Origin of the sequence: Streptomyces laurentii, assembly GCF_040635425.1 — a bacterium.
GTDB lineage: Bacteria > Actinomycetota > Actinomycetes > Streptomycetales > Streptomycetaceae > Streptomyces > Streptomyces laurentii.
Map to the genome: position 1 here is coordinate 1 of NZ_JBEYHT010000051.1, position 56,421 is coordinate 56,421.

Annotated in this window: 48 protein-coding genes and 1 pseudogene; 23 read left to right on the top strand and 26 right to left on the bottom strand. The window is 71.7% G+C overall.

Annotated features, from left to right (window positions below):
• Positions 1-129: 129 nt before the first annotated feature.
• Positions 130-597, bottom strand: coding sequence for a MarR family winged helix-turn-helix transcriptional regulator (locus tag ABZ693_RS26670; protein WP_359882076.1), 468 nt, complete (start codon positions 595-597; stop codon positions 130-132).
• 148 nt (positions 598-745) lie between these two features.
• Positions 746-1,495: a MerR family transcriptional regulator gene (locus ABZ693_RS26675; protein WP_359882079.1), complete on the bottom strand. Its 750-nt coding sequence runs from the start codon at positions 1,493-1,495 to the stop codon at positions 746-748.
• 58 nt (positions 1,496-1,553) lie between these two features.
• Here ABZ693_RS26675 and ABZ693_RS26680 point away from each other — a divergent pair.
• Positions 1,554-2,756: pseudogene (locus ABZ693_RS26680) on the top strand (erythromycin esterase family protein); the annotation flags it as partial.
• Positions 2,757-2,791: 35 nt separating this feature from the next.
• Here the strand turns inward: ABZ693_RS26680 and ABZ693_RS26685 are convergent.
• Positions 2,792-4,066 carry an MFS transporter gene (locus tag ABZ693_RS26685; protein WP_359882082.1) on the bottom strand — a complete coding sequence of 425 codons (1,275 nt, stop codon included), beginning with the start codon at positions 4,064-4,066 and terminating at the stop codon, positions 2,792-2,794.
• Positions 4,067-4,258: 192 nt separating this feature from the next.
• Positions 4,259-4,765, bottom strand: a complete 507-nt coding sequence (locus ABZ693_RS26690) for a lamin tail domain-containing protein (protein ID WP_359882084.1) — start codon at positions 4,763-4,765, stop codon at positions 4,259-4,261.
• Positions 4,766-4,969: 204 nt separating this feature from the next.
• Here ABZ693_RS26690 and ABZ693_RS26695 point away from each other — a divergent pair, with 204 nt between their 5' ends.
• The gene (locus ABZ693_RS26695) at positions 4,970-5,542 is read left to right on the top strand and encodes a tetratricopeptide repeat protein (protein ID WP_359882086.1); all 573 of its coding nucleotides are present in this window, start codon (positions 4,970-4,972) and stop codon (positions 5,540-5,542) included.
• A 40-nt stretch (positions 5,543-5,582) separates the two neighbouring features.
• Here ABZ693_RS26695 and ABZ693_RS26700 read toward each other — a convergent pair whose 3' ends face one another.
• The 5 genes from ABZ693_RS26700 to bla form a co-directional block, all read right to left on the bottom strand.
• Positions 5,583-6,443: an ABC transporter permease gene (locus tag ABZ693_RS26700; protein ID WP_359882088.1), complete on the bottom strand. Its 861-nt coding sequence runs from the start codon at positions 6,441-6,443 to the stop codon at positions 5,583-5,585.
• Entirely contained in the window at positions 6,440-7,558 is a 1,119-nt protein-coding gene (locus tag ABZ693_RS26705; RefSeq protein WP_359882091.1) for an ABC transporter ATP-binding protein, read from the bottom strand. Before ABZ693_RS26705 ends, ABZ693_RS26700 begins: the two co-directional genes overlap by 4 nt.
• A 280-nt stretch (positions 7,559-7,838) precedes the next feature.
• Positions 7,839-7,994, bottom strand: coding sequence for a VenA family class IV lanthipeptide (locus tag ABZ693_RS26710; protein ID WP_359882092.1), 156 nt, complete (start codon positions 7,992-7,994; stop codon positions 7,839-7,841).
• A gap of 47 nt (positions 7,995-8,041) precedes the next feature.
• The gene (gene lanL, locus ABZ693_RS26715; RefSeq protein WP_359882094.1) at positions 8,042-10,825 is read right to left on the bottom strand and encodes a class IV lanthionine synthetase LanL; all 2,784 of its coding nucleotides are present in this window, start codon (positions 10,823-10,825) and stop codon (positions 8,042-8,044) included.
• 322 nt (positions 10,826-11,147) lie between these two features.
• On the bottom strand, positions 11,148-12,077 hold the full coding sequence (bla, locus tag ABZ693_RS26720) for a class A beta-lactamase (protein ID WP_359882096.1): 930 nt from the start codon (positions 12,075-12,077) through the stop codon (positions 11,148-11,150).
• A 369-nt stretch (positions 12,078-12,446) separates the two neighbouring features.
• Here bla and gdhA point away from each other — a divergent pair, with 369 nt between their 5' ends.
• Entirely contained in the window at positions 12,447-13,787 is a 1,341-nt protein-coding gene (gene gdhA, locus ABZ693_RS26725; RefSeq protein ID WP_359882189.1) for an NADP-specific glutamate dehydrogenase, read from the top strand.
• 99 nt (positions 13,788-13,886) lie between these two features.
• On the opposite strand, the gene ABZ693_RS26730 is transcribed toward gdhA, so the two are convergent.
• On the bottom strand, positions 13,887-14,429 hold the full coding sequence (locus ABZ693_RS26730; RefSeq protein ID WP_359882098.1) for an NUDIX domain-containing protein: 543 nt from the start codon (positions 14,427-14,429) through the stop codon (positions 13,887-13,889).
• A gap of 71 nt (positions 14,430-14,500) precedes the next feature.
• On the opposite strand from ABZ693_RS26730, the gene ABZ693_RS26735 reads away from it, so the two are divergent.
• The 4 genes from ABZ693_RS26735 to ABZ693_RS26750 all read left to right on the top strand — a co-directional run bounded on the left by ABZ693_RS26735 (position 14,501) and on the right by ABZ693_RS26750 (position 18,550).
• Positions 14,501-15,049 (top strand): CGNR zinc finger domain-containing protein, encoded by a 549-nt coding sequence (locus ABZ693_RS26735; RefSeq protein WP_359882101.1) that lies wholly within the window; start codon positions 14,501-14,503, stop codon positions 15,047-15,049.
• Between the two features lie 217 nt (positions 15,050-15,266).
• Positions 15,267-15,779, top strand: a complete 513-nt coding sequence (gene msrA / locus ABZ693_RS26740; RefSeq protein WP_359882103.1) for a peptide-methionine (S)-S-oxide reductase MsrA — start codon at positions 15,267-15,269, stop codon at positions 15,777-15,779.
• Between the two features lie 159 nt (positions 15,780-15,938).
• Positions 15,939-16,772 carry an SDR family oxidoreductase gene (locus ABZ693_RS26745; protein ID WP_359882106.1) on the top strand — a complete coding sequence of 278 codons (834 nt, stop codon included), beginning with the start codon at positions 15,939-15,941 and terminating at the stop codon, positions 16,770-16,772.
• A gap of 629 nt (positions 16,773-17,401) precedes the next feature.
• Positions 17,402-18,550: a glycosyltransferase gene (locus ABZ693_RS26750; RefSeq protein ID WP_359882108.1), complete on the top strand. Its 1,149-nt coding sequence runs from the start codon at positions 17,402-17,404 to the stop codon at positions 18,548-18,550.
• 290 nt (positions 18,551-18,840) lie between these two features.
• Here the strand turns inward: ABZ693_RS26750 and ABZ693_RS26755 are convergent, their stop codons facing one another.
• The gene (locus ABZ693_RS26755; protein WP_359882111.1) at positions 18,841-19,452 is read right to left on the bottom strand and encodes a GPP34 family phosphoprotein; all 612 of its coding nucleotides are present in this window, start codon (positions 19,450-19,452) and stop codon (positions 18,841-18,843) included.
• Positions 19,453-19,679: 227 nt separating this feature from the next.
• Positions 19,680-19,880 carry a hypothetical protein gene (locus tag ABZ693_RS26760; RefSeq protein WP_359882113.1) on the bottom strand — a complete coding sequence of 67 codons (201 nt, stop codon included), beginning with the start codon at positions 19,878-19,880 and terminating at the stop codon, positions 19,680-19,682.
• Positions 19,881-20,141: 261 nt separating this feature from the next.
• Between ABZ693_RS26760 and ABZ693_RS26765 the strand changes: the two genes are divergently transcribed.
• Positions 20,142-20,681, top strand: a complete 540-nt coding sequence (locus ABZ693_RS26765; protein ID WP_359882116.1) for a 2'-5' RNA ligase family protein — start codon at positions 20,142-20,144, stop codon at positions 20,679-20,681.
• Positions 20,682-20,824: 143 nt separating this feature from the next.
• Here ABZ693_RS26765 and ABZ693_RS26770 read toward each other — a convergent pair whose 3' ends face one another.
• Positions 20,825-21,322 (bottom strand): hypothetical protein, encoded by a 498-nt coding sequence (locus tag ABZ693_RS26770; RefSeq protein WP_359882118.1) that lies wholly within the window; start codon positions 21,320-21,322, stop codon positions 20,825-20,827.
• A 407-nt stretch (positions 21,323-21,729) separates the two neighbouring features.
• Between ABZ693_RS26770 and ABZ693_RS26775 the strand changes: the two genes are divergently transcribed.
• The 3 genes from ABZ693_RS26775 to fabV all read left to right on the top strand — a co-directional run bounded on the left by ABZ693_RS26775 (position 21,730) and on the right by fabV (position 25,342).
• Positions 21,730-22,452: a molybdopterin-dependent oxidoreductase gene (locus tag ABZ693_RS26775; protein ID WP_359882120.1), complete on the top strand. Its 723-nt coding sequence runs from the start codon at positions 21,730-21,732 to the stop codon at positions 22,450-22,452.
• Entirely contained in the window at positions 22,439-23,791 is a 1,353-nt protein-coding gene (locus ABZ693_RS26780; protein ID WP_359882123.1) for a tannase/feruloyl esterase family alpha/beta hydrolase, read from the top strand. The genes ABZ693_RS26775 and ABZ693_RS26780 overlap by 14 nt, the downstream gene beginning before the upstream one ends.
• A gap of 309 nt (positions 23,792-24,100) precedes the next feature.
• Entirely contained in the window at positions 24,101-25,342 is a 1,242-nt protein-coding gene (gene fabV, locus ABZ693_RS26785; protein ID WP_359882126.1) for an enoyl-[acyl-carrier-protein] reductase FabV, read from the top strand.
• Between the two features lie 185 nt (positions 25,343-25,527).
• Here the strand turns inward: fabV and ABZ693_RS26790 are convergent, their stop codons facing one another.
• The 3 genes from ABZ693_RS26790 to ABZ693_RS26800 all read right to left on the bottom strand — a co-directional run bounded on the left by ABZ693_RS26790 (position 25,528) and on the right by ABZ693_RS26800 (position 28,823).
• Entirely contained in the window at positions 25,528-26,430 is a 903-nt protein-coding gene (locus tag ABZ693_RS26790; RefSeq protein WP_359882129.1) for a TIGR03619 family F420-dependent LLM class oxidoreductase, read from the bottom strand.
• Between the two features lie 192 nt (positions 26,431-26,622).
• Positions 26,623-27,696: an alpha/beta fold hydrolase gene (locus tag ABZ693_RS26795; RefSeq protein WP_359882132.1), complete on the bottom strand. Its 1,074-nt coding sequence runs from the start codon at positions 27,694-27,696 to the stop codon at positions 26,623-26,625.
• Between the two features lie 227 nt (positions 27,697-27,923).
• Positions 27,924-28,823 (bottom strand): SGNH/GDSL hydrolase family protein, encoded by a 900-nt coding sequence (locus ABZ693_RS26800; RefSeq protein WP_359882134.1) that lies wholly within the window; start codon positions 28,821-28,823, stop codon positions 27,924-27,926.
• A 329-nt stretch (positions 28,824-29,152) separates the two neighbouring features.
• Here ABZ693_RS26800 and ABZ693_RS26805 point away from each other — a divergent pair, with 329 nt between their 5' ends.
• Positions 29,153-29,599, top strand: a complete 447-nt coding sequence (locus ABZ693_RS26805; protein WP_359882136.1) for a VOC family protein — start codon at positions 29,153-29,155, stop codon at positions 29,597-29,599.
• Positions 29,600-29,647: 48 nt separating this feature from the next.
• Positions 29,648-29,842 (top strand): hypothetical protein, encoded by a 195-nt coding sequence (locus ABZ693_RS26810; protein WP_359882138.1) that lies wholly within the window; start codon positions 29,648-29,650, stop codon positions 29,840-29,842.
• Positions 29,843-29,902: 60 nt separating this feature from the next.
• On the opposite strand, the gene ABZ693_RS26815 is transcribed toward ABZ693_RS26810, so the two are convergent.
• The 6 genes from ABZ693_RS26815 to ABZ693_RS26840 all read right to left on the bottom strand — a co-directional run bounded on the left by ABZ693_RS26815 (position 29,903) and on the right by ABZ693_RS26840 (position 39,137).
• Positions 29,903-31,219, bottom strand: a complete 1,317-nt coding sequence (locus ABZ693_RS26815) for a N,N-dimethylformamidase beta subunit family domain-containing protein (protein WP_435842551.1) — start codon at positions 31,217-31,219, stop codon at positions 29,903-29,905.
• 411 nt (positions 31,220-31,630) lie between these two features.
• Positions 31,631-33,832, bottom strand: coding sequence for an MGH1-like glycoside hydrolase domain-containing protein (locus ABZ693_RS26820; protein WP_359882140.1), 2,202 nt, complete (start codon positions 33,830-33,832; stop codon positions 31,631-31,633).
• Positions 33,829-35,952, bottom strand: coding sequence for a beta-galactosidase (locus tag ABZ693_RS26825; RefSeq protein WP_359882142.1), 2,124 nt, complete (start codon positions 35,950-35,952; stop codon positions 33,829-33,831). Before ABZ693_RS26825 ends, ABZ693_RS26820 begins: the two co-directional genes overlap by 4 nt.
• Positions 35,949-36,848 carry a carbohydrate ABC transporter permease gene (locus ABZ693_RS26830; protein WP_359882145.1) on the bottom strand — a complete coding sequence of 300 codons (900 nt, stop codon included), beginning with the start codon at positions 36,846-36,848 and terminating at the stop codon, positions 35,949-35,951. The genes ABZ693_RS26825 and ABZ693_RS26830 overlap by 4 nt, the downstream gene beginning before the upstream one ends.
• Complete coding sequence (locus ABZ693_RS26835) at positions 36,845-37,783, bottom strand: carbohydrate ABC transporter permease (RefSeq protein ID WP_359882148.1); 939 nt, start codon at positions 37,781-37,783, stop codon at positions 36,845-36,847. The genes ABZ693_RS26830 and ABZ693_RS26835 overlap by 4 nt, the downstream gene beginning before the upstream one ends.
• Before the next feature lie 4 nt (positions 37,784-37,787).
• Positions 37,788-39,137 (bottom strand): ABC transporter substrate-binding protein, encoded by a 1,350-nt coding sequence (locus tag ABZ693_RS26840; RefSeq protein WP_359882151.1) that lies wholly within the window; start codon positions 39,135-39,137, stop codon positions 37,788-37,790.
• A 145-nt stretch (positions 39,138-39,282) separates the two neighbouring features.
• On the opposite strand from ABZ693_RS26840, the gene gcvPA reads away from it, so the two are divergent.
• The 6 genes from gcvPA (at position 39,283) to ABZ693_RS26870 (ending at position 45,644) form a co-directional block, all read left to right on the top strand.
• Positions 39,283-40,725: an aminomethyl-transferring glycine dehydrogenase subunit GcvPA gene (gene gcvPA / locus ABZ693_RS26845; protein WP_359882154.1), complete on the top strand. Its 1,443-nt coding sequence runs from the start codon at positions 39,283-39,285 to the stop codon at positions 40,723-40,725.
• Complete coding sequence (gcvPB, locus tag ABZ693_RS26850; RefSeq protein WP_359882157.1) at positions 40,722-42,317, top strand: aminomethyl-transferring glycine dehydrogenase subunit GcvPB; 1,596 nt, start codon at positions 40,722-40,724, stop codon at positions 42,315-42,317. Before gcvPA ends, gcvPB begins: the two co-directional genes overlap by 4 nt.
• Positions 42,314-43,492 carry an ATP-NAD kinase family protein gene (locus ABZ693_RS26855; protein WP_359882160.1) on the top strand — a complete coding sequence of 393 codons (1,179 nt, stop codon included), beginning with the start codon at positions 42,314-42,316 and terminating at the stop codon, positions 43,490-43,492. The genes gcvPB and ABZ693_RS26855 overlap by 4 nt, the downstream gene beginning before the upstream one ends.
• Positions 43,493-43,570: 78 nt before the next feature.
• Positions 43,571-44,317: an SDR family NAD(P)-dependent oxidoreductase gene (locus ABZ693_RS26860; protein ID WP_359882163.1), complete on the top strand. Its 747-nt coding sequence runs from the start codon at positions 43,571-43,573 to the stop codon at positions 44,315-44,317.
• Positions 44,318-44,366: 49 nt separating this feature from the next.
• Positions 44,367-45,008 (top strand): GntR family transcriptional regulator, encoded by a 642-nt coding sequence (locus ABZ693_RS26865; protein ID WP_359882165.1) that lies wholly within the window; start codon positions 44,367-44,369, stop codon positions 45,006-45,008.
• 42 nt (positions 45,009-45,050) lie between these two features.
• A complete protein-coding gene (locus ABZ693_RS26870) occupies positions 45,051-45,644 on the top strand; it encodes a DinB family protein (RefSeq protein WP_359882168.1) in 594 nt (197 codons plus the stop codon).
• A 215-nt stretch (positions 45,645-45,859) separates the two neighbouring features.
• Here ABZ693_RS26870 and ABZ693_RS26875 read toward each other — a convergent pair whose 3' ends face one another.
• The 4 genes from ABZ693_RS26875 to ABZ693_RS26890 form a co-directional block, all read right to left on the bottom strand.
• Positions 45,860-46,525, bottom strand: a complete 666-nt coding sequence (locus ABZ693_RS26875) for a pyridoxamine 5'-phosphate oxidase family protein (protein ID WP_359882170.1) — start codon at positions 46,523-46,525, stop codon at positions 45,860-45,862.
• Between the two features lie 7 nt (positions 46,526-46,532).
• On the bottom strand, positions 46,533-47,105 hold the full coding sequence (locus tag ABZ693_RS26880) for an HPP family protein (protein ID WP_359882171.1): 573 nt from the start codon (positions 47,103-47,105) through the stop codon (positions 46,533-46,535).
• Between the two features lie 238 nt (positions 47,106-47,343).
• The gene (locus tag ABZ693_RS26885; protein WP_359882174.1) at positions 47,344-48,696 is read right to left on the bottom strand and encodes a vanadium-dependent haloperoxidase; all 1,353 of its coding nucleotides are present in this window, start codon (positions 48,694-48,696) and stop codon (positions 47,344-47,346) included.
• Positions 48,697-50,477: 1,781 nt separating this feature from the next.
• On the bottom strand, positions 50,478-51,092 hold the full coding sequence (locus ABZ693_RS26890) for a CGNR zinc finger domain-containing protein (protein WP_359882177.1): 615 nt from the start codon (positions 51,090-51,092) through the stop codon (positions 50,478-50,480).
• Positions 51,093-51,391: 299 nt separating this feature from the next.
• On the opposite strand from ABZ693_RS26890, the gene ABZ693_RS26895 reads away from it, so the two are divergent.
• From ABZ693_RS26895 to ABZ693_RS26910, 4 genes are all read left to right on the top strand, one after another.
• Entirely contained in the window at positions 51,392-52,327 is a 936-nt protein-coding gene (locus ABZ693_RS26895) for a LysR family transcriptional regulator (protein WP_359882179.1), read from the top strand.
• Between the two features lie 244 nt (positions 52,328-52,571).
• Positions 52,572-52,988, top strand: a complete 417-nt coding sequence (locus ABZ693_RS26900) for a cupin domain-containing protein (RefSeq protein ID WP_359882182.1) — start codon at positions 52,572-52,574, stop codon at positions 52,986-52,988.
• 1,312 nt (positions 52,989-54,300) lie between these two features.
• Entirely contained in the window at positions 54,301-54,780 is a 480-nt protein-coding gene (locus ABZ693_RS26905; protein WP_435842552.1) for a cobalamin B12-binding domain-containing protein, read from the top strand.
• Positions 54,777-56,276: a methylaspartate mutase gene (locus ABZ693_RS26910; RefSeq protein WP_435842553.1), complete on the top strand. Its 1,500-nt coding sequence runs from the start codon at positions 54,777-54,779 to the stop codon at positions 56,274-56,276. The genes ABZ693_RS26905 and ABZ693_RS26910 overlap by 4 nt, the downstream gene beginning before the upstream one ends.
• Positions 56,277-56,421: the final 145 nt, after the last annotated feature.

Consider the following 56,421-nt stretch of genomic DNA (forward strand, 5'->3'; position numbering starts at 1 on the left):
GCCCCGCGGGTCCGCGCGGGGGGCCGGGCGGGGGGGTGCCCGGGTGCCGCACGGGGGCCCCAAGCCGCGCGGGCCCCCCGCCGGGGGGCGTCGGGGCGCACGGGCGAGAAGGCATGAGGCATGGGCGTGCTACGAGCGCACGAGGGGGGCGTCCACCGCCTCCACCGCCTCGACCAGGGAGGACAGCTCCGGATTCCGGGCGGCCTCGGCCAGGGCCTCCCGCAGGGCGGTGTCGTTGGTCGGCCGGGCCTCCTGGAGCAGCTCCAGGCCGGCGGCGGTGACATTGGTGTAGATGCCGCGGCGGTCCGTCGGGCACAGGTACCGGGACAGGAGCCCGCGGTCCTCCAGCCGGTTCACCAGCCGGGTCGTGGCGCTCTGGCTGAGGACGACCGCGTCGGCGACCTGCTTCATCTGCAGGTGCCCGCCCTCGCCGTCGTGCTGGCGGCTGAGCACGTCGAGCAACGAGTACTCCCGGACGCTCAGGTCGTGCCGGGACTGCAGGGCGCGCTCGATGTGCGCCTCGATCCGGCTGTGCAGCAGGGACAGGGCACCCCAGCCATTGGCGAGGGCGGTGAGCGCGGGGTCTGTGGCGGTCATGGAGTCCGGGTCTCCTTCCGGGCGCCGAGGGCGCGACTGGCGTCCAGGGTAAGTCACGCGGCGAAATATCGGCTAGAGCCTATAGAGCGCCAGTGCAAACAACGACGCCGGGGTGCGGGGTGCGGAACCGTCGTCCCGCCGGGTGGGCTCATTCTCGCTCCCGCAGGTATCGCTCCAGCGCGGCGGCCCCCCTCAGCAGTGCCCGACCGCGGGTGGACAGGCGGACCCGCAGGTCGTCCAGCGCCGTCTCCAGCGGTTCCAGCCCGTCGGCCGCCCGTACCCGGGTGATCAGCGGGGCGATCCGGGCCAGCGGGTAGCCGCCGCGCCGGAGCTGATGGGCCAGCCGCACGTCCCGTACATCGGCCTCGTCGTACACCCGGTACCCGGTCCGCGCGTCGCGGCGCGGCCGCACCAGGCCGGCCCGCTCCCACGCGCGCAGCGTCGCGGGCCGGATGCCGAGCCTCCGCGCCAGCGGCCCGATGAACGTATCCGCCGCCCGCGATCCCGGCTCTCGCCTGTCCTCCGGCCTGCCCTCCGGGGTCGTACGCGGATCCAGGCCGCGGAGGGCGTCCTCCACGGCCCGCAGAGTCCGCCGGTCCTCCAGAAGCCGGGCGTGACTCTCGTCGACGAGCCGGAACGCCTCGTCGTCCGCGCCCTGGTGGACGGCCCGCATGATCGACGCCGCCGTCCGATGGCCGTGGCCGCCGACCAGAGCGAGAAACGCGCGCAGGGCCTCGGCGTGCAGCGCGGTGTACGTGCGATAGCCGTGAGCCGTGCGGTCGGCGGCCGGCAGGATCCCGTCCTCCTCGTAATTCCTTACCGCCTGGGTGGACAGACCGTGCGCGCGGGCCAGATCGATCGGCCTGAGCCGACCACCGGTTTGAAGGTTTCGCCCCATGAAACCGCCGATCTCGCGCGAAAGTCTCAATCGAATCTTCAACGATAGCGTCGAGGGTATGGCCCACGACATCACGGACACCCTCACGGACCCCGTTCACGCCGTCGACCCCGCCGCCCTCCTGGGACTGCTGCCGGTCCGGCCCCGGATCCTCGCCCTGGGCGAGCCCACCCACGGTGACGGAACCCTCCTCCGCCTGCGCAACGACCTCTTCCGTCGGCTCGTCGAACAGGAGGGCTACCGGACCCTCGCGATCGAGAGCGACTGCCTGCGCGGCCTGACCGTGGACGACTACGTCACCTCCGGTAAAGGCACCCTCGACGCCGTCATGGAGCACGGCTTCAGCCACGGCTGGGGCGCCTTCGCCGCCAACCGCGCACTCGTCCGCTGGATGCGCGCCCACAACGCGGAGCGGCCGGCGGAGGAATGGGTACGCTTCGCCGGCTTCGACGGTCCGCTGGAGATCACCGGCGCCGCGAGCCCCCGCCAGGCCCTCACCGCCCTCCACGCCTACCTCGCGGCCCATGTCTCCGCGAACCTGCTGCCCTGTACGGCGCAGGCGCTCGACCGTCTCCTCGGTACCGACGACCAGTGGACCGAACCGGCCGCCATGCGGGACCCGTCCCGCTCCGCCGGCCGGACCGCCGAGGCCGCGCGGCTGCGACTGCTCGCCGACGAACTCACGGCCCTCCTCGACGAACAGACACCCCACCTGATCGCCGCGACCTCCCACGCCGACTGGGACCGGGGCCGGCTGTACGCGCGTACCGCCACCGGTCTGCTCCGCCACCACCACGCGATGGCCGACACCTCACCCGTCCGCATGGCCCGGCTGGTGAGCGGGCGGGACGGGATGATGGCCCACAACCTCCTCGCCCTCGCCGCCCGGGGCCCGGTCTTCGTCCACACGCACAACTCCCATCTCCAGCGGGAGAAGAGCGCGATGCGGATGGACGGGCAGCCGGTGGAATGGTGGAGCGCCGGCGCGCTGGTGCAGGCCCGGCTCGGCGTGGAATACGCCTTCGTGGCCACGGCCCTCGGCACGATCCGGCACGAGGGCGTGGGCACACCGCCGCCGGACACCGTCGAAGGACTCCTCTACGCCCGTCCGGAGGACCGTTTCCTCGTCGACCCCGCGCGGCTCGCCGCCGCACTCGGCGACACGCCGCCCGCGCCCCGTGTCTCCCCGTGGTACGGCTACGCCCCGCTCGACCCGGCCCGCCTGACGGACATCGACGGCCTGGTGTTCGTCAAGGACGTCACCCCGGACACCGTTGAGGGTCCGCCACCTTGGCCTCACGCACCTCGCGTCGCCGGCGCGGGGTGCGCCTCGGGGACGGGCGCGGCCGAGGCCGCGGCCCGGGAACGCTCGGCCCAGCGGGTGGCCGGGCCGGTGGCCGCGCCCGCGAGCACGAAGACGGCGCCGAGGAGGAGCCAGCCGGGCGTGCCCCAGTCGATCAGCAGCGTGGTCACCAGCAGGGGACCGAAGGTACGCGCGAGGGGGACGGCGGTGCCGTAGAAGCCCTGGTACTGGCCGATCCGGTCGGCGGGCGCGAGGCTGAAGCCGATCTGCCAGGAGCCGGCGGACTGCCGCATCTCGGCGATGATCTGGAGCACCGCGCCGAGCACGAGGACCGCGACGGCCTGCCAGGGATCCGGACCGAGGTACGCGGTGAGCGCGAAGGCGGCGCAGGCCGCCAGCATCGCGGCCCCGGAGCCGCGGACCGCGCGGGTGGCGGCGGTCAGGTCGGTGACGGAGCAGGCGGCACGGACCTGGAAGAGCATGACGCCGGTGGTGTTGAGGACGAAGAGCGCGGACACGGTCCAGCCGGGCGCGGTGGTCCGCTCCACGATCCACAGCGGCAGGGCCAGGCTGAGCAGCGGCAGCCGCAGGAGCAGCAGGGCGTTGAGGAGTGTGAGTACGGTGTAGGGCCGGTCGCTCAGGACCGCGAGCCGCCGTGTGTCGCCGCCCCGCGGCGCGGCCGGCGCGGGCGCGGGCAGGCGGCCGAGGAGCAGGGCGCACAGCAGGAACCCGGCGGCGTCCAGGGCGAACACGGTGAGGTACGCGGTGCGCGTGCCCTGCTGGAGCGCGAGCCCGCCGAGGGCGGCGCCCACGGCGAGACCGGCGTTTCCGAAGGCCTGCAGCCGGGCCAGGACCGCCGTGCGCGCGGCCGGTTCCACGAGACCGGCGAGCAGCGCCTGCCGCGCCGCGGCGAGACCGCTCTGGGCCGTCGCGTACAGGGCGGCCGTCGTCAGGAAGGCGGCGAACGACGTGGTGAAGAGGAAGCCGGCCACGGCCGCCGCGGTCACCAGGGCCATGACGACGCAGACGCCGCGCGGCCCGCGCCGGTCGGCGAGATGCCCCAGGGGTACCCCGGCCAGGGAACCGACGGCCCAGGCGATCGCGAGCCCGACGCCGGTCTGGGACGGGGAGAGCCCGACGATCCGGGTGAAGTAGAGCGCGCTGGAGACGTAGAAGGCACCGTCGCCGACCGAGTTGCCCAACTGGGCCAGGAACAGGGTGCGGGGAGCCCGCGGGCCGCGGGTGGCCGGAAGTGATTCGTTCGCCATGCACATGAAGTTAGGGCGGAGTGGCCCATGTTCTCTGGGCCATTGAGGACGCGTGAACCTGGGCCGCTTTCCGCGCCCGTGTCCCGCGCCTCCATCCCGCTCCCGCACGCCGTCCCCGTGCCCGGCACCCGCTCCCGGAACGTGGTGTCCCGGGAGCGGGTGCCGCGTCGGAACCCGTCGGTGGCGGAGATGTCAGCCGTGGAAGGTGATGTAGCCGTTCCCGTCACGGTCGTTGGCGCTCTTGGAGTACGCGTGGACATCGGCCCGGGCGCCGGACGGCTTGAACAGGTTGATGGTGTCCTTGTCGTTGTTCCAGATGAAGTTGCAGTTCTGGCGGTAGGCGACGTTGCCCGCGTCGGAATCGGTGCCGCGGCCCCCGCGCAGGCTCACGAAGTCGCCCGGCTCCAGGTAGTGGTTGGCGGTGAAGGTGTACTTGTTGCCGGTCGCGTCCTTGACCACGTAACCCTTGAGGTTGACGGTCGTCTTGCGCGAGTAGTTCTTGATCGTGAGGTACTCGTTCTTGGTGTTGCCGCCGCTGCAGCGGTTGTCGTCCCGGCCCGGAGCGTCGTACTGGACGCCCTTGATCCGCAGGTCCGAGGTGTACTCGGCGGCCTGGGCGGGTGCCGCGGTGACGGCGGCCAGCAATCCGGCGGTGGCCGCCGTGGCCGCGGCTGTCGCCAGGGTGTAGCGCTTGCGCATGAGGTGTGTTCCCCCCTCAGTGGTACGAATGGTGCACGCGCGAGCCTACTGATCATCATGAAAATATGTGGATCGTATGGAAATTTCGTAGGTGACCTGCTTCGCCTCGCTCGTCGGCACGGTCATGGACGGGGTCTCCGGCGCGTGCTCGACAGGGCGGGCCCGGCTGTCGATGATGGGACGCCGTCGAACGAAAGGCCGGTCATGACAGCGGTGAACCCGGACCAGCGGACCACGGATTCCGCCCTGCCCGCCCCCAGCGCCGACTGGGAGGCGCGGATCGCGCGCGTGTGGGCCGCGATGGACGACGTACCCCCGGAGGAGTTCCGGGCCCGGGTGAGGGAACTGACCGCCGAACTCCCGGACGGCCACCCGGTCGCCGCCTTCGAACTGGCCTCGGCCCACGACTCCACGGGGCAGGGCGACGTGGCCGCTCCGCTCTACCGGCAGGCGCTGGCCGCCGGGCTCAGCGGATATCGGCGGCGACGCACCTCCGTCCAGCTCGGCAGCACATTGCGCAACCTCGGCGCCCTTGAGGACAGCCTGGCCATGCTCGGGGCCGAGCGCGCGATCGATCCCGCGCTCCTGGACGAGCCGACCCGGGAACTCGCGGACTCCGTCGACGCGTTCTACGCGCTCGCGCTCGCCGACGCCGGCCGGGAGCGCGAGGCCCTCTCTCTGGCTCTCGGCGCACTCGCCCGTCACCTGCCCCGCTACAACCGTTCCCTCGCGAACTACGCGAAGGCGCTGGACGATCCGGCGACGCGCGACGCCTGACCGTCCGGCGGCACCGGGTCGCGCGGCGCCGTGTCCCCGGTCACTCGGGGCGGCTGAAGCGGCGCGCGGCCCACAGCAGCGCCAGCGCGCCGCTCGCCAGCAGCAGGGCGGCCTCCAGGGCGAGGGACGGAGGCCGCCCGGCCCATTCGATGCCGCGGACGGCCTCCTGGCCCGGCACCCGCAGCGCGATGCAGCGGCGCAGCAGATCCACCCCGTAGGCGAGCGGATTGACGTCCGCCAGGACCCTGGCCCAGCCGGGCAGCGCGCGCAACGGGAAGAAGCAGCCCGAGAGGAACAGCAGCGGCGTCATCACCAGGCCGAGGAACATGTGGAACGTCTCGGCCCTGCGCAGGCTCACGGCCAGCGCCACCGCCAGCGCGGTGACGGCGAAGGAGGCCAGGACCATCGCGGAGAGGAGCAGCGCCAGCAGGACCAGGTCGTAGGGGAGTCCGACCACCCCGGCGAGGCTGAGCATCACGGTCCCTTGGACCGTGGCGACCAGGGTGCCGCCGGCGCAGCTGCCCAGCAGCAGGGTCGCGCGGTGCACCGGGGCCATCAGCAGCTCGCGCAGGTAGCCGCTCTCCCGGTCGGTGATCAGACGGACGCCGACCATGATGGCCGGTGCCTGCACCGTCATCATCAGCATGCCGGGGAAGAGGAACGTCTGGTAGCCGACGCCCAGTTGGGAGCGGGGGACGAGGGCGGCCAGGCCGCCCCCGAGGAGCAGCAGATACAGCATCGGGTGCAGCAGCATCAGCGCCGTGTGGGTCCGCTGGCCGGCCAGCCGCAGCAGATCGCGGTGGACCAGGGCGTGGATCGCGCGCAGTTCGCGGCGCAGGCGGGCCGGCGGCTGAGCGCCGTCGACGGTCTCGGGGGCGCCGAGGGGAAGCGTGCCGGTCATCGTCCGCCCTCGCTCTCCGCGGCCGGCGTGCCCTCGCCGGCGCCGGCCACGGGCGGTCCGGAGGAGGGGGTGGTCATGCTGCGGCCGGTGTGGTGGAAGAACACGTCGTCGAGGGTGGGCGGGGTCGCGGACGCCGCGTGCACCGCGATGCCGTGACCCTCCAGCTCCGCGCACAGCCGGGGAATCCAGGCGCTGCCGTCCGGCACCCGCAGGCAGACCCCGGCCGCGTCCCCGGTGACCCCGCCGCGCAGCGGCACGACCCGGCGTACGACCCGGAGCGCGGCCGTGTCGTCACCGGTGCGCAGGACGACCCGGTCGTCCCCGATCGCGGCCTTCAGCGCGTGCGGCGTGCCCTGGGCCACCAGCCGGCCGTGGTCGATGATGGCGAGGCGGTCGCAGTTCTCCGCCTCCTCCAGATAGTGGGTGGTGACGAAGAGCGTGCTGCCGTGCCGGTCACGCAGAGCGCGCAGGCGCTCCCAGACCTGGGCGCGGGAATGCGGATCGAGCCCGGTGGTCGGCTCGTCCAGGAACAGCACGCTCGGCGCGTGCAGCATGCCGCGCGCGATCTCCAGGCGCCGCCGCATGCCGCCCGACAGGGTGCGTACGGGGAAGCGCCGCCGGTCCGCCAGGTCGACCATCTCGACCACCTCGGCGGCCCGCCGGCGGGCGTACCCGCGGCGCAGCCCGTACAAGCGCGCGTGGACGTACAGGTTCTGCTCGACCGTCAGATCCGGGTCCAGCGCGCTGTGCTGGAAGAGCATGCCGACCCGCAGCCGCACCTGATGCGGCTCGGTGAGCACATCGGCGCCGGCCACCGTGGCCCGGCCCGCGGTCGGCCGGGCCAGCGCGCACAGCAGAGCGATGGTGGTGGACTTCCCCGCCCCGTTGGGGCCGAGGAAGGCGAAACTCTCACCGTACGAGACATCCAGGTCCAGGCCCCGTACGGCGTGGGTGAGCGTGCCGTCGGGGCCCGGATAGCTCTTGACCAGGCCGCGGGTGCTGACGGCGTACCCGGACCGGGAAGGGGGCCGGGAGGCGGCGGCGTGCGGGCTGGTGACGGCGGCGGTCAGGAGGGCCGCTCGGGCGAGCGCGTCCTCACCGGCGGGTGGCTGCATGGGGTCCGTTCCTCGTCTCGCGGGTTCGCCGTCCCCGGGCACCCGGGCGGCGGACAGAGCGGGTGCGCACCCTCTCGGCGCACCGGGCTCGGTCGCGGGGCGCACCGGCGGCGTGGCCCCGGCCTCCGGCGTATCGCCGGCGCGGGGATCCGTCGCGCGGTGCGCGGATGCGGCGCGGGCCGCGAACGGGGCGAACCCCGTACGACCCGCGCCGCGGTACCTGGCCGGACATCCGGCCGGCGGCTGTCCCGGGTTGGCCGCCGGCCGGATGGTGCCCGGATCAGGCGCAGCTGATGCCGATGCAGATCGTGTTGAGGAGCGTCAGCAGACCCACGCACGCGCAGGTCGAGGCGAACGCCGCCTCCTCGACGCCGACCGGGTCCGTCTCCGGCAGGGCGTGCAGGTGGGCGAGCAGGTCGAGGTCCTGGTTCTCCATGGTCTTTCTCCTTCTTCTTTCGTGGGGAGCGGCGGAATCCCCGCCGCTCAGCCCGGCAGCCGGACCATCCAGTGCCGGGGGCTTGTGTGCCGGATCCGCAGGAGGAACCCCAGGATTCCGGCGGAACCGTCGCTCCAACTCGTCGAGACGTCCCCGTACTCGTTGGGGAAGACCAGATGGCCGCCGCGGCGGGCACCTTCGCGGACGAGGAGACGGGCCAGTTCCCCGGCCCGCGCCCGGGTGGCCGGATCGCCCATGGCGTCGGCCACGTCGAGGAGGAAGTCGCCGTTGCCGGCGAGGCCGTGACACTGGGTCAGGGCCGCCCGGGAGGCGCGCTCGGTGACGGCGTACGTGCCGTACCGGGCCGCCTCGCCGAACCGGTCGTCACCGGTGGCCTCCCACAGCCGCACGAGGAACGTCCCGATCCCCGCCGACCCGTGGCACCAGTACGGGGCCGTCGGCACGTCCCCGGCCCGGGCCGGCCATTGCGCCGCCCCGCCGACGACAAGGGCACTGGCCAGCAGGTACTCGCCCGCCTGGACGGCCGGCTCCAGGTGCTCGCGGGATCCCGAGACGGCCGAGGCCGCCAGCAGGAAGCAGCCGATCCCGGCGGTCCCGTGCGCGAAGCCGAGATAGCGGCTGCCCCCGTCCGGCTCGTCGGCCTCCGCCGGAACCGGCCAGCTCACCGCGGACGCGTCGCGTCGCGCCGCGGCCGCCAGCCGGTCCGCCGCGTCGACGGCGAGCTCGGCGAAGCGCGCCTCACCGGTGCGCTGGAACAGATGGAGGAAGGCCAGACCGCTGCCCGCGGTGCCGTGGGTGATGTCGTGATGGGGCGTGGACAGCAGGGGCGCCGACGCCAGGGCCAGCGCGTGGTCGGTCAGCCGGCGGTCGCCCAGGGCGCGCCCGGCGTCGTACAGCGCCCAGGCCGTGCCCGGGCCGCCGAAGTGCAGGCCGGGGCGGGGCGAGCGGAGGTCGGTACGGTCCGCGATCCAGCGGCCCGCGGTCGCGAGCACGTCGGGCAGGCGCGGATCACCGGTGAGCTCCCAGTACCGGGTCAGGACGGCCAGGACTCCGGCCGCGCCCTGCTGCACGGTGCACGGCCCGCTCTCCCCGGCCGAGGTGGACACCGGCCACAGCCGGCGGTCGTCGTCCGGCGTCATCGAGTCGACGAGATGGGCGACGACCCCGGCCACCGCCTCGTCCACGTCGTCGGCCGGCGCTTCGGGGGCGGGGGCGCCGCGGTTCGACCGGGCGCCACGGTGCGTCCGGGCGGGCGGTTCGGACGCCACCGGCGGTACGGAGGGCACCGGCGATACGGAGGGCACCGACGATACGGAGGGCACCGACGTCACCGACGAAACGGACGTCCCCGGTACCGTCTTCCGGAGGACCTCGCGCGCCCGGGCCGGGGCCCAGCGCTCGGCGGGCTCGTCCCGCATCAGCCCGAGGATCGTTTCCGCCAGGTCCTCGGGCAGTCCGAGCGGCCCGGCGCAGGCGGCCAGCCACTCCGCGAGCCGCCGCTCCGGGGCCCGCGCGTCGGGCTCCTCGGGCAGCAGGGTCGGCACCTTCCCCGCCAGGACGAAGCACAGGCAGGCGCCGAGACTGTAGTAGTCACCGGTCGCGTGAACGGGCGCGCCGACGAGGCGCTCGGGCGGGCTGAATCCGGGCGTCCCCACCCGGGTCGGCAGGGGGGACTCGTCCTCCATGACGGCCAGTTCCAGGTCGATCAGCCGCAGTTCGCCGTCCGGGCGGACCATGATGTTCGCCGGCGTGAAGTCCCGCAGGACGCAGCCGTGCGCGTGGGCCGCCGCGACCAGCTCCACCAGGCGCGCGGCCTGGTCCAGCGCGTCGGAGCGGTAGGCCGTGCCTCCGACGTCGCGGAAGCGTTCCGCCACCCAGTTGCGCAGCGGGATCCCCGGTACTTGCTCCTCGGCCAGGAACAGATGCCCGCCGTGTTCGAACAAGCCCAGCGGTTGCGGAGCCAGTCCGGTGTCCTTGAGCCGCTCCAGGATCCGCGCCTCGGCGCGCAGCCAGTCGCGTACGTCGGAGCCGCTCGCGTCGGCCTCCACGTGCGGCCGGGCCTCCTTGATCACCACGGGGGCGCCCGTACGGACACACGTACCCCGGTAGACACCGCCCTTGTTGGTGTGCCGGATCGCCTCCCACACCGCGTACCGCCCGCCGATGACCACCGGGCCGTCCGCGGGCTTCGCCCCGCGCGCCGGCGCGGGCACTGCGGAGACGGGGAAGGGACTGACGGCCCAGGCCGGCGGAGCGTAGTGACCGGTGCGCTTGTCCTCCACGGGATTGCCGTCGGGGTCCTCGATGAACCACACCAGCAGACCGTCGTCCGACAGCCGCCGCCGGGCGACGAAGGAGCCGTAGCGGTAGTGCACCAGACTCTGCGGGGTGTACGGCTGGTCGGACAGGATCCGTGGGCCGCTCAGCCCCGTCGTGGCCTGGTGCAGCTCCTCGGCCAGCCGGACCGCCTCGGCGTCGGAGCGCGGATAGACGGTGATGAACTTGCCCGCGTTCCCCCGGGGAGTGGCACGGGAGTTGAGAGCACTCACCTGCTCGATCGACCGGGCGAACTTGAACGCGGAACCCTCCCGCAGCAGCACGCCCAGGGCGTGCGCGAGAACCGCCGGCGCGGAGGCGGCCGTCGCCGAGACGTGCAGTTTCCAGCCCTGTTCGCGTCGTGTCCCGGACAGCGGCGCGACGTGGCACCACATGTCGTTCGCGTCGGTGGTCCACCGGGTGTCCGTGCCCGTCGCCCGCAGCGCGTGACGGAGCAGGTCTTCCAGATCGGCGTCGCTCGCATGGTTCGTCATGCCTGTCCCTCTCCACGGTGAGAACCGCTGGCGGGAGGGTGCCCTATGACATGAACCGACCAACACGGGCCCTGTCATGTTCACTTGATCCAGCGAGCGCGCGCCGCCGCTCTTCCACCAAGAGGCGCGACCCGCGCGGAAAGAGGCGCACGGGCGCGCACGGCAAGGCGCCGACACCTCGCACGCCCACCGCGCTCCTTACCCGCCCGAGGCACGCCCGGCGCGTGGGAAGAGCGCGAGGAGTGTGACCGCGCGGGGGAAGAGGCCCGTCGGGTGGCACTGCCGCCGCAGGTGGCGGGCTTCCCTCCCCGGCCCCGAGCCGTCAGCCGATCGCCGCCGCCAGCAGTGTGGCCGTACGGGCGAGGAGGAGTTCGTCGGCGGCGGCGTCCGGGTGCGGTCGGGTGGACAGGACGGACAGCACCACGGGTGTCCCGTCGGCGGTCCAGGCGACCCCGGCGTCGTTCGTGGTCCCGTAGTCCCCGGTGCCCGTCTTGTCCGCGAGCGTCCAGTCCGGTGGAAGACCGGCCCGCAGCCGGGCCGTGCCGGTGGTGTTGCCGCGCATCCACGCGGTCAAGCGGTGCCGGTCCCGAGGGGTGAGCACCTCGCCCAGGAGGAGACCCGTGAGCGTGTACGCGAACGCGGCCGGGCTCGTCGTGTCGGTCACGCGCCCCGGCTCGGCGGAGTTCAGCGCGGGCTCCCAGCGGTCCAGGCGCGTCACCCGGTCACCGAGGGAGCGGCAGAATCGGGTGATCGCGGTCGGCCCGCCCAGTTCGCGCAGCAGCAGGTTGTCGGCGGCGTTGTCGCTGTACTGGAGTGTCGCGGCGCACAGTTCGGCGATCGTCATGCCGTCCGCGATGTGCTCGGCGGTCCCGGTGACCGGACCGTAGCCCGAGTCGGCGACATCCTGGTGGCTGTACCGGACGCGCCGCGCGAGGAACTCCCCGTCCCGGTCGAGATCGCGCAACACCGCGGCGGCCGTCACGACCTTGTGCACCGAGCAGATCGGGAATGGTTCCCCGGCGCGGTACGACACCTGTGCACCCGTGACCATGTTCCGCGCGAACACGCCCAGCCGGGCCGCGTGCTCCCGATCCAGGGCGGCCAGCGCCCGTACGACACCGGCCGCCCGCCCCCGCTTCCGTACTCCGCTCGCCGCATGGGCCGGCCCGCTCACCGCCGGCACGGCCGCCAGTGCGGCGCCGACACCCAGCCCCAGTACTGACCGCCGGTTCCTGCTTCCCTCGGTGGGCACGTCCGCGTCCTCTCTGTCTGAAGTCGGTGCATCCGCGGCGGATTTATCCGCGAATGGAGAAGCACGCGAACAATATCGGGTTCATCCTCCCGGCCCACGTGCCTCGCGTTGCGCAAGAGGCCATGGAGACGGGTGCGGGACGTCGCGCCGACCCCCGGCCGGGGTCGGCAGACCCCTTGTGTCCAGGCCGTTCTTCACCAGGGGCTCCACGTTGTGGACGGCTCCACGGGCGCGATCCGAACTCCCTTACGATCCGCTCCGCATGGGGGTCGCCGGTCCGGGGAACGCCACCGGACGCGACCCCCGACCGACGTCCACGTGAGAGGTATGCCCATGCCCACGCTGCCCGCCCAGCCCACCCACGGGACCATGCCCGCCCTGCTGCGCCCGCTCCACGCCGAGGTGCTGCGGCGCAATCCCGGTGAACCCGAGTTCCACCAGGCCCTCGGCGAGGTCCTGGAGACCCTGGAGCCGGTCCTCACCGCCCGCCCCGAGCTCCTGGAGGCCCGCGTCCTGGAGCGCCTCGTGGAGCCCGAGCGGCAGATCATCTTCCGGGTGCCGTGGCAGGACGACGCCGGCCGGGTGCACGTCAACCGCGGCATTCGCGTCGAATTCAACAGCGCCCTCGGCCCGTACAAGGGCGGGCTGCGCTTCCACCCGACCGTCGGCCTCGGCACGGTCAAGTTCCTCGGCTTCGAACAGATCTTCAAGAACGCGCTGACCGGCCTGAACATCGGCGGTGGCAAGGGTGGCAGCGACTTCGACCCCCGGGGCCGCTCCGACGCCGAAGTGATGCGCTTCTGTCAGTCCTTCATGACCGAGCTCCACCGCCACCTCGGCGAGCACACCGACGTACCCGCGGGCGACATCGGCGTCGGCACCCGGGAGATCGGCTATCTCTTCGGCCAGTACCGGCGCCTCACCAACCGCTGGGAGCCCGGCGTCCTCACCGGCAAGGGCATCGGCTGGGGCGGCTCCCTGGTCCGCTCCGAGGCGACCGGATACGGCAACGTCCTTTTCGCCCTGGAAATGCTGAGGACCCGCGGCGACGACCTGGACGGTCGCCGGGTCACCGTCTCCGGCTCCGGGAACGTCGCCCTCTACTCGATCGAGAAGGCCCAGGCGCTGGGCGCCCACGTCCTGACGGCCTCGGACTCCGGCGGCTACGTCGTCGACGAGAAGGGCATCGACCTCGACCTCCTCAAGCAGATCAAGGAAGTCGAGCGCGGCCGGATCTGCGACTACGCCGAACGCCGCGGCGGTTCCGCACGGTACGTGGCGGGCGGCAGCGTCTGGGACGTGCCCGCCGACGTGGCCCTCCCCTCGGCCACCCAGAACGAACTGGACGCCGACGCCGCGCTCACTCTCGTACGCAACGGGGTGAAGGCGGTGTCCGAGGGCGCCAACATGCCCACCACCCCCGGCGCCATCCACATCCTGCGCGACGCGGACGTCCTCTTCGGCCCCGGAAAGGCGGCCAACGCCGGCGGGGTCGCCACCAGCGCCCTGGAGATGCAGCAGAACGCGGCCCGGGTGTCGTGGACCTTCGAGGAGGTCGAGACCCGCCTCACCGACATCATGCGCGACATCCACACCACCCTGCGCGCGACCGCGGACCGGTACGGCGCCCCCGGGGACTACGTCCTTGGCGCCAACGCCGCCGGCTTCGAGCGCGTCGCCGACGCGATGCTCGCCCAGGGCATCATCTGACCCTGCCCCTCCTCGCCGCGCCTGCCGGGGGTGCACAGGGCGTACGGCGTACAGAGTGGTACGGCGTACGGCGAGGCGTGGCAGTGGGTCGGGCCGCGGTCACACCCAGGTGTAGTTCTCGTCGGTGACGGCTTCGAGGGAGGCGTCGGTGACGGCGGCGCGGGGGTCGGGGAGGGCGGCGAGGGCGGGGCCGAGGGGAGGGAAGAGCGGCAGTCCGGCGGTCGCGCGGTAGTCGATCCACTCGATGACACCGGTCTCGTAGCCGCCGTCGGGGAGTTCGTCCTGCTCGGTCTCGGCGAGGCCTGCCCGGACCTCGGGGGAGATGTGGAGGCGGTAGATCAGGTGGAGCTTGCGCGGCGACGGGGTCGGGCCGGGACGGGTGACACGCTGGTCGACCACCCACATCAAGTCGCCGCCTTCGGCCTGGGCGACATCGAGGTCGAGTTCCTCTGAGAGCTCGCGGGCAAGGGCCTCTTCCAGGTCCTCGCCGTCCTCGACGTTGCCGCCGGGCGGGGTGTAGTGGGTGGAGTCGGCGCGGTCGCGGCGGATCAGGGCGACGTCGTCGCCGCAGAAGACCAGGGCCCCGGCCCGGATCTTGATCCGGGAGAACGGGACCGGCGGGGTGTCGGGAGCGTTCGTCATGGCGGCCAGTATGGTGGCCGTCCCCGGGGCAGGGGCTTGCAATGCGTGATGTCACTGGTCAATATGGTTACGTGAATCATGCCTTTCCCTGCGGGACACTCTGCCTCGACTTCGTCGGCACGCTGCGGGCGCGCCGCAACGCCGCGCCGCTGGAGAAGCTGGCCACGCCCGGGCTCCTGGACGACTGGTTCCTGGAGTCGGAGATGCTGGACCTGGCGCCCGGCGCGAACGAGGCGGATGTGACGATCACCGTGCAGCTGCGCGAGGCGATCTACGACCTGGTGGTCGCCCGGCTCGACGGCGCGTCCCTCCCGGTGGAGGCGGTGGCCGAGGTGAACATGCACGCGTCCGGCCTGCCGGTGACGCTGCGGCTGGGCCCCGACGGAGTCATGCGGACCGGTTCGGTCGCACAGGGGCTGGCGGCACTGGCCCGCGAGGCGGTCCAGCTGCTGGGCGGGGACGAGGCCACGCTGCTGCGGGAGTGCGCCCGCCCGGAGTGCACGCAGGTCTACCTCGACCGCTCGCGGGGCCACCGCCGGGAATGGTGTGCGATGCGGACCTGCGGCAACCGGGTCAAGGCCGCCAATTACCGGGCACGACAGCACGCCGCCCAGGCCTGACCGGGCGTTGGCCGGGCGTTGGCCGGCAGACCCGAGGAGCGCTCCGCGCCTCTGCCGTACTTCTGTCCGCCGACATAAATCACCTGCTTGACTGGTTATATCGCGTGTGCCAGTCTGCGGGTGTGTCATCCGGGAGGTGGCACGCCCAGGCTGCCCGACCGGCCTCGCGAGACCGGCCGGGAGGCGATGCGACACGCGAAGAGGACGGTGACGGACGATGACCGGCAGCGAGGAGAGGGCCGTACTGGCGGGCGGCTGCTTCTGGGGTATGCAGGAGCTCATCCGCGCGCAGCCCGGAGTCCTGGCGACGCGGGTGGGATACAGCGGTGGCGACCTGGCCCACCCGACGTACCGCCATCACACCGGGCACGCGGAGTCCGTCGAGATCGTCTTCGACGGGGCGGTGACCGACTACCGCACCCTGCTGGAGTTCTTCTTCCAGATTCACGACCCGAGCACCCGGGACCGTCAGGGCAACGACATCGGGGACAGCTACCGTTCCGCCGTGTTCTACCTGGACGCCGAGCAGCGGAAGGTCGCCGAGGACACCATCGCCGACGTGGACGCCTCGGGACTGTGGCCGGGACCGGTGGTCACCGAGGTCACCCCGGCGGGCCCGTTCTGGGAGGCCGAGCCCGAGCACCAGGACTATCTGCGGCGCTACCCGGACGGCTACACCTGCCACTTCCCGCGCCCCGGCTGGCGGCTGCCGAGGCGGGACGAGTCCTGACGGTACGTACGGCCGGCCCGGCGATCCCGCGACCGCGTGCGTCTCGCGGCCAAGCGAACGCGCGCGGTCGCGGGATCGGCCCCGACTCCCTTGACCTGAAGCGCACTTGAGTTTCTAGCGTGTCGTCAGCTGATCACCCGACGACGGAAGAAGACGCTTGTGATCCTCGTGACCGGAGCCACCGGAAACACCGGAAGTGCGCTGCTGCGGGCGTTGTACGCGCGCGGTGTCGGCCCATTGCGGGGGCTCACCCGGCAGGTGGCGAAGGCGGCACTGCCGGAAGGCGTCGAGGTCGTCGAGGGGGATCTGGGGGAGCCCGCGTCCTTGGCGTCCGTGCTGGACGGCGTACGCGCGCTGTATCTCGTGTCGGGTCTGGGGCCGGATGCCGACATCCTCGCGGCGGCCCGGCGGGCGGGCGTGGAGCACGTGGTTCTGGTGTCCTCCATCACCGTCGAGACACATCCGCATGTGGTGCCCGCCGCCGAGAAGTCCGCGGTCGAGGAAGCGCTCAAGGCCTCGGGCATGGCATGGACGATCCTGCGGCCGACGCAATTCGCTTCGAACGCCCTGATGTGGGCGGCATCCATACGGCAAGGCGAGACGATCCAGGCCCCGTACGCGGACGCCGCGCTGCCCACGATCCACCCGGCGGACATCGCGGCGGTGGCCTTGGCGGCGCTGACCGAACCCGGCCACCACGGACGCGTCCACGCCCTGACCGGCCCGGAGCCGGTGACCGCCCGCCAGCAGGTCGAGGCCATCGCGGAAGCAATCGGGCGGGAGATCCCGTTCGCAGAGATCAGCCGTGCCCAGGCGTACGCACGGATGGTCACGGTCTTCGGTGCCGACGCGGCGGACGCGGTTCTGGACGTCACCGGCGGGGACGTCAACGAGGAACTGTCGGCGGTGCGCGACACGGTCGCACGAATCACCGGATCCCCGGCCCGCCCGTTCCGGCATTGGGCTGCGGAGAACGCCGCCGCCTTCCGCTGACCAGCGCGGGCCCGACATCGGCCCTGACGCCGGATGAGGGGAGCCGGCGTCGAGGCGCGTTCCGGTTGTGGCGCTCAAGCTTCGCGGCCCCGGCGGCGGGTCGTGATGCCGGGGGCCGCGCGGAAGGTTCTTTCCCGCCCGGGTGGGGCTGCTACGTCGTTCGGGGGCAGGCGATGAGGGCCGTGGCATTGATGACGACCGGGATGTTGCCGCGGGTGGCCTTCATGTCCGAGATCTCCTCGCCTGCGGGTTCGGGCGTCTGTGTCACACCTGATCGGATGACTGATGATGGCCACGTGTGAAATAACCTGTCCAGTCGGTGGCGAGTTGGGTGGTGGCGAGCGGGGCGTGTAGGGCGGAATACGCGCCAAGTCGACTCGGGGACGGTGTAGTCCGGCTGACTGTCTGTGCGACAAGTAGCCGATTTCACCAGCGGACTTGGGTGATCGACGCGACAGTATCGATTCTCTGTCCACTCTGCCCAGGGGCGCGCGAAAGCCAGGATGAGGCCCCTGCTTCGCCCTCCGTTCACCTGCCGACTCTACCCGACAGGGTTTCTTCAGCGGTGAGTCAGGTGTGTTGGCTGAAATCCGGGTGTGAACGCGGAGTGGCGTCCTAGGATCGCCCACATGCGCATCCTTTTCTCCAGCACCCCGGCACACGGTCACCTGCTGCCGCAGCTTCCGCTCGCTCGCGCCTTCCGTGAGCGCGGCGACGAGGTGGCCGTACTCACGGCGGCCGGTTACGAGTCCCTTCTCGTCGCCGAACAGATCCCGCTTCTCCCTGTCGGTCCGGAGATGCCCGCCCTGCTCGAGGAGGCGGTCCGACGCACGGGTGCGGACGATCCGACGGTGCCCGACCCCGCCGTCGCCGCCGAACTGTTCGCCGGCGCGCGGGTCGACCTCACCGCGGACGCCGCGCTCGCCGCGGCCCGCGAATTCGGCCCTGATCTGATCGTGGCCGAAGCCACCGACTACGTGGGCCCGCTCGTCGCCGCCGCGCTGGAAGTTCCGTACGCCAAGCTGGCGTTCGGCCCACTGCTGCCCGCCGAGTTCACCGACGTCTTCGACGCCGTCGCCGAACGGCGCTTCAAAGAGCGCGGGCTGACCCCGCCCGTGCCCTCCTGGTACCTCGACCCCTGCCCCGAGCTGCTCCAGAGCCCCGGTTGGCAGCCGCCGCGAGGACACCTTCCGCTGCGGCCCGAGGCGCACCAGGGTTCCCGGACGCCGGAGTCCGTCCCTACGACGCCGCGCGCAACCGGCGGGGCCAAGCCCAAGGTGCTGCTCTCCTTCGGCACCGTCTTCGCCGAGCCGGCCGTCCTGCGCCCGGTCATCGACGCCCTCGCTCCGGAGGCGGACCTGGTCGTGACCCTCGGCCTGACCGCCACGGCCGCGGACTACGGCGACGGCCTCGACCACGTCGAGTTCGTCGGCTTCACCCCGCTCGCCGAACTCCTGCGGGGCATCGACCTCGTGGTCACCCACGGCGGGGCCGGAACGACACTGGGCACCATCTCGCGCGGGCTGCCGATGGTGGTCGTCCCGCAGGGTGCCGACCAGTTCGTCCAGGCCGCGGCCGTCGCGGGCGCGCGTGCGGGCGTCGCCGTCCTGCCGCCGGCGGGCCCCGAGGACGTGGTCCGGGCCGTGACGGAGGTGCTCGGGAGCACGGAGTACCGGGACAACGCGGTCCGCGCCGCCGAACAGATCGCCGGCATGCCCTCGCCGCGCGAGATCGCGGATCTGCTCGCCGCCGAGCTCGGCAGCGCCCGTGACAAGTGACGCCCATCCGTCCCCGTGTCCGGACAACGGGCACGGGGGTTGTACGCCCACAGCCACCCGTGCCGGGTCTCGGCCCGCAACCACAGCGGCATGCCGAAGTACGGATCCGTCGCCGCTTGAGCCGTACCGGAAGGGCGTGCGGCGACATGTTCGCTCCCCATCCGTGACAGCCCGCGGCCATGGCAGTCCAGTCGTCGCGGGCTGAGAGCGTCCCGATGTCGACCGCCGTGCAATTCGTACGCGCCGGAATCGTCGATGCGCCGCTTCGTCCGTGAGAACCGACTGGCGGGTCAGTTGGAGCCGCGCCAGACGTTGTCGAACGCAGCCTGCTCGATGGTGCGCCGTTGCCGTACGCCTTCCAGCTCCAGCAGTGCGTCACCGACGGCGGCCAGGACGAGGGTCACCGAGTCGTCGAGGGATTCAAGCGACTCCGGATCCGGTACGGACGCGCCGATGATTCCCATTTCCTCCCCGAGGCTGACGAGTACGGGGTCGGCGGACGACCACGCCTCCACCGCGCGGCGGCGGTCCGGCGAATCCGCCAGGGTGAGCGCGCCGTCCGCGAAGAGGCGCCCACGACGCCGGGCGCTGAGCGCCCCTTCCGCTTCCAGGACGCCGACATAGGTGTCGGCCAGCCCTTCGCCCCTGCGCCACAGCCAGTCGCCGACCGGCTCGTACGGCTTTTCTCGCCGCAGTGCGGCGAACGCCTGCGCCAGAAGCGCATCGGCCGGGGCGGCGCCAGGATCCGGCACGACGCGATCCTCGTGGAGCGCGGCCGCGCCGGCCCCGAGCAGGTCGACGAGTTCCGCCCCGGCGAGCGCGAGTGACAGATCGCCTGGGCTCACCGCCCGGCCGTGGGCCTGGTCCAGGACGACCAGAAGGAGGCTGCGTGCTGTGGTCATGAAGGCCTCACATCCTCATATGCCGACACGCGGACCGAGCGACCGGTCGCGTGTGGCCGGAACCGAAGCGAACAAACGAACACATACGCCTCCCACCCTACGACTTCCGGTACCGGGAGCTGCCCCGCCTCGCTGGAGCCGGTGGAAAGGCGGGGGAGACGTACGCGGCGGTGCCCGGGGCCGGTAAGAGAGGGGATGCCATCGCCCTTACGCCCCGGCCGGATCGTTCAGCAGAAGTCGGAGGCCGCCGGCCCGTGACCGGACAGGGGCGCGACGGCCGCCCAGACCCAGAGGCGTGTGGCGTCGAGCCCGGCACCGGTGACCGGGGTCGCCCGCTCCGGGGCCGGTCGATCGGCGGCCTCTTCGTGGCTGATGGGCGACGGCCAGCCTGTGATGCGGCTCAGGTTGACGTACGTCGTGAGTTCCATGTCCTCGCCCGTCTGTCCGGTCGGCCCTGGTTGGTGTGGTGAGCGATTCCGATGTCTTCGCCGGTGCGTGGACCTGCGGCTTGTGGCCCGGAAGGCATGGCACCCGCTCTGCTCGTAACCGACTAAAAGAGTTACGACGTGAACAGAGCTAGCGATCGACTTCGTAACCGGTCAAGCTAGTTACTCCCTTTGGGGTTGGCGTGATCACCCATCGGGAAAATCGCCGTGCTGCCCGCGACGGAGCTGACATCATGCGGTGTCATGGCAGATGACAGCAGTAGCGGGTTTCGGGCAGGTCAGACAGGACTTGTCGTGCGGATCCCGGAGGCGGAGCCGTCCGTTCGCGGGTGGCGTGAGAGGTTCGACCCCGCGGCTCAATCCGGGGTCCCGGCCCATGTCACGGTGCTCTTCCCGTTCCTCGACGAGAGCCGGATGGATGCGCACGTGCACGCCGAACTGGCGGACGTGCTGAGTGGTCACCCGTCTTTCGACCTGCGGTTCGAGAAGTGTGGCGGGTTTCCGGGAGTGCTCTATCTCGTCCCCGAGCCCGACATGCGGTTGCGGCAGCTCACGGAGGCGATCGCCGGCCGATGGCCCGAGGCTCCACCGTACGGTGGCCGATTCGCCGAGGTCGTGCCGCACCTGACCATCGCTCAAGGGCAGGAGGACGCGGTTTTGGGGGAAATCGAGGCGGATCTCGCCGGCCGGCTCCCGTTCACGGCTCACGTCTCATCGGTTCAACTCGTCGTTTACGACGGCGCGAAGTGGCAGGAGCGAGTGTCGTTCGCGCTCGGGCGGTGAGACGGATCATGAGGGCCTGGCGGCCACACGCGTAGAAGGGCCTCGATCGGCATCGAGGCGCCCGGCCGCGTCGGATGCCCGTGGGGCGCACAGGCACTGGCGCATGCCGCAAGCGCCCACCGGGCAGGGCGGAGCGCGGGAGGTCAAGCGCTCGCGGTAAGGGTGTACTTCACGGACCGCTGCTGCTTGTGACGTCGGATGCGGCCCTTGGCCACGAGCGACTCCAGGGTGTTGCGCACGACCTGCGGGGTGGGGCTGCGGTCCGGGTGTCTCTCCAGGAGTTCGTCCCGCAACTCCTTCGCCGGGCGCGGCTCTTCGTGAGCGCCGAGCAGGGACAGCAGGAGATCTCCGAGCAGAGGCTGCCGCGAGGTCTCCTTCGGGGGCGTCGAAGCGGCTGTCCGGCGGGACTTCGCCTCGGCGGGTGCGGGCTTTTTCGGGGCCTGCTCGGACAGGAGGGACGCCTCGGCCAAGCCCTCGTATTTCTCGGCGAGGCGAAGGATGTCGACCAGGATGGCCTCTTCCTGCTTCAGCAGCTTGATCTTCTCGGCCAGCTCCCGCTGACGCCGACGGTTCTCTTCCAGATCCGACGCGGCCTGATCGACGAGCCGCGCGCGGAGCGTGGCGGCTGACTGCCTGGTCACAACCGTTCACTCCCTAGTAGTGGATGACGCTGCGCATGGTACCCACGCCCGAGTGCACGCGCAGGAGGCGTGGGCGCGGTGACAGCGCCCCGGCGTGAGGTGGCTCGCGATATGTCGGGCGGTGCGCCGGTTCACTCGTACAGCCTGCCTCTGAAGTGTGTCCAGAGAGTCCCACGAGACGGGTGTACGGCACGTCCCTTCCATCGAAGTGCCGCCATCAAGACTGCCGCGCCGTACGGGTCGGGCCTCAGGTGGAGCAGCGACGCGGCGTCAAGTAACCGAAGAAAAGGGTGATTTGAAGCGCCGCATGCATTCGGATGCTTTGACACCTCCATCGGCGCATATCACGATGCTAACCGTTCAAACAGGTTACCGAGCAAGTTGTGTGCCGCGAAGGGGCAACGGACATGGAAGATGGGCCGAAACCAAGCGTGGTCGGCGCCCCGGTGGGGCGGCGCGCGCTGCTGGGCATGCTGGCCGCCGGGGCGTTGGGGGTCGTCGCGGCACCTCCTCTCCAGCGGGGCTGGGACAAAGCCCTCGCTGCCGCCTCCCAGGCCGACCGCACCGGACTCACCGGGCTACTGCCCAACCCGGGCGGGTTCCGGTACTTCAGCGTCGTCGGATCGGTGCCGCGCAAGGACGAGCGCACCTACGCGCTGACGATCGGCGGTCTGGTCGATCGCCCCAGGTCCTACACGCTGCCCGAGCTGCGCGCACTGCCGCAGTCACGTGTCGTCGCCGACGTGGTGTGCACCGACGGGTGGCGGGTGGACGACACTCCGTTCGAGGGGGTGAAGCTGGCCGAACTGCTCGACGCCGCCGGTGTACGAGGCAGCGCCGCCGCGGTGAGGTTCACCTGCTTCGACGGCGCCTACAGCGAGAGCCTCACTCTGGAGCAGGCGCGCCGCTCGCACATCCTGGTCGCGCTGAACATGCGGGACAAGCCGATCACCCATGAACAGGGCGGCCCGGTCTGTCTCTACGTGGCGCCGATGTACTTCTACAAGTCGGCCAAGTGGCTCTCCGGCATCGAGGTCACCGAGAAGGTGATCCCGGGATTCTGGGAGGAGCGCGGCTATCCGGTCGATGGTTGGCTCGACGGGGCGGACCGGGACAATGGCTCTGTCTGAACGGGACGCCGGCCGGGTGCGGCGCTTCGGCCCCCCGCAGCGGATCGTCCACCGGGCCACCGGCTGGCTCATGCTGCTCTGTCTGGTCGCCGCTGCCTGCCTGTACCTGAACCCGCTCGCCCAACTCGTCGGACGCCGCCCGCTCGTGGCCGGCGTTCACCGGTGGTCCGGCATCCTGCTCCCCGTACCGCTCCTGCTGGGGCTGCTGTCCCCCGAGTTCCGCGCCGACCTGCGCCGTCTGAATCGCTTCGCGGTGTACGACAGGAGGTGGCTGCGGGCCGTTCGCAGAGGGCTGACGAAGCCGAAGGACCGCCCGGCAGGCAAGTTCAACGCGGGGCAGAAGCTCTACGCGGGCTGGATCGCCGGTGCCGTGCTGGTCATGATGTTCACCGGCCTGCCGATGTGGTTCATGGGCTTCCTGCCCTTCCTCTCCCGCGCCGGCGCGATCTTCGTGCACGACATCCTGGCCTGGGTGATCGCCCTCGTCCTGGTCGGTCACCTGCGCAAGGCGTACGCGGATCCCGAGGCGCGACGGGGCATGCGGACCGGCTACGTCACCCGCCCCTGGGCGGACCGGCACCATCCCCGGTGGCTGGACGAGGAACGCGCCGACGAGCCGGACGGCCGATCCGCCGGGAGCAGGCGCGAGTCCCCCACGACGGCTGCCCGGGCGCAGACGGACGGCCCGCGCACCACCTCGGGTGTGAAGCTGTGGTCCGGCGTTCCGGTCGGCGCCGACCTCAAGTACCCGTTCCTCGCGGGCACCCTGCCGGACGCCGACGGCGAGCTCAAGGGCGCCGCGTTCCCCGTACCCGCCTCCTGGGTCGCCTCCTGGCTGGAGAAGCAGCCCGGGTTCGACGTCTCGACGATCACCTACGCCCGGTTCACCGAGCTGTTCCGGCAGTCCCAGGCCGAGTACGACGAGGTCATCGGCACCGACGACCCGGATCTGTCCGCCTTCCGCGCGTCCGGCGGCAAGCTGCTGACCTGGCACGGTCAGCAGGATCAACTCATCCCGACCCGGGGCACGGTGACATATCGTCAGCAGGTCGAGCGGACATTGGGCGGTGCCGCGAGGGCCGACGACTTCTACCGCGTCTTCCTCGCGCCGGGTGCCGCACACTGTGCGTTGACCGGTCAGACCGACGACCTCGGCGCCCTGCGCGCCTGGGTCGAGGAGGGCAAGGCGCCCGAGACGCTCACCGCCACCCTGACCGACTCGACGGGCAAGCAGGTCACCCGCGACCTGTGCGCCTACCCGAAGGAGTCCCGCTACCGGGGCCACGGCGACCCGGCCGCCGCCGACAGCTTTCGGTGCGTGACCCCGCCCCGTCGCTGACCTGCCACCCCTTCCCGGCCGGCCCGCGCGGACGCGATCCCCAACGGACCGTCCGCGCGGCACGGTCTCGGCCCGCCGCCCACCCAGGGGGCGGGCCGAGACCGTCCTTTTTCCTCCCGTAACCCGCCCCAGGCGAAGACGCCCCCCCGGCCGCGCTCGGCCGAAAGCGGGGAACACTCCAAGATCGACTGGCGATCCTTGTCCGTGGCGGGGGCCGCGGTCCGTGTCCGCCCCGTCGCAGACTTGCGGTACGTGGCAGCCCGGCCGGCTGCCGCGGCTTCGACCCGGTCGATCCAAGGACTGCACATCGTGAACGAACGCGTTCTCAGCCCCCGCAACCGGGGTTTCCTCTTCCTCGACTCCCACCCGGCGGGCTGCGAGCGACTGGTGGCCGACATGTGGCAGGCCTGCCCCGAGTCCGCAGAGTCCGCAGAGCCAGCTGAGCCCGCCGGCGCGCCGGAGGGCGCCGGTCCGGTGGCTCTGATCATCGGCTCCTCGGCCGGGTACGGCCTCGCGGCCACCGTCGCCGGACTCAAGCGCGCCGGCATCCGCGGCATCGCGGTCTCCTTCGAGAAGGCCCCCACCGCGCGGCGCACCGCCACGGCCGGCTGGTACCGCACCGCCGCCACCGCCGACCTCGCCCGGTCCGCCGGGCGGGATCTGGTGTTCCTCAACGGCGACGCGTTCTCCGACACGATGAAGAACCAGGTCGCCGACCTCCTCGAACAGCGCTTCGGCGGCAGGCTGGACTACCTGATCTACTCGGTGGCCGCGCCTCGGCGCACCGACCCGGACACCGGCGCCGCCTACGCCTCCGTCCTCAAGCCGATCGGGTCCGCGAATCGCACCAAGACCCTGGTCTTCGACGACGAGGGCGCTCCCGAGGTGCGCGAGGTCGAGACCGGTCCGGCCGAAGGCGACGACGTCGAGCAGACCGTGGCCGTGATGGGCGGTGCGGACTGGGCGCGCTGGATCGACCACCTGGCCGGCCGGGGCCTGCTCGGCGAGGGCTTCGCCACCGCCGCCCTCTCGTACATCGGATCGCCGCTGACGGCGGCGATCTACCGGCAGGGCACCATCGGCGCGGCCAAGACGCACCTGGAGGACACCGCCCGCACCCTGAACGAGCGCCTCGGCAAGACGGTGGGCGGACGGGCCGTGACCTCCGTCAACGGCGCCGCCGTCACCCAGTCCTCCACCGCCATCCCCGGCATCGCCCTGTACACCGGCCTGCTCCGCGCCGTCCTCGGACAGCGGATGATGCCGCCGGTGCATCAACTCGCCGCCTTGTGGGACCAACTGGCCGGCGCCACCCCGCTCGCCCTGGACGACGAGGGCCGCGTCCGTCTGGACGCCTGGGAACTGTCCGACGAAGTCCAGACCGCCGTCGCCGCGCGCTGGGAGGCCGCCACGACCGACACCATCGCCGGTCTGGCCGACCTCGACTGGTTCCACGGCGAGGTACGGCGGCTGTACGGGTTCTCCGTGCCGGGCGTCGACTACACCGCCCCAGTGGCCACCGGCATCCCCTGGCCCGGCCCCACGCTCTGATCCCGGAGCGACGGTGCCGTACGAGGGGCGTCACGCGCGGAAAGCCGGCGCGAGCCACGAAGCGTCGCCCGCGCGCTCGCGCCGACCGGTGTCCGGCCTTCCGCTGAGATGCCTGGACCTTCACCCGCGCGCGGCCGGGATCCCACGTACGGATCCCTGGGCGTCGAACCGGCAGTGACGGCAGGTCAGCCCTGGTCCACGCGCTTCAGTACGTCCTGAGCGAGGGCGAGGGCGGCGTCGACGCTGTCGGCGTCGTACATCGAGTCGATCATGAAGTGGTCGATGCCGGTGCGCTCGTGCACGCGCCGGACCGTGTCGGCGACCAGGGACGTGGTGGTACCCGCGTCGATGTTCACCCGCAGCACCGTGTCGATCACCTCCGGGTCGCGGCCGGCCTCGCGGGTGAGCCGGTCCAGCAGTGCGCGCTGGGCGAGGAGCCCGTCGATGTCGACGTAGCTCGGAACGACGCACAACGGGAGCCAGCCGTCGCCGCGCCGGGCCACCCGGCGCAGCGCGCGCTCGGACAGCGCGCCGAGATAGAACGGAGGCCGGGGCCGCCGGGCCGGCTTGAGCGGCGAGTGGTGTGCCGGGACGGACAGTTGGGCGCCCTCGTATCCCGCCGGGTCCTCGGTCCACAGGACATCCAGGGCGTCGAGCAGTTCGTCCATGCGCGCCCCGCGGCGGGCGAAGTCCAGCCCGGCCGCCTGGAATTCCTCGGGGGACCAGCCGATGCCGAAGCCCGGCAGCAGACGGCCGCCGCTGATCAGGTCGACGGTCGTCAGCGACCGGGCCAGCTGGACGGGCGGATACAGCGGGGCGACGATGACGTGACTGCCCAGGAGTACCCGCCGGGTGGCGCTCGCGGCGACGCCCAGGAGAACGAACGGGTCGGCAGTCGGGTTGAGTTCCTCGGGAATGGTCGTGCCCCGCCCGCCGTACCCGACGACCGGATTCACGGCGGCCAGGTTCCGGTCGCCCACCCAGAGGCTGGCGGCCCCGGCCTCCTCGACGGCCGCGGCGAACTCCGCGGTCCGCGCGACCTCGAACGCCTGGCGGTGGAACTGGGGCAGAGCGAAACCCAACTTCATGACGTCCTCCTGCGGCGAGGGTGGGGAGTCGTGACGGGTGCGCAGTCTTCCACACGGCCCACCGCGCAGCCGGTCAGCCCACGCCGGGTACGGGCGGCCGCGTGGAAGGCCGCGGGGAGCCCTGGCGAGCGCCGTGGCGGGATCCCCGGGCCGCCGCGGATCGGCCCCTCACCACATTCCCCGATCTTCGGGTCAGCCCTCGGCTCGCGGGAAGTGATCCACGTCGACGACGGCCTGGGCGAACGCCGTTGGCGCCTCCTGAGGCACGTTGTGTCCGACGGGCAGGGTGCGGTGCTCGTACGGTCCGGTGAACTTGTCGCGGTAGGAGGAGCCGTCGCCGGGCTGGGCCGTGAAGGGGTCGAGCAGGGGGTCGATGGCGAGGGCGGGGACCCCGATCGCCGGTCCCGTGGCGAGCCGCTCCTCGTCACGGTCGTAGCGGGACTCGCCTTCGGCGAGACCCAGCCGCCAGCGGTAGTTGTGGATGACGATCGCCGCGTAGTCCGGGTTGTCGAACGCGGCGGCGGTGCGCTCGAAGGTCGCGTCGTCGAACTCCCAGGTAGGGGAGACGAGTTCCCAGACGAGCCGGGTGAGATCGTGGCGGAGATCCTTGCGCTCCATCGCCTTCCTGCCGCGCTCGGTGGCGAAGTAGTACTGGTACCACCAGGTGTGTTCGGCGGCCGGCGGGATCGGTTCCTGCTGCATCGCGCGGTTGGTGACGAGGTAGCCGCTGACCGAGACCAGGGCCTTGACGCGCTCGGGCCACAGGGCGGCGAGGATGTCGCCCGTCCGCGAGCCCCAGTCGAAGCCGGCGATCACGGCCCGGCGGATCCGGAGCGCGTCCATCAGGGCGAGGACGTCCAGCGCGATCGCCGCCTGCTGGGCGTTGCGGGGCGTCCGGGAGGACAGGAAACGCGTCGTGCCGTGACCGCGCAGGTAGGGCACGATCACGCGATAGCCCATGTCCGCCAGCAGGGGAGCGACGTCGGCGTAGCTGTGGATGTCGTACGGCCAGCCGTGCAGACAGATGACCGCGGGCCCGTGGACGGGACCCAGCTCGGCGTAGCCGACGTTCAGCAGCCCGGCCTCGACCTGTCGGAGCGCGGGGAAGGACGTGTGTGTCCCCGGTGTGATCGACGGGACGACGGGGGCCTGGGCGGCGCGGTGCGGGGCGGCCGCGTGCGAGACGCCCTGGAGGCCGGCCAGCGAGAGGGCGGCCCCTCCCGTACCCAGTCCCATCGCCTTGGTGAACGAGCGCCTGTTGATCATGTCGACCCTTCCGCGTGGGGTGGCTGCGCACCCTGCCCGGTGCGGACAGCCGTCGTGGACACAGGTCCGCCGGGCAGGCGAGTGCGTGGAAGACGACTCTGACATGTTCGTCGTCACCATTCAAGGAGGTGACTGGATGGAGGTGTGTTTCCTGCCGCTCCCGCCGGGGGTCGTCGTTTCCGTGGATCGCCCCCTCGGTGCCGGGTCGCCGCCGAGGGGGCGGGGGATCAGTGGCGGTGCGTCAGGACCCGCTGTACGGCCGCCGCCATGGCGCGCTCGCCCTGAGCGTTCGGGTGCAGCGGAGCCGCGGGGCCCTGCGGGACGAACGGCTCGATCCAGCGCTCGCCGGCGGGTGCGCACAGGTCGTGCCCGATCGTGGGGGCGTAGGTGTCCACGTACCGCGCGCCGCCGCGCCGCGCCTGACGGGCCAGCATGGAGTTCAGTTCCTTCTCCTTGTCGCGCAGGTAGGCGAAGTCGCCGGCCGCCAGCGGCACGGAGGGGCTGGTGCAGCCGACGCCGTCCTCGGGGAAGAGGTCCGGGTAGCCGACCACCACGATCCTCGCGTGCGGCGCGCGGCGATGGATGCCGCGGATCACCTCCGCGACCTTCGGGGCGGTCGCGGCTATCGACTCCGACACCTGGTCGGTGCCCGAGCCGGTGAGGTGCGCGCGGCACGGCGCGCCGGCCGGGTCGCTCGCCGACAGCCGTGCGCAGGTGCCCAGCACCGCACTGAAGCCGATGTCGTTGCCGCCGATGGTGAGGGTCACCAGGTCGGTGCGCCGGTTCACCGCGTCGAGCTGCGGCGCGGCCGTCCCCTGCGGCGCGGTCATGGCGGCGGTGGTCGCGCCCGAACAGGTGACGTCGGTCAGCCTCGCCGCGGAGGAACGCGCCAGCAGTGAGGGGTAGTTGTTGCTGCTGCGCAGGCAGAACGCGTCCACCTGGTCGGGTACCAGGGGCGCGGAGGCGTACGAGTCGCCGAGGGCGACGTAGTCCGCGCGGTGGGGGCGGTGTGCGGCCGCGCCCGCCATCGCCGGCTGCGCCGTGGCCAGCACGGCGATGCCGCTGAGCAGGGCGGCCCCCGCCGCCAGGGCGCGCCTGGTGTGCGCGGTGGGGAGGTGTCTCGTCATGGTGATTCCTCCGGTCGTGGGATCCCGGCCGCGGTCGGCCGGGCGTGAAGAGCCGATCGTACGGGCCCAGTTGGGGCGCATCACCCGCTTCGGGCGCGAGGCCGCGCGGCTCCGGCGCGGGCTCCTGTCGCGGAGCCGCCAGGTGACGACTGGGGGTGCCGGTGGGTGAGCCATGCAGGACGCGCCGCGCCCATGCGTCATCACAGCCTTGACAGGTGATGAGACACCTGGAACGTTAGTAACCTTTCAAAGCGGTGACGTGCTGGAATGGTCATTTCCGCCGTTCCTCACCGCCGCCCCGCCACTCCTCCGAAAGCGAGAACACCGCCATGGACCTCAAGCTCGAAGTCCTCGTCCTCCCCGTCTCCGACGTCGACAAGGCGAAGGCGTTCTACGTCGACACCCTCGGGTTCCGCCTCGACGCCGACTTCCCGGTCCACGACGGCTACCGGATCGTCCAGGTGACACCCCCCGGCTCCGCCTGCTCCGTCATCTTCGGTGAAGGACTGACCACCGCCCCCGCCGGCTCGGCCCAGGGCCTGCATCTGATCGTCACCGACATCGAGCAGGCGGTCGGCGAACTCGTCGGGCGCGGGGTCGACGTCGACGGCCCGTTCCACGACGCCACCGGCGCCTTCCACCACGCGGACGGAACCCACCGGATACCCGGCCTCGCTCCGGGGCGCCCGAGCTACGGCACCTTCGCCGGCTTCGCCGACCCGGACGGCAACGCGTGGTTCCTCCAGGAGATCACCGTCCGCGCCCCCGGACGCTGACCGCCGACTGCCCACAGACGACGCGTCAACGACGAAACGGAGACCGCCATGACTCAGGAACACACGAGCGGCCCGGCCGAGGCAGCCCGCCACGAGCGGTTCGGCACGCTCCCGGAGCGCATCGGCTTCGAGAGCATGACCGAGGAGAAGCCGAGCGCGCCGAACGCCGGGACGAACGCCCGGTACAACCCGGAAAACTCGTGGAACCACTTCTCTTGCCTGGCCCTTGACCTGGGACTGTAGACCTTGTCGCGACCGCAGGGCCCGGCACGACCAGCGCGAAGCCCCTCCGCCCCCGGCCCGTCATGCCCCGCCCCCGTACACCTCCGCCACGTTCGGACGCGGCGCGGGCCGGTGGCGGGCGGCGGGTCCCTCCGCGAAGGCGCGCAGCAGGTTCTCCGTCGTACGGGTGACGAAGACGCGCGTACGGGCGTCCATCCCGTGGTCGCGCCCGCCGTCCGGGGTCGCGGCCATCAGGCCCTCCACCCACCGCATGGTGCCGGTCGCGAAGACCCCCGCCCCGCTCCGCGCCGTGTAGTACGCCGAGTCGCTGTGGCTCGCGCGCCCCTTGCACACCAGCGGGGAGTGGGCCGTGATCTCCAGGGGCTCGGGGACCGGCGAGCCCGGGGTGACCCGGTCGTACTCCACCCCGACCAGATGAGCGAACCTGTCGCCGCGGCGCACCCCCGTCCCCTCGTACAGCCAGTGGTCCGCCGCGTGGACGACGTACGGCGCGTCCGTCGGATAGCCCTCGTACAGCACACCCGTCAGCGAGGACTCAGGGTCGGGCGCCGGGGGCGCGCGGAAGTCCGTCGTCACCAAGGAAGGACGGGCCGGATAGAAGGGATCGGACCGGTAGGAGGACTTGTAGCAGACCACCGTGCGCTCGGGTCCGGTCGCGTCCGGCTCCAGGCGGACCCGTCGGAAACAGGTGTTGGCGCCCAGGAAGGCCACGTTCGTACCGGCGTCCCGGGCCCCGGTGACATGCTGACGCTGCTGCGGCGTCCAGTACTCGTCGTGGCCGAGGCAGACGACGGCGGCCGCCCCGCGCAGCACCTCCGCGTCACGGTGCACGTCGACCCCGGTGGTGTACGCGAGGGGGATGCCCAGCCGCTCGGCGAGCACCACCGCCGCCCGCTCGTACACCAGGAACTTCTCCGCCCCGTTCAGATCGTAGGGACGGTCGAAACTCACGGCGAGGGAGCGGTCGGCGTATTCGCCCGCGGGCCCCTGGTACAGGCTGTAGCCGCCCCACCGGTTGTACGCCTGCCAGGTCGCGGGCGCGTGCATCAGCACCGTGCGGCCCGCGCCCCGCGCGGAGCGCACGACCAGCGGGACGTAACGCCGGTGTCCGTCCTCCGTGTCGAGCCGCAGCAGGTACGCGCCCTCCGGCCAGCCCGCCGTGCCGAGACTCAGGGTGCGCCGCCAGTCCGCCCGGACCGTACGGGTCTCGGGCAGGAGGCGCGGCTCCGCCTGGACCCGGCCCGGGACCCGCGCGGACGACCAGACGAGCCGGGCCTCGGCCCCGCCGTACCAGCCGATCCGGAAGGCCGAGACCCGGAAGGACGCGGCCGTCGTCGAGACGTACAGACCGCACTCCTCACCCGGGATCACACTCACCCGGTCGGTGTACCCGAGGACGGCGTCCGCGGGACCTTGCGACCGGATACGCCAGTCGTGTGTCCCCGGCCGCTCCCGTTCCGTCTCGGGCCGGTGCGAGACCGCGGCCCGAGGGTCACGGGCGGTGCCGCGGGGAGCGGACGGGGAGCAGGCGCCGACCGTCGCCGAGGCGAGTCCGACGCCCGCTTTCAGGAGGGTGCGGCGGCGCGGCGCCGTTCCGCGTTCCGCTTCGTGCCGTGGGTGCTCCGGCCTGTCGGGGCCCACGTCGCCTCCTGGATGCCGGCTCGCGCGTCAACGCCCCCGCGAGCAGCGTGGCACGGTATGGAGGACGCGGCCCGCGAGGGGCGGCGGAGCGACTCGGGTCCCGGACGGAGGCCCCGTCCACCGCCGTCCCTCCCACGGGCTCCTGGATCAGCCGTTCTTGGCGGGCGCCTCCCGTCCCGCCAGCATCGGCAACAGCAGCGCCGCCGACCAGCTGAAGTTCGGCGAGTTGAGCGGCGCCCCGGTGAGCGGATCGTAGTTCTCCATGACGGGACCGTCGCCCGCGAGCCCCGACGCCTGCGCGAGGAGCCGGCCGGCGAGGGTGTCGGCATCACCGCCGTAGCCGTAGCGGCGCAGCCCGCCGAGGGCGAAGTACGCCTGGTCGAGCCAGACGGGACCACGCCAGTACGCGGTCGGCGAGAAGTACGGGGAGCTCTTCGCGACCGTGGGGAACGGCACCGCCGTCGCGAACTCCGCGGCGTCCGTCAGCCGGTCGCGCACCGCCCGGGCCTGCGCGGCGGACGCCGTGCCCGTCCACAGCGGGACGGCCCCCTCGATGCCGCGCCCGCGCGCGGTGAGCGGCTTCCCGGTGCCGAGCGCGGTGTCGTGGAACCAGCCGTCGGCCGGATCGAACATCCGCTCGCGTACGAGGGCATGGGTGGCGGCGGACTTCTCCCGCCACCGCCGCGCGTCGCGGTCCTGCCCCAGCGCCGCCGCGATGCGGCCCACGTACCCCTGGTCCGCGGCGAGGTACGCGTTCAGGTCGACGGACTCCTGCGTGAGGGAGTAACCGAGGAGGCTGCCGTCCGCGGCCCGGTTGGCGACCACCAACGTGCCGAGCGCGGCGTCGAAACGGGGCGCGTTGTCCATGCCGCTCTCCCAGGCCGCGGCCAGCCGCTGCTCCCCGGGCGAGTCGTTGGCCGGATCGACGGTGGCGCCGTACTCGGCCAGCCCGTTGCCGTCGTGGTCCCGGTTGCGGTACCACCACTCCTGATAGGCGACGAGCTTCGGGAGCATCTCGCGCAGGAACGCTGTGTCGCCGCTCGCGCGGTACACCTCCCACACCGCCCACGCGGCCAGCGGCGGCTTGGAGTTGCGCTCGTTCCAGTTCCCGCCGCCCCGCTCGGGATCGTTGTAGAAGACGACGTCCGGGATCATCCCGGCGTCCTGCGGCCGGGTCCGCGAGTCCGGCCGGATCTGCCAGTCGAACATCGACCGGATCTGGGACTGGGCGAGCCGGGGATCGAAGCGGGCGGTGCCGACGGCCTGCTTCCAGGTGTCCCAGGCCCACATACCGCCGGCGAACCACTTGTACGAGATCGACGGCGTGATCCCGTCGTGCCGGATCCGGCCCGCCGCGCTGCGCCAGTTGGTGACCAGGGTCTCCAGCGACTTCACGGCCGTACGCCGCCGCTCCGCCGGCACGCCGCGGGTCACGTCCGCCACGTACCCACGCCACCGTTCGTCCCCGGCCGCCGCCGAGGACGGGGCGTCGGCGAGGACGCGGCGCACCCGGTCCGCCTCGCGGGCGCGCTCGGCGGCGGTGAAGGTGTACGACTCGGTCCAGTCGAAGCTCCGGGAGCGCCCGGGGGCCAGGGTCACCGGCGCCTTGGCCTCGGTGAGGTACGTGTCGCCGTCGACGGTGGTGCGGACGGGCTCCTTGTGGGTGACCTCGAAGCGCTCGGTGCCGTCCGTGAGGTAGTCCCAGGTCTCGCGGACCTTCGCGAAGCCGACGCCGACGCCCGTGGGGGTGGCCGCCAGCGACGGCGCGTCGCGCATCGGGGCGTCGGCGGGCCGCAGCAGGCTCCCGGTCCAGCCGGCGCGCAGGGTGCGCGCCGTGGAGCCGGAGTTGCGGACCTTGGCGCGGACGAGGGCGCTGCGGTCGGTGGCGAACCGCAGCTCCAGCCGGAGACTCAGGCCGCGCCCGAGGTCGTACGACTGGCTCAGCACTCCGGGCAGCGACGTGAAACGGGGCGCGCCGCCCGCGGCCAGGTTCAGGGCGCGCCCGTCCTCCGTCAGCCGCATACGGCTGAACGACGTGCTCAGCCACCACGGGTACTCCTGGGCTATGTAGAGCGGCCCGGTGAACCCTCCGTACGCGGCGCGGTCCCCGTCCTCGGGCAGGGCGTAGGCGTGCCAGGCCCCGCGGTCGGCGAAGACGTTGACGGGGTTGTCGTCCGAGCCGTCGCCGGGCAGGGCGGAGACGGGGGTGCCACGCAGGTCGAGGACGTCCGCGTAGCGGGACGCCGGCCGCGGACGGTCCGCGGCGGCGGAGGTCTGCGGGGCGGCGAGCGCGCCGGCGGCCAGCAGTATCAGTGCGGTCAGGGCGCGCAGGGGACGACGTCTGGTCACGGGGCGGTCCCTCCAGGGGAGTCGGAGTCGGAGTCCAAGCCGGAGCCGGAGCCGGATCCGGCTCCGAGAGCGGATTCGGGGACGGGGGCCGAGACGGGGGCGACGCGGACGACCGCGGCACCGAGGGGTTCGAGCGTCACCTTGTCGTGCACGGCCCGCCCGGTGAGCAGATCGGTGCCGCCCGCGGCGTACGCGCCGGTCAGCGGGGCGCGCGCCGGCTGGTCGCCGTGGTTGAGGAGGAAGAGATAGGTGCCCTGGGCGCCGGTGCGGACCGTCACCTCGACGCCCTCGGGGACGTCCAGGACCGGCCGTACCCCCGCCGCGCCCAGAGCCCGGTCGAGGACGTCGCCGATCCCCTCGGCCAGATGGCCGCTCACGTACCAGGCGGTGCCGGCGCCGTACGCGTGCCGGGTGACGGCGGGCAGGCCGGCGAGGGAGCCCGAGGCGTACGTGTCGACGGTCTCGGCGCCCTCGGGCACGATCCACTCCGTCCACAGCGTGGCCTCCGCCCCGGAGGCGAGAGCGGTGCTCTCGCCGTCGGGGACCGGCCAGAACTCGTCCACCGACAGCCCCAGGACCTCCCGCAGCGGACCGGGCGCCCCGCCGTCGTGGATGTGGTCGTGCGCGTCGACGACACCGCTGAACGGACCGCACACGAGGTGGCCGCCACCGCGCACGTGGTCGGCGATCCGGCGGGCCTGCTCCGGGCGCAGCAGATACAGGCTCGGCGCGAGGACGGCCCGGTAGCCGGCGAGGTCGGCGTCCGGCGGGACGAACGTGACCGTGATCCCGCGGGCGTGCAGCGCCGCGTACCAGGGGCGCAGCAGATCTGGCCAGCGCATCCGGGCCGACGGATGGTCGGCGCCCTCCAGCGCCCACCACGAGTCCCAGTCCAGGACGATCGCGACGTCGGCGTCGAGACGGCTGCCCGCGACGTCCGCGAGCCGGCCGAGTTCGGCGCCGAACCGTACGGTCTCGGCCCAGCCGCGCGAGGCGGTGCCGCGGTGCGGCAGCAGGGCGCTGTGGAACTTCTCCGCTCCGGCGCGCGAGGCCCGCCACTGGAAGTACATGACACCGTCGGCGCCGCGGGCCAGGGCCTGCAGCGACCACAGACGCTGCAGCCCCGGCTTCTTGGGGACGTTCACGGGGCGCCAGCTGACCGCCGACGGCGCCTGTTCGAGCAGCAGCCAGGGGGCGTTCCCCTTCAGCGAGCGCATCAGGTCGTAGTTCAGGGACGCCGCGACGTGGGCGCGCGGGTCGGAAGGATCCGGATAGGCGTCGTCGGAGACGAAGTCCTCGTGCCGGGCCCACTCCCAGTAGTCGAGCGCCTTGAACATCGACATGAAGTTGGTCGTCGCCGGAATCCCCGGACTGACCTCCGTCAGGACCTCGCGCTCGGCGCGGTGCAGCGCGAGGAGGGCGTCGGAGCAGAATCGACGCCAGTCCAGGAGCTGGGTCGGGTTGACCGGCCCGGGCGCGGTGCGCGGCGGTTCGATCTCGTCGTACGTGGCGTACCGCTGCGACCAGAAGGCGGTGCCCCAGGCGTGGTTGAGGGCCTCGACGGTGCCGTAGCGCTCGCGCAGCCACGCCCGGAAGTGCTCGGCCGAGCGGGGGCAGAAACACTCCGCGACATGGTCGCCGTACTCGTTGTGGATGTGCCACAGGGCGAGCGCGGGATGACGCGCGTACCGCTCGGCGAGGGCGCGCGTCAGGCGCAGCGCGGCGTCCCGGTACGCGGGCGAGGACGGGCAGTAGTGCTGCCGCGAGCCGAATTCGAGCCGTACGCCGTCCGCCGTGACGGGCAGGACCGTGGGGTCGGCGCGTACCAGCCACGCGGGCGGCGACGCGGTCGCGGTGGCCAGGTCGACGGCGATGCCGTGGGAGTGCAGCAGGTCCAGGAGCCGGTCGAGCCAGGCGAAGTCCCAGCTGTCCGGGCCGGGCTGGAGCCTGGCCCAGGAGAACACGCCGACGGTCACCATGGTGACGCCGGCCTCGCGCATCAGCGCGGCGTCCTCGGCCCAGACCTCCTCGGGCCACTGCTCGGGGTTGTAGTCGCCGCCGTACAGCAGACCGGGGACGCGGGTGAGAGACGCGGCGGGAGTGGGGGCGGGGCGGTTCATCCCTTCACCGCCCCACCGAGCAGGCCGGCCACGAACTGCCGCTGGAAGAGCAGGAAGAGCACCAGAAGCGGCAGCGTCGCGAGCAGCGAGCCGAGCATGAGCCCCGAATAGTCGACACGGGTGAGACCCGTGAGGGTGTTGAGTGCGACAGGCACGGTGTATTTGTCCTCACTGTTGAGCATGAGCAGCGGCCAGATGAAACTGTTCCACTGCCCCATGAACGTGAAGATGACCAGGGCGCCGAGTTGGGGACGTACACACGGAAGGACGACCTGATAGAAGGTGCGCAGCTCCCCGGAGCCGTCGACGCGGGCCGATTCGAGCAGTTCGTCGGGGAAGTCGACGAAGCCCTGCCGCATCAGCAGGATGCCGAAGGAGTTCGCGAGGAACGGCAGGATCACCGCCTGGTACGAGTCGATCCAGCCGACGCTCGCCATCATCTGGAACAGGGGCACGAGCAGCACCTGGAACGGGATCATCATCGTCGCGAGGACCGCGCCCAGCAGCAGCCCGCGGCCGCGGAAACGGTACTTGGCGAGCCCGTAGCCGCACATCGCGGAGAGCAGCGAGCTGAGCGCCGTGTGCACGACGGCGATCCCGAGGCTGTTGAGGAGCACCCGGCCGAACCCGATGGTGTCCTGGAGCCGTACGAGGTTGTCGAGCAGCCGCCCGCCGGGCAGGAACGGCGGCGGGGAACGGAACAGTTCCGACGTGGAGTGGGTGGCGGCGATGGCCATCCACAGGAACGGCACCAGGCTGACCAGCGCCCCGAGAGCGAGCAGCAGCCGGACGAGCCAGCGGCCGGCCCGGCGCACCGGCCGCGTCCGGGCCGGGACCCGGGCGGGCACATGGGCGGGTACACGGGCGGGCGCTCGGGTGGGGGAGAGGGCGGTCACCGGCGGCGCTCCCTTCCGAAGGCGAGGTACTGCAGGGCGGAGACCGCGGCGATGAGCGCGACGACGACCCAGGCGATCGCGGCGGCGTAGCCGAAGTCGAGCTGCTGGAATCCGACCTTGTAGAGGTAGACGACCGGCGTCAGGGTCGCGTCGTCGGGGCCGCCGCGGGTGAGGACGTAGTTCTCGTCGAAGAGCTGGAGCGTGCCGATGGTGGAGGTGACGACGCAGAAGAGGACCACGGGCCGCAGCTGCGGCAGGATCACCCGCAGATACGTGGCCGCCGTCCCGGCGCCGTCGAGCGCGGCGGCCTCGTACTGCTCCTTGCCGATCGCCTGCAGCCCGGCGAGCAGGATGACGGCGTTGTATCCGGTCCAGCGCCAGGTGAGGGACGCGATGAGCGAGACACGCGCCCAGGTCGGACTGTTGAGCCAGTCGACCGGGCCGGCGCCGACCGCGCCGAGCAGCTGGTTGACGAGTCCGCCGTCCGTCTTGAGCAGGACCTGGAAGACGACGGCGTACGCGACGAGGGTGGTGACGGCGGGCAGGAAGTAGACCGCCCGCCAGGTGCCGCGCAGCCGCAGCCACGACTGGTTGAGCAGGACGGCGAGGATCAGGGCGAGGCCGATCATCACCGGCACCTGGACGGCGAGGATCATGCCGGTGTTGCTCAGCGACCGCAGGAACGAGGGGTCCTGGAACATCCGCCGGTACTGGTCGAGCCCGGCCCAGTGCGGGGTGCCCGCCTTCTCGGTGGTGAAGCTCTGCAGCAGGCTCGCGACCAGTGGATAGGCGAAGAAGAGCGCGAAGAGGACGGCCGCGGGACCCGCGAAGATCCATGCGGACAGGCGGGGGCGGCGCCGGCGGCGCCCGGCCGCCGTCTTCGCGGCGCGCACCGGAGCGGAGGCCGGGGGCCCGAGGGTGGTGGGGGAGGCCATCGTGTCAGGCCACCCGCTTGCGGCCGGTGGCCCGGGCCAGCTGCCCGGCGGCCGAGTCCAGGGCCCTGCGCGGATCCTCGCCGCGCAGCATCACACTGGTGACGGCGGAGACCATGATGTCGGTCGCCTTGGCGTCGTCCGCTTCGTACTCGACCGGAGGGATGGCCGGGACGAGGCGGGCGAAGACGTCGAGGACCGGCTGCCCGCCGAAGTAGTCCTGCCCCTCGGCCAGATACGGATCGTCGAGCGCGGGCAGATACGCCGGGAAGAGCCCCTCGCTCCGGAGCATGGACACCTGGCGGGCCGCGTCGGTGAGCAGGAACTCGATGAAGGCCCAGGCCAGCCGCGGATTCCCGCTCTGCGCGGGGACGCAGAGGGTGGAGCCCCCGATGTTGGAGGTGTGGACGCCGTCCGCGGTGAAGCCGGGCAGCGGCACCACCCCGAACCTGCCCTTCAGCTCCGGCATCTCGGAGGTGAGGGTGCCCGTCCACCAGGCGGCCGTGGGGGTCGTGCTGGTCGTCCCCTCCTTGGTGCTGGTGACCAGGGCGTCCCAGCCCTTGCCGTAGGCCACCAGACCCTTGTCGGCCAGGGTCTTCATCAAGGTCAGAGCCCTGACGGCCTCGGGGGTGTCGACGGCGACGCGGCCCTGCTTGAAGTAGGCCTGCCCCTGCTGCTGGAGCAGCATCGGGAGGAGTCCGGTGTCCGTGGAGTCCTGGAAGATCAGTTTGTGGCCGGTGACCTGTTTGACGCGGACGCCGGCTTCCACGTAGTCGTCCCAGGTGCGCAGGGAACGGGCGTCGACGCCCGCGGCGCGGAAGTGGTCGGTGCGGTAGTAGAGGGCGCACGGGCCGATGTCCCAGGGCAGGGCGAACACCTTGCGGTCGGCCCCGGTGACCGTACGCCAGGCGGCCCGGTCGAAGTCCCCGCCGTACCGGCCGCCGAGGCTGGTCAGATCGTAGAAGCCGGTCGGGAAGCTTCCGGTGAACCGCGGCATGTGGCTGCCCTCGACGGTGAGGACGTCCGCGAGGCCGGTGCCGCCGCGCAGACCCACGATGATCTTGTCGTAGGCGTTGTCGTACCCGATGTCGACGACATCGACGGTCGTGCCGGGGTGGCGCTGTTCGAAGGAGCCGGCCAGCCGTTTCATGGCCGTGGCGGCGACGTCCCAGGACCAGACGGTGATGCGGCCGCCGAGCTTCTCGTCCTTTCCGGGCCCGCCGCCCTTCGTCCCGTCGATGTCGCGGGCCTGCCCGCCGGTGCCCGCACCCCCCATGGCACATCCGCCGAGCAGGCCCGACGCCGTGGCCGCGAGGCCGGTGGCCAGAACGGCCCGTCGGGTGGGTCTTGTTGACACTCTTGCCTCCTGAAGCCTGAATGCCTAATGCTGTATTCAGAACACTGAATGACGGAGTCAGCCGTCAAGAGGTGTACACGCAAAGACTTTTGAGGCCGGGCACCCCGGCCGGACCCAGCCGATCTGCCTACCCGAAAGGCACGGCATGACGTCGCCCCAGCACTTCCAGCAGTCCCCGCACTCCGAGAACACCGCGAGCTCCGACGGCACCGCGCATCCCGCGCCCGCCGTCCATCCCTACATCCCGAACTCCGTGCCGGCCGTTCGCCAGGCGATGCTCGACGAGATCGGCGCGACCAGCGTCGAGGACTTCTACGCCGACATCCCGGACCGGATCCGACTGCACCGCCCGCTCGACCTCCCGCCCCCATTGCGTTCGGAAGCCGAACTCACCCGGCATATGAACGCCCTGCTCGACCGCAACACTTCGACACGGCAGGTCCTCAGCTTCCTCGGCTCGGGCTGCTACCTGCACCACGTGCCCGCCGTCGTCGACGAGGTCGTCAACCGGAGCGAGTTCCTCACCGCCTACGCGGGCGAACCCTACGAGGACCACGGCCGCTTCCAGGCCCTGTGGGAATACCAGTCGATGATGGCCGAGCTCCTCGACGTCGACATCGTCAACGTCCCGGTGTACGACGGCTTCCAGGCCGCCGGAACCGCCCTGCGCATGGCGGGCCGCGTCACCGGCCGCCGCCGGCTCCTCGTCGCGACCGCGATCGACCGGGACAAGCTCTCCCGTATCGAGGACTACGTCCGCCCCGACCACGACGTGACCGTGCTCCCGGTCGACCCGCGCACCGGCTGCGCCGACCTCGACGCCGTACGCGCCGCGCTCGCCGCCCACGACACCGCCGCCGTCTACGCCGACACCCCGTCGGCCCTCGGCATCGTCGACCCGGCACTGCCCCGGCTCGCCGAACTCGCCCACGAGGCGGGCGCCTTGTACGTCGTCGGCTGCAACCCCCTCACCCTCGGCGTCCTCGCGCCCCCCAGCGCGTACGGCGCCGACATCGCCTGCGGCGACATCCAGCCGCTCGGCATCCACCCGAGCTACGGCGGAGGCAACGCCGGCTTCATCGCCACCCGCGACGAGGAACACCTCGTCGCCGAATACCCCTCCCGCCTCTTCGGGCTCGTCCCCACCGAGGTCGAGGGAGAGTACGGCTTCGGCGACGTCGCGTACGAGCGGACCTCCTTCGCCCTGCGCGAGGAAGGCAAGGAATGGGTGGGCACGGCGGCCGCCCTGCACGGCATCGGCGCCGGCGTCTACCTCGCCCTCATGGGACCGCACGGCATGCGCGAGATCGGCGAGACGATCCTCGCCCACACCGCGTACGCCCGACAGCGCCTCGCCCGCGTCCCCGGCATCGAGGTCCCCTACGGCGACACCCTCCACTTCGCCGACTTCACCGTGCGCTACACCGGCGGCCGCACCGCCGCCGAGATCCGCGCCCGCCTCAAGGAGCACGGCATCCACGGCTCCCTGCCCACCGGCGTACACGAGGCCGCCTTCTGCGTCACCGAAGTCCACACCAAAGCCGACATCGACCGCCTCGCCGCCACCCTCGAGGAGATCGTCACATGAGCGCCCACCACCCGCCCGCGGCCGTGTCCCCGAAGGACGCGACGATCGCCCCCAAGCCGCCCCTGCGCCGCTTCCGGCAGGCGTCCTGGGACGAGAAACTGATCTTCGAACTCGGTACGCCGGGAGAACGCGGCGTCCTCGTCCCGGCCCCCGACCCCGGCATCCCCCCGGTGACCGTCCCGCCGGCACTCCGCCGCGCCCGGCCGCCCGCCCTCCCCGAGATGTCCCAGCAGCAGGTCCTGCGCCACTACCTGCGGCTGTCCCAGGAGAACCTCGGCGCCGACCTCAACATCGACGTCGGCCAGGGCACCTGCACCATGAAATACAGCCCCAAGATCAACGACCAGTTCGTCCGCGACCCCCGCATCGCCGCTCTGCACCCGCTCCAGGACGAGGACACCGTCCAAGGCGTCCTCGGCATCATCCACAGCCTCGAACAACTCCTCAAAGAGATCTCCGGCATGGACCGGGTCTCCCTCCAGCCGGGCGCCGGATCGGCCGCGATCTACACGAACGTCGCCATGATCCGCGCCCACTTCGCCGCTCGCGGCGAGCTGGAGCAGCGCGACGAGATCATCACGACGATCTTCTCCCACCCCTCCAACGCCGCCTGCGCGAAGACCGCCGGGTTCAAGGTCATCACCCTCTACCCGGACGACGACGGCTACCCGGACATCGACGCCCTCAAGGCCGCGGTCGGACCGCGTACCGCCGCACTCCTCATCACCAACCCCGAGGACACCGGCATCTACAACCCGCGCATCGAGGAGTTCGTCCGCATCGTGCACGAGGCCGGCGGCCTCTGCGCGTACGACCAGGCCAACGCCAACGGCATCCTCGGCATCACCCGCGCCCGCGACGCCGGATTCGACCTGTGCCACTTCAACCTGCACAAGACCTTCTCGACCCCGCACGCATGCGGCGGACCGGCCGCCGGCGCGTGCGCGGTCACCGAGGAACTCGCCCCGTATCTGCCGCGCCCCACCGTCGAGTTCGACGGCGAGCGCTACCACCTCGACGACGACCGGCCCGAGTCCGTCGGAAAGATGCGGCCCTTCTACGGAGTCGTCCCGAACCTCGTCCGCGCCTACGCGTGGATCATGTCGCTCGGCGCCGAAGGACTGCGCTGCGCCGCCGAGACCGCCGTCCTCAACAACAACTACCTGCTCCACAAGGTCCGGCAGATCCCCGGCGTCTCCGTGCCCTACGCGCAAGGGCGGCCGCGTGTCGAACAAGTCCGTTACAGCTGGCAGCAGTTGCACGAGGACACCGGGATCAGCTCCGAGGACCTCGGGCTGCGCGCCGCCGACTTCGGCACCCACTACTGGACGAGCCACCACCCCTACGTCGTCCCCGAACCGATGACCCTGGAGCCGACCGAGTCGTACACCCGCGCCGACCTCGACGAATACGCGGCGATCCTCGCCGAGATCGCCCGCGAGGCCTACGAGTCCCCGGACACCGTCCGTACGGCCCCGCACCGCTCGACCATCCACCGCATCCGCCCGCAAAGCCTCGACGACCCGGCCACCTGGGCCGTCTCCTGGCGCGCCTACCAGCGCAAGATCCTCGGCACGGCGGATCCCCGTTGACCAGGATCGGCCTGGTCGTCAATCCCGTCGCCGGCCTCGGCGGCCGGGTCGGTCTCGGTGGTACGGACGGCCCGCGGCTCCGGCACCGCGCCCTCGCCCTGGGGGCCGTACCCCTGGCGGGGGAGCGGGCGGCCGCGGCCCTGCGCGAACTGCGGGCGGTCTCCGGAAGCCGTGCGCCGGGTGCCATCGTCGCGGGGCCGACCAGTTCATCCGGGGAGCCGGAGATCGTCACCGCCGCCGGCGCCATGGGAGCCGACTCCGCGGCCGCGGCCGGACTGACGGCACGGATCGTGTACGTACCGCCGAACGAGGGCGAGACCTCCGCCGAGGACACCGTCGCCGCCGTGCGCGCGATCGTCGGAGAGGACATCGACCTGCTGCTCTTCGCCGGCGGCGACGGCACCGCCAGGGACGTCCTCACCGCGCTCGGCGGGCAGCACGGCCCGGTGCTCGGGGTGCCGACCGGCGTCAAGATGCACTCGGCCGTGTTCGGCGTCAGCCCGCGCGCGGCGGGCGAGGCCGCCGCCGCGTGGCTCGCCCGCTCCGGCACCGTCCGCCTGCGCGACGCCGAGGTCATGGACCGCGACGAGGACGGGCTGCGCGACGGACGGGTCACCTCCCGCCTCCACGGCTGGCTCCCCGTCCCCGACCTCCCCGCGCGCGTCCAGCAGCGCAAGACCGGCAGCACGGCCGGCGCGCCGGACACCGTCACCGGCATCGCCGCCGAGGTCGCCGAACGGGTCGGCGACGGCCTGCTCGCACTCGGCCCCGGCGGCACCACTCGCGCCGTGGCCGCCGCGCTGGGCGCCGACACCTCCCTCACCGGCGTCGACGCCCTCGCGCTGCGGCCCGGCCGCCCGGCCAGGGTCGTCCTGCGCGACGCCGGAGAGACCGCGCTCCTCGCGGCCGGACCGCACTGGATCGCCCTCTCGCCCATCGGGGGGCAGGGTTTCCTCCTCGGCCGCGGCAACCAGCAGATCTCCCCTCGTGTCCTGCGCGCGGCGGGCGGCCGGGACCGGCTGCTGGTGCTGTGCACCGAACGGAAACTGGCAGCCCTGGCCGGCCGCCCCCTCCTGCTCGACACCGGCGACGACACACTCGACGCCGAACTCACCGGCTACCTGCCCGTCATCACCGGCCGACGCCGCACCGCGCTCTACCGCCTGACGACGTGAGGGCCCCTCCCTCCTCCCCGCCGCCAGGCCGATCCGCCCCCGAGACCACGCAGCCCGTTCCGTGACAAGGAGCCCGACATGATCACCCTCGACGGCAAACGAGCCATCGTCACCGGCGGAGCCACCGGCATCGGCCGGGCCACCGCGCGCGTCCTCACCGAACTCGGCGCCCGCGTCGTCATCGCCGACATCGACACCGACGGCGGGCAGCAGACGGCCAAGGACACCGGCGGCGTCTTCGTCCGCTGCGACGTCTCCCGGCGCGAGGACTGCGAGGCCGTGGCCGCCGTCGCACAGGAACAATTCGGCGGCGTCGACGTCCTGTTCAACAACGCCGGCATCATCCGCCGCTCCACCATCTGCGAGATCACCGAGGACGACTGGGACCTGGTGATGGCCGTGAACGTCCGCTCCATCATGCTGATGAGCCGCCTGGTGATACCGGGCATGGCCGCACAGGGCGGCGGCTCGATCATCAACACCGGCTCGGGATGGGGGATTTCGGGCGGCGCCAGCGCCATCTCGTACTGCGCGTCCAAGGGCGCCGTCGTCAACATGACCCGCGCCATGGCCATCGACCACGGCCCCGACAACATCCGCGTCAACTGCGTCTGCCCCGGCGACACCGCCACCGGCATGCTCGCGGAGGAAGCCCGTCAACTCGGGGAGAATCCCGACGCGTTCTACGCCGATGCCGCCGACCGCCCCCTCGGCCGCATCGGACAGCCGAGGGACATCGCACAGACCGTGGCGTTCCTCGCCTCCGACGCCGCGTCGTTCGTGAGCGGTGCGATCATCCCGGTCGACGGCGCCGGTACCGCGTGATGCGCCGGTAGCGGATAATCGACCGGACGAAAGGGGAGGGCCGCCTCACATGCCAATCGAAATCCGCCCACTGCGCGAACAGGTCAAGGAGGAGCTGCTCAAGCGCCTCGGGCGTGGCACGATCGCGACCAGCGAGCCGATCAACGAGGTGCAGCTCGCCGCCGAACTCGGAGTCAGCCGCACCCCGTTGCGCGAAGCGCTGATCACCCTCGAACGCGAGGGCGTCATCACCAGCGAGCGCGGCAAGGGCTTCCGGTTCACGCCCCTGAGCGCCCAGGAATTCCGCGACCTGACCGCGATCGTGGCGGCCCTGGAGGCGCTGGCCCTCGAGTCCAGCGACCCGGAGTACCTGCGGGCGACGGCTCCTTCGCTCATCGAGGAGGCGCGCGCCTTCTCCGCACCCCAGGCACCGCACGACGTCATAGAGCGCTACGACGACGCCTGGCACGACCTGCTCCTGTCGGGCTGTACCAACGACCGTCTGATGAAGCTGATCACGTCGTTGAAGGTGACCATGCACCGCTACGAGCGGGTGGCCCTCGGCGACCAGGACATCCTCGAACGCTCGGCCCTGGAGCACGAACAGATCGCGGAATGCCTGCGGCGTGGCGACATCGACGCGGCGGTGGCGGCGCTCAAGGGCAACTGGAACAGCGGAATGCACCGGATCCTGGAGCACTTCACGGATTAATGCACGGGACCGTTGTCAGTGGGGGATGCAAGACTCGGCCCCATGGAGCCCTATGACCCCAAAGCCGACCTGCACCGCTACCTCAAGATGGCCCGGGAAGCCATCGTCTGGAAGCTGGACGGACTGTCCGAGTACGACATCCGACGCCCCATGACACCGACCGGCACCAACCTCCTCGGCCTCGTCAAGCATCTCGCCAGCGTCGAGTTCGGGTACTTCGGCCCGACCTTCGGCCGCCCGCACGGCGAATCGCTTCCCTGGCACGAGGAGGGAGCCGAGGCCAACTCGGACATGTGGGCCACGGCCGACGAGTCACGCGAGGAGATCCTCGGTCTCTACCACCGTGCCTGGGCGCACTCGGACGCGACGATCGAGGCCCTCCCGCTCGACGCGAAGGGCCAGGTCGCCTGGTGGGGCGACAACGGTCGCGTGACCCTTCAGCGGATCATGCTGCACATGACGGCCGAGACCCACCGGCACGCCGGCCACGTCGACATCGTCCGCGAACTCATCGACGGAAAGACCGGGGTGAGGGAGGACAACAGCAACATGGACGGTGGCGACGAGGCGTGGTACCAGGAGTACTGGAACCGCCTGGAGGCATCGGCCAAGGAGGCCCAGGCCAAGGAGGGTTGAGGTCCGGGGTGCTCGCCGAGGGAAGCCGAGCGCCCGCATGAGGCGCGTACGGCTGCCCGCCGAGCACACTTCCTACGCATACGAACCCTGACCTTCCGCGACCGGAGCCCGGTCGCGGAAGCAGCCCCTGCTCCTCGTCACAGAGACGGAGCAGGGGCTGTTCGTCGTGTTCGACGATACCCACGGGGGATCCCCTCCTCTGGTCGGCTCGGGGGTCACGGCGCCGTGCGGTGCGTGGGGTCGGGGATTCCGTGCTCGGCGAGGGCTTTGCGCAGGGCGGTGTTGTCGTTCTCGAGCTGGTCCATCCGGGTGTGGATCGGGTCGAGGGCCCGGTGGAGTTCCGGGAGGGTGTAGCGGGGGGTGATGTGCTGGGGGCAGTTCCAGTCGAAGGCCTCGACCTTGATGAAGACGAGTCGTTCGACGATGTGCGGGTGGTCGTAGTCGGCCGGGCGTAGCCGCTGGGCGAGGTCGGGGTGGTCGGCGAGCGGCTCGATACGGGCGTGGCCGAGGACCTTCAGCCGGATCCGGTGCGGATAGTCCATGAAGATCATGGCCACGCGGTTGTCACCGTCGAGGTTGCCGTTGGTGATGTATTGGCGGTTCCCGCGGAAGTCGGCGTACGCGAGGGTGCGGTCGTCCAGGGGCTGGAGAAAGCCGGGCGGGCCGCCGCGGTGCTGGACGTAGGGCCAGCCGGCGGTGTTGACGCTGGAGAGGTAGAAGCTGTCGCGCTCGAGGATGAACTCCTGCTCGTCCGGGCCGAGTCGGTCGGGTGCCGGCCCCGCGGCGGTGGCCATGTGCCGATAGGCGCGGCCGCTGCCTGCGGTGTCCTGGTGGTGTTGGACGTCGGCGGTGAAGAGGAGCTGTGCGTAGCGGCTGGTCATGTCTCTGTTACCACCAGTATTGGGGGTAGGTGGGGGTGGTGGGGTCGATTTTGGGGCGGAGGGTGGTGATGAGGGTGAGGGTGAGGGTGGAGAGGGTGAGGGTGGTGAGGAAGGGGAGGGTGGGGGGTTGGGTGGTGAGGGTGATGATGGCGGTGGCGGCGGCGGGGGAGTGGTTGGTGCGGGTGAGGGTCATGGTGGTGAGGGCGAGTGCGCCGGCGAGTGCTGCGGTGTAGGGGGTGGGGGTGCCGGTGAGGGTGAGGGTGGTGTAGCCGGTGAGGGCGGAGATGAGTTGGCCGCCGATGACGTTGCGGGGTTGGGAGAGGGGGAGTTGGGGGGCTCCGTAGAGGAGGGCGGCGGTGGCGGCGAGTGGGGGGATGAGGAGGGGTTGGTGGAGGAGGGTGCCGAGGGTGGCGAGGGTGGTGAGGGCGAGGGTGGCGGTGAGGGTGTTGGTGAGGATGGTGGTGGGTTTGGGGCGGGGTGGGGCTTTGCTGGTGAGGCGTTGGGTGAGGCGTCGGGTGGGGCGTTGGGTGGGGGGTTGGGTGGGGGGTGGTGGGGTGGGTGGGGTGGTGGTGTTGGTCATGGTGTTCCTTGGGGTGGTGTGGGTGGGGGGTTGAGTGGGTGGGGGTCGCGTCGGGGTCGGGGTCGCGTCCGGGGGGTCTTGGTGGTTGCGGGTTGTTGGTGGGGGTGGTGTTCGGGTGTGGGCATGGGGGTGGCAGGTCGGCGTGTTCTCCCCCCCTTTTTTTTGTGGGTGGGGTTGCCGACCTGCCGGGGTGGTGCGTGGGTGGTGTTGTCAGGTGTGGGTTTGTTGGGGGTGGGGGTTAGAAGCGGTTGGTGGCTTTGGTGGCGACTTGGTAGCCGAGGGTGAGGGCGGCGGCGTTGTCCCATTCGAAGTGGACGCCGATGTACTTGCGGCTGTCGGCTTTTTCCTTGGCTGCGGCGGTGAAGGAGGGGAAGGTGCGGGTGATGTTCTGGGCGTAGGGGTCGTCGGTTCCGGCGGTGAAGGAGAGGTCGTCGCGGCCGAAGAAGTTCTTGAGGGCGCCGGCCCAGGCGGCGGCGATGCCGGAGTGGCCGGAGACGTAGGTGGGGAAGTTGGGGCTGAAGCTGTTGCCGGCGGTGTCGGATTCGAGGGGCTGCCAGGCGGGGTCGGGGGTGATGTCCTTGTTGTAGATCTGGTCGGCGTTGTTGATGGCGTGCTGGGGGCGCCACAGGTCCCAGTCGGAGTTGAACTTGGAGTCCCAGATGGCGATGGCCGCGTCGGCGAGGGAGACGGACATCTTGGTGAAGAGCTTGGTGGAGTCGAAGGTGCCGCCGCGGGGGCGGTACTTCTTGTAGATGACCAGGGTGTGGTCGTACTGCTGGCCGACGGGCTTGTAGGTGCCGTCGACGTCGTTGGCCCAGTAGTGGGCCTGCTGGGTCTGGTCGGCGGTGCGCAGGGTGGAGTTCTTGCCTCCGACGGCCTTGATCTCGTTGACCTGGGCGGCGTATTCGGGGCTGGCGAGCATCTGCTGGGGGGTGGTGAAGCCGGCGGGCTTGGCGGGGCGGAATTCGTTGCCGCTGGTCAGGGCGAAGGGCTTGACGCTGCCCCAGTTGGGGTTGCCGACGGGCTTGCCGGGGGCGGGGATCCAGTGTCCGGGGGCGTTGACGGCGACGTAGGGGGTGGTGTCGGTGGAGCCGTCGCCGGTGCGGTTGGCGATGACGGCGTTGGCGGTCTTGATGCCGAGGAGGGCGCCGGTCAGCTGTTCGGCTGTGTTGCCGCGGTCGGGCAGGGCGCGGGCGGCGTTGAACGCGGGGGTGAAGTCGACGCTGGGGAAGGCGTTCTTCAGTGTGGTGTAGGCGGCGTAGTCGACGGCGGCGTCGACGGAGTCGTACTGGCCGGCGGCGGTGGTGTCCTTGGTCAGGTACGTGTTGCCGATGGTCTGGATGGAGTTGACCGCGTCGTAGATGGCGAGGTTCATCATCGCGCCGCCGCGGGTGAGGGGGCCCGGGGTGCCGCCGACCTGGCGGAACGCGTCGAGGATGGCGTTGTTCCAGTACAGGACGCGGTCGGGGGTGGTCGGCGTGTCCGTGTCGAGGGGCCCGGCGACGGCCGGGGTCGCGGTGACGGCGGCGGTGATCAAGGCGAGACCGGCGGTGGCCTTGGCGAGGCGGCGGCTCGGACGTATGGAGAGCATCTGGGTCCTTTTGGTGTGTCTGTCGGCAGGTCGTCACCTGTTCCCGGTGAGGTGTGCGGCACGCGGGAGGGAGGTGGTGGAGCGGGAGACGCTGGGCGCGGCGTTGCTGTTCCGGTATTGAAGGTAGGCCGCGGGCAGGGCGTGTTCTGTTGATGTCTCAGATGGCTGTCATGGCGTTTGCCGATATCTGCTCGTCAGACCACCTCTAACGGCAACCAAGCATGATCCCGTTAGACCCGTTCGAGTCACCCCAACCCGCCTGCCGAGGCCGAGGGCTGAGGGCTCGGGGGTGAGGGAGCCGGCCGGAGCGGTGGCCGTTCACCCGGCACGGACCAGCGCGGACCGGCGCGACGGCGGGCCGGGGGCTGGTGGCTGTTCAGGGGGCGGTGGCCGGGCAGCGGCTTTCCTTGGTCTGCGGTCTGCGGTCTGCGGTTGCCGTTCGGCCTGTGGAGCTGCCGGACGGCCCGTCGTCTGCCCGGTCGGCCGTCCGGGGGAGAGGGTGCGCTGGGGGAGTCGTACGGAGTCGGTGGGCGGTCGCCTGGTGGGCTGCCTGACAGGTGGGTGTCCGGCCGGGCGGGAGCAGGGCAGGGGGCTGGTTTGCTGTCCGGGGGCATGGAGTGGTCGGGCGCCCGCCGGCCGGGCCGTCGGTGTTGCCGGCGCGGTCGAAGCCGCCATCGTGGTCATCGCCGGGGCCGGTGGTCGCTGGCCTTGGGCCGGTCGTGCACCGCGCCCTGCCGGGCCCGTCTCCTGCCCTTGCGGACCTGGCTCTGCCTGGCCGGTCCCTGGTCTCTCTGGTCGTGTGGTCGTCTTGAGGCACTGAGTGCGGTGGACGACGGGTGTCGGGGTGTCGGCGACACGTCCGGGTCCGGCCTGCCCGGCCCGGCCTGGGGTGACGGGGGGTGTTTTGGTGGGGGTGTTGTCCCGGTGGGCGGTTCCAGGGGTGGGGTCTGGTGGTTGTCCTGGCCGGTGTGGGTGGCTGGGGCGGTGTCGTGTGGGGGGTGTCGGACCCGGGGGGCGGGCGGGGGTCCGGGCTGGTGGGTGGCCGGGCTGTTGCCGGTGCGGGGCGGTGGCGCAGGCGCGCGCACGGGCCGGGTGGCAGATGCCTGCGGGGGGTGTGGGGTTGGCCGGGGTTGTCGGGCCGGCCGTGCGGTGCTGTCCGCCGGTTTGGTTTGCCGGTGCCGGGCGGGGTTCGTCGGTGGCGGGGCCGGGTGGGGAGCGGGTGTTCCCGGCTGCCCGCCGTCGTCACCGCCGGCTGCCGGCCGCCTGTCCGTCCGTGGCTCGCCGCCTGCCGCCGGTCGTCTTTGGGCTTGTTGGCTGTCGGCCCCTCGGCCTGTTTGCCCGTCGCCCGTCGGCTCGTCGGTCCGGTGCCTGTTGGCCTGTTGGTCTGTTGGCCTGTGGCTCGTCGGTCTGGTGCCTGTTGGCCTGTGGTCCGTCGGTCTGGCGCTTGTTGGTCTTCCGGCCTCTGGGCTGTCGGCTCGTTGCCGGTCGGCTTGGTGGTGGTGTCCCCGTTGGGTGTTGGTTGGTGGTGCGGGTGTTGTGGCTGGTGGTGGGGGTTAGGGCCTTTCTTTTGGATCTTGCTGGGCTCGCGTGCCCCGGCACGCGCTCCCCCGTAGCCCTTCGGGCACGGGAGGTACCCCCACGCCGCGTTGTCGTCGGTCGCCAACTCCCCCGTAGCCCTTCGGGCACGGGAGGTGCCCCCACCGCGTTGTCTCCCTCCTCCGCCTTGCGATCACCCGCACCGGACCCCGCTCCCTGATCCAGCCTGACCCAAAAGAAAGGCCCTAGTCGGTGGGGCGGTGGCGGTGGTAGTGGCGGGCGGCGCGGGCGCGGTTGCCGCAGCCGGGGGAGCACCAGGCGCGGCGGGGTGGGGTGCGTTCGAAGAAGAGGACGCAGCCGGGGGCGGGGCAGGAGGCGAGGGGGTTGTCGGGGGTGGTGAGGAGGGTGACGACGGCGTGGGCGAGTTCGGCTTGGGCTTCGAGGAGGGGGCCTTGGGCGCCCATGCGGGCGATGGCGGGGGTGGTGTCGGGGTTCCACAGGAGGATGGGCCAGGAGCGGCCGAGGCCGCCGGCGCGGTTGAGCTGGGCGACGTCGCGGCTGTCGGGTTCCCAGCCTTGGACGCGGGCGTCGATCAGGCGGCGGGAGGCGTCGCGTAGTTCGCGGAAGTGGACGACGTCGGCTTCGTTGACGTTGGCGAGGGCGGTGTCGGTGAGGTCGGTGGTGAAGCGGTCGCGGCAGGTCCACAGCCACCAGGCGAGGTGGTCGGGGCGGCCCAGGCCGTCGCGCAGGGAGCCGCGGACGGCGTAGTGGGTGTTGGCGAATTCCAGGGCGAGGGGTTCGCCGAGCAGGGGCGGGGCTTCGGTGGCGGCGTGGGGACAGGTGAGGGTGTGGGGGGTCATCGGCGTCCTTCGGGGGGAAGCGGGTTCACGGGCCGACTTGCCGAGGGGGGCAACGGCATGCAACGATCGCATACCTAACGGGGGTATCCGCAGAGGTGCGTTAGAAGCATCGCTGTAGCGGCAGGGTACGACGTGACGGCGCTCCAACGCGAGTACGAGTGAGGCGCCGGCGCGACCCGGAGGAGCGTTCTCGCAGGACAGTAGGCGAATTCGCGCCACCGTGTTCGAGCGTCACGTGACAGCGCGGGTGTGTGATTTCGCCGAGGCCAGATCTCTCACTCTTGGGGACAGCAATGGTTTTGGACCTTTCCATCCATCAGTTGCGCACCTTTCGCGAAGTCGCACGCCAGGGGAGCGTCACCAGGGCGGCACGTAATCTCGGATACGCCCAGTCCAGTATCACCGGGCATATCAAGTCCCTGGAGACGAAGCTCGGTTATCCGCTGTTGAAAAGACTTCCGCACGGGGTGCGGCTGACGCAGCACGGTGAGATCGTGCGGGATTACGCGGAACGCATCATGCTGACCATTCAGGAGATGAACGGGGCGTTGCAGCCGCAGGGCGAGGCCGAGGGCCGTGTCGCGGTCGGCGCGGACCCGGTGCTCATGGAACAGCGTTTGGGCCGGCTGATCAGGGAGGCCCGTTACCGCTATCCGAAGGTGACCGTCTCGCCGCGGCAGGTCAGTGTCCATGACGCGGCCGAGTCGGTGACGCGCGGGGAGACGCAGCTGGCCGTGGTGGCGTTCGAGGACGGCACGGGCGTGTTTCCCGACGGCCTGGTCGCCGAGAAACTGCCCCCCCTGACGCTGGCGCCGGTCGCTTCTCCCACGCTGGCCGCGACGCCGGTGACCGACAGCGCGCGCCCGCTGCGGGTGCTGACCGTCAGCGCGGACTGCACCTGTCATCTGCCGCTGGTCGCGGCCCTGCGCAGCCGTTACGGCGTCGACGTCTCGGTGATCGAGGCCGGTTCGGTCGGCGGTGTGCGGGAACTGGCCCGCGCCGGCTACGGCCTGGCCATGCTCCCGGCGCCCGACGACTCGCTGGCCGCCCAGGGCCTGCAGGTCGTCCCCGGTATGCCGCACGCCGAACTCGACGTCCGCCTGGTCTACTCCCGCCCCGACCACCTGGGCCGCGCGGCCCGCTCGATCGCCGAGCTGATCCGCCGCATGCCCCAGCCCGCCACCACCGCCGGCGTGCCCGGCGGCGCGGCCCTGGGCGACATGCTCGTCTCCTGAAACCGAAAACCGCGAAAAACACTTCCGACCGGCACGGCCCGTACCCCGGGAATTCACGAAACATTTCGTGAATTCCCGGGGGTGGCCGTGCCGTTCGTGCTGTCCGGAATCACATTTTCCGAAAGCCCATCGGATACCCGGATACCAGCCATCGGAAACATTCGGATGGAACACTTTTCCGAACCTTAGACTTTTCATGTGACAGGGCATCACGTCCCGTCCCGGAAAGCACGCGAGGGAGAACATGGAAAACGTCCTCTACGTACAGAACGTGTTCCGCAGCGGATTCGACCTGGACGGCCTGGAATGGACCGCCTGGCAGGAACCGGGCCGGGTGAGCGTCGAACACGCCGTCCTGTGGGCGCCCGACGCCGAGAAGGACGAGGACTCCATCGGCCTGCTGCTGCGCTTCCCGCCCGGCGCCCACGGCGACTTCCACGAGCACCTCGGCTACGAGCTCATGCTCGTCCTCGACGGCGTCCTCGACCACAGCGACGGCCCCTCCTACGTCAAGGGCGACCTCGTCGTCGAAGGCCCGGGCACCGAGCACCAGATGTCCAGCCGCACCGGCTGCACCGTGCTCGCCATCCGCACCCACCCCGCCCAGGCCCGCACCCCCGCCAAGCCCATCCGCCCCGTCGGCGTCACCGCCGCCCCCTGACCCGGCCGGCAGGGCGGCACCTGCCGGCCGGGAACCCGCCGCCAGGACAGCACTCCTGTCAGGGCAGCACCCGCCGGCACTCGGCTACCGGCCACCGGCCACCGGCTACCGGCCACCGGCCGTCACGCCCGGCCCCACCGGGTGGATGCCTTCCGGCACTCGGCTCCCGGCTCCCGGCTCCCGGCTCGGAAACGGGGTCCCGGACACCGCCTTGGACCGCAACTCCCGAAGCCGCCGGGCTCGGGCACGTGGCCCCAAGGGTTCCTGGGGCTTTTCGGGGACACGTCGTCCCGGTCACGTCGCCCGGCACCCAAGAGGCCCCGTCCTCCAGGGAGTCGGTGGCCGGATACACGATCCTGGGACGCCACCGCCTGGCCGTCCGGTACGCGGCCGGCCGTCGGGTGCGGCACCGGTGCGCCGCCGGTCTCGAACCCTTCGGGCAGATGGAAGGGGGCGACATGTCACCTGGTTTCTTGGTCACCTGGTTTCTCGGTCATCGGCCCCTCGGGCCGGCGGTCCTTCAAAGGGAGCGCGCCTGCCGGACCTTTTCCGGCGTCGCGGACACGCACTCTCCAGGAAGACCGCTCCAGGCCCGGCGAAGACCGCGGTCGCGTGGCCTTCCAAGGAGATGTGCCTGCCCGGGTGCGCGGTCCTCGGAGTGTGTCCTCCGGCCCTCGGGCCGGCGGTCCTCCGACCACCTCTTTGCCCGGTTCTTGGGGAGTCGGGGACACGCATCCCGGGGCAGGCTCCCGGCCTGGTCCGCGGTGACCGGTCTCCCACAGGCGTCCGGCCGTGCCGGCAGCCGGTGTGTGGTTCTCGGGTACGCCACCCGGCCGTCGGTCGTTGGCCGCGTGGCCGTCGGGAACTTCCTCTGGGGAGCGGGGTCCTGGTGTTCCCGGGGTGTGTGCTGTCCGGTCCGCCGGCCTCCTGGGGCCGGCCGGGCTCCCCGCAGCCTGTGCGTTGGTCGCCTGTTTTGTGAACTCCGGTTCACGGCCTGGGATTTGTTTCTCTCGGGCCCAGGTGCAGGTCTTTCGGTCCGGTCCTGTCTCCGGGCGGGGCTTTCCGGGTGGTGCTTCGGTCCGTTCGTCCTGGTGGGTCTGTTGCCCGGCCCGTCTGTCCGCCGGGGTGGGCGCGCTGCCCGGCCTTGTCCGTCCTGTCCGCCTGCGGTGGCAGGTGCGTTTCCCGGCCCGCCCGTCCGCCCGCCGTTCGTCCTCCGCCCGTCCGCCCGACTGCCTGCCTGTCTGCTGCTTGTTTTCGTCTTCCTCCCTCCCTCGTTCCCGGTCGTCTCGCCGGCCGATGCCACGGAAAGAACATGCCCATGTCTGTGCCCGCGTCCAGTCACGATGCCGCCCCGACGGCTTTTTCGGGTCGGCGTGTCCTGGTCTCCAGCGTCTCTTCCGATTCCCACACCTGGAACCTGGTCTTCCTCCAGCTCCTTCTCGAGGACCTCGGCCACGAGGTCACCAACATCGGCGCGTGTGTGCCTGACGAGTTGCTGATCGCCGAGTGCCGGCGTCACCGCCCGGACATGATGGTCATCTCCAGTGTCAACGGACACGGTGCGCTCGACGGCAGCCGTCTGATCCGCCGGCTGCGCCAGGAGCCCGATCTGAGTGATCTCAAGGTCGTCATCGGCGGCAAGCTCGGTATCCGCGGTGCCGACGGGGACTCCCACAGCCAGAACCTGCTGGAGGCCGGCTTCGACGCGGTCTTCGAGGACGCCGCGGGGATCGCTCCCTTCCGCCGCTACCTCGCGGCTGCGACGCCCGCGCTCGAGGGAGCGGCACGATGACCGCCCCGACCCCCACCCCCCGTACCGCAGCAGCTGCCGAAACCTCCGGGCCCCCCGGTGCCTCCAGCACTTCCAGTGCCTCCGGGCCCCCCGGTGGTTCCGGTGTCTCCACCACTCCCGCCACGTTCACGGCCTCCACCGCTTCCAGTGCTTCCGCAGCTCCCTGCGCCTGCCATGGCGGTGTGGTGGGTTCGGGGCAGTACGAGCTCGGGGTGTTCGCGTCGGCTGTGGCCAGGGCACGTGCCGAGGGTGAGCTTGTCGTGCAGCCGCGGATGGGGATGGCGACGACCACGGAGATGGCGCTGGGTCTGGAAGCGGTCAAGCACGCCCGGGCGAGGGTGGTGGGCACCATCACCCTCGACAGCTACACCCGGGTCGGTGACCACGATTCGGCCCGGTCGGCGCTGGCGGCGGGCGCGGACCTCAACGGATATCCGCTCGTGGCCCACGGCCCCGATGTCACCCGTGCGCTGGTCGGCCGGGTCGCGCAGGGCGGTGACTTCGCGGTGCAGATCCGGCATGGCTCGGCCAAGCCGTACGACATCATCGCCACGCTCCTGGACGCCGGTCTCGACGCGACCGAGGGCGGGCCGATCTCCTACTGCCTGCCCTACAGCCGTACGCCGATCGCGGAGTCCGTCGATGCCTGGGCCCGTAGCTGTGATCTGCTGGCTTCCCGTCCGGGGACGCATCTGGAGTCGTTCGGCGGCTGCATGCTCGGCCAGTTGTGCCCGCCCGGTCTCCTGGTGGCCCTGTCCGTCCTGGAGTGCATCTTCTTCCGCCGTCACGGTCTGACCAGTGTGTCGCTGAGTTACGCCCAGCAGACCAGCCGCGCGCAGGACGTCGAGGCGCTGCACGCGCTGCGTACGCTGGCCGCCGAGCATCTCGACGGCATCGACTGGCACGTCGTCCTCTACAGCTACATGGGTGTCTTCCCCCGCACGGTGGGCGGCGCGCTCGAACTGCTGCGGGACTCGGCCCGCCTGGCGGCGCTGACGGGGACCGAGCGGATGATCGTGAAGACTCCGGCCGAGGCCCACCGCATCCCGACCATCGCGGACAACATCACCGCGCTGGAGGAGGCCGCCCGCGCCGCCCGCGAGGCCACCGCCACAGGCGGGCCGGCGCAGCAGCGGGTCGGTGCGGCGGTCGAGGAGGAGTTCGGGGTGCTGGCCGAGGCCCGCACGCTCGTGGAGGCGGTTCTCGGACTGCACCCGGACATCGGGCAGGCACTGATCCTGGCATTCGAGCGCGGCATCCTCGACGTCCCGTACTGCCTGCACGCCGACAACGCGCAAAGCGCCCGCAGTTTCATCGACGCCCGCGGCAGCCTGCAGTGGCTGCGGGCCGGGGCCATGCCCGTCACCACCACCCGCCCGGCCGGCGAGACCGGCCTGCGCGCCGAGGACCTGCTGCGGATGCTCGGCCACGTCCAGGACCACTACGACCGCGCCGCCCTCACCACCACCGGCCCCACCGCCCTGCCCACCCACTGACCCCCCACCCGGCCTCACCCGCCTGTTCCGACCGCCTGCCGGTACGACCCGCCCGCCACGCATCGTGTGAACGACCCGCCCGGCCCGCCCGGTCCGCGCCCGTCTTCGGCGCCTGCCGGTGTGCTGCTCCACCCCACCGGCCCCG

What these genes read in the sequence shown, in the direction of transcription:
- ABZ693_RS26755 (WP_359882111.1), bottom strand. Translation starts at nt 19,452, where the DNA reads ATGACCACAGCACGCAGCCTCCTTCTGGTCGTCCTGGACCAGGCCCAC.
- ABZ693_RS26790 (WP_359882129.1), bottom strand. Translation starts at nt 26,430, where the DNA reads ATGAAGTTGGGTTTCGCTCTGCCCCAGTTCCACCGCCAGGCGTTCGAG.
- ABZ693_RS26700 (WP_359882088.1), bottom strand. Translation starts at nt 6,443, where the DNA reads ATGACCGGCACGCTTCCCCTCGGCGCCCCCGAGACCGTCGACGGCGCT.
- ABZ693_RS26695 (WP_359882086.1), top strand. Translation starts at nt 4,970, where the DNA reads ATGACAGCGGTGAACCCGGACCAGCGGACCACGGATTCCGCCCTGCCC.
- ABZ693_RS26910 (WP_435842553.1), top strand. Translation starts at nt 54,777, where the DNA reads ATGACCGCCCCGACCCCCACCCCCCGTACCGCAGCAGCTGCCGAAACC.
- ABZ693_RS26750 (WP_359882108.1), top strand. Translation starts at nt 17,402, where the DNA reads ATGCGCATCCTTTTCTCCAGCACCCCGGCACACGGTCACCTGCTGCCG.
- ABZ693_RS26710 (WP_359882092.1), bottom strand. Translation starts at nt 7,994, where the DNA reads ATGGAGAACCAGGACCTCGACCTGCTCGCCCACCTGCACGCCCTGCCG.
- ABZ693_RS26670 (WP_359882076.1), bottom strand. Translation starts at nt 597, where the DNA reads ATGACCGCCACAGACCCCGCGCTCACCGCCCTCGCCAATGGCTGGGGT.
- ABZ693_RS26810 (WP_359882138.1), top strand. Translation starts at nt 29,648, where the DNA reads ATGACTCAGGAACACACGAGCGGCCCGGCCGAGGCAGCCCGCCACGAG.
- ABZ693_RS26685 (WP_359882082.1), bottom strand. Translation starts at nt 4,066, where the DNA reads ATGGCGAACGAATCACTTCCGGCCACCCGCGGCCCGCGGGCTCCCCGC.
- ABZ693_RS26875 (WP_359882170.1), bottom strand. Translation starts at nt 46,525, where the DNA reads ATGACCAGCCGCTACGCACAGCTCCTCTTCACCGCCGACGTCCAACAC.
- ABZ693_RS26800 (WP_359882134.1), bottom strand. Translation starts at nt 28,823, where the DNA reads ATGACGAGACACCTCCCCACCGCGCACACCAGGCGCGCCCTGGCGGCG.
- ABZ693_RS26705 (WP_359882091.1), bottom strand. Translation starts at nt 7,558, where the DNA reads ATGCAGCCACCCGCCGGTGAGGACGCGCTCGCCCGAGCGGCCCTCCTG.
- ABZ693_RS26690 (WP_359882084.1), bottom strand. Translation starts at nt 4,765, where the DNA reads ATGCGCAAGCGCTACACCCTGGCGACAGCCGCGGCCACGGCGGCCACC.
- ABZ693_RS26865 (WP_359882165.1), top strand. Translation starts at nt 44,367, where the DNA reads ATGCCAATCGAAATCCGCCCACTGCGCGAACAGGTCAAGGAGGAGCTG.
- gcvPA (WP_359882154.1), top strand. Translation starts at nt 39,283, where the DNA reads ATGACGTCGCCCCAGCACTTCCAGCAGTCCCCGCACTCCGAGAACACC.
- gcvPB (WP_359882157.1), top strand. Translation starts at nt 40,722, where the DNA reads ATGAGCGCCCACCACCCGCCCGCGGCCGTGTCCCCGAAGGACGCGACG.
- ABZ693_RS26825 (WP_359882142.1), bottom strand. Translation starts at nt 35,952, where the DNA reads ATGAACCGCCCCGCCCCCACTCCCGCCGCGTCTCTCACCCGCGTCCCC.
- ABZ693_RS26805 (WP_359882136.1), top strand. Translation starts at nt 29,153, where the DNA reads ATGGACCTCAAGCTCGAAGTCCTCGTCCTCCCCGTCTCCGACGTCGAC.
- ABZ693_RS26730 (WP_359882098.1), bottom strand. Translation starts at nt 14,429, where the DNA reads ATGACGAACGCTCCCGACACCCCGCCGGTCCCGTTCTCCCGGATCAAG.
- lanL (WP_359882094.1), bottom strand. Translation starts at nt 10,825, where the DNA reads ATGACGAACCATGCGAGCGACGCCGATCTGGAAGACCTGCTCCGTCAC.
- ABZ693_RS26860 (WP_359882163.1), top strand. Translation starts at nt 43,571, where the DNA reads ATGATCACCCTCGACGGCAAACGAGCCATCGTCACCGGCGGAGCCACC.
- ABZ693_RS26835 (WP_359882148.1), bottom strand. Translation starts at nt 37,783, where the DNA reads ATGGCCTCCCCCACCACCCTCGGGCCCCCGGCCTCCGCTCCGGTGCGC.
- ABZ693_RS26760 (WP_359882113.1), bottom strand. Translation starts at nt 19,880, where the DNA reads ATGGAACTCACGACGTACGTCAACCTGAGCCGCATCACAGGCTGGCCG.
- msrA (WP_359882103.1), top strand. Translation starts at nt 15,267, where the DNA reads ATGACCGGCAGCGAGGAGAGGGCCGTACTGGCGGGCGGCTGCTTCTGG.
- ABZ693_RS26775 (WP_359882120.1), top strand. Translation starts at nt 21,730, where the DNA reads ATGGAAGATGGGCCGAAACCAAGCGTGGTCGGCGCCCCGGTGGGGCGG.
- ABZ693_RS26905 (WP_435842552.1), top strand. Translation starts at nt 54,301, where the DNA reads ATGCCCATGTCTGTGCCCGCGTCCAGTCACGATGCCGCCCCGACGGCT.
- ABZ693_RS26780 (WP_359882123.1), top strand. Translation starts at nt 22,439, where the DNA reads ATGGCTCTGTCTGAACGGGACGCCGGCCGGGTGCGGCGCTTCGGCCCC.
- ABZ693_RS26880 (WP_359882171.1), bottom strand. Translation starts at nt 47,105, where the DNA reads ATGACCAACACCACCACCCCACCCACCCCACCACCCCCCACCCAACCC.
- ABZ693_RS26675 (WP_359882079.1), bottom strand. Translation starts at nt 1,495, where the DNA reads ATGGGGCGAAACCTTCAAACCGGTGGTCGGCTCAGGCCGATCGATCTG.
- ABZ693_RS26765 (WP_359882116.1), top strand. Translation starts at nt 20,142, where the DNA reads ATGGCAGATGACAGCAGTAGCGGGTTTCGGGCAGGTCAGACAGGACTT.
- ABZ693_RS26890 (WP_359882177.1), bottom strand. Translation starts at nt 51,092, where the DNA reads ATGACCCCCCACACCCTCACCTGTCCCCACGCCGCCACCGAAGCCCCG.
- gdhA (WP_359882189.1), top strand. Translation starts at nt 12,447, where the DNA reads ATGCCCGCCCTGCTGCGCCCGCTCCACGCCGAGGTGCTGCGGCGCAAT.
- ABZ693_RS26795 (WP_359882132.1), bottom strand. Translation starts at nt 27,696, where the DNA reads ATGATCAACAGGCGCTCGTTCACCAAGGCGATGGGACTGGGTACGGGA.
- ABZ693_RS26885 (WP_359882174.1), bottom strand. Translation starts at nt 48,696, where the DNA reads ATGCTCTCCATACGTCCGAGCCGCCGCCTCGCCAAGGCCACCGCCGGT.
- ABZ693_RS26870 (WP_359882168.1), top strand. Translation starts at nt 45,051, where the DNA reads ATGGAGCCCTATGACCCCAAAGCCGACCTGCACCGCTACCTCAAGATG.
- ABZ693_RS26900 (WP_359882182.1), top strand. Translation starts at nt 52,572, where the DNA reads ATGGAAAACGTCCTCTACGTACAGAACGTGTTCCGCAGCGGATTCGAC.